Genomic DNA, 57,671 nt, shown 5'->3' on the forward strand with positions numbered 1-57,671 from the left:
TACGCGGCGAAGAGGACCCGCGGCTCGTTTGCAGCACCTCCGGGATTGTCCAACCACGGTTGGGGATATGCAATAGATATCTGCGCCGACACGTACCAGTCGGAGGCAAAGTGGGCGTGGCTGCACGCGAATGCGCCATCGTTCGGCTGGGCCCTCCCTGACTGGGCGAGCCGCTCCTACGAGCCATGGCACTGGGAGTACACCGAGGGCGTAGAATCGCAAAAGTAGGTACGCGCTACCTCCGATTATCTCCACTAGATCATGCAGAAGCGCCCCTCCTGGCAATGCCGGGGAGGGGCGCTTTGCGTTGTGTGTTCGCCTCCGGGAAGCGACTACTTCTTGCGGCCCAGGCTCTTCCTGGCCTTAGGCGCAGGTGAGGTCTCTTCTACCAGGGCGGCGTCAGCTGCTCGGGTTGATTCGATCTGTTCCAGCGCCGCGGCCCTGCGCTGTGCCTTGACCTCCTTGAACGAGGTTCCGTAGTACGCAGCCTCCATGATGACCTTCATGTCCTCAAGCATCGGCATACGAGGGTTTGCCGGCGCGCACTGGTCCTCGTAGGCGCCCATGGCCAACTCGTCAAGGATGGAGATGAACGCGTCCTCGGCGACTCCTTGGGCTTGGAAGGACCCGGGGATGCCCACGGCCTCACGCAGTTCCTCGACCGCGCGTGCGTACGATTCCACACCCTCCTCCGGGGTGGAGGCGGGCAGTCCTAGGTGGCGAGCGATCTCTTGGAAACGCTCTGGAGCAACGTAGTGCTCGTACTTGGGCCACGAGGTGAGCTTGGTGGGCACGGTGCCGTTGTAGCGGATGACGTGCGGCAAGTACGTGGCGTTGGTGCGTCCGTGGACAAGGTGCAGCCTAGAGCCGGTAACGTGGGCCATGGCGTGGACGATTCCCAAGAAGGCGTTACCAAAGGCCATGCCCGAGATGGTCGACGCGTTATGCATCTTCTCGCGGGCCTTCACCACCTTGGGGTCCTGGGAGCCGGGGCCACCCTGCACCGAGATCACGATGTTCTCAAAGATCAACTTGATCGCGTGCAGGCACAGGCCGTCCGTGTAGTCATTCGCGTACACCGAAACGAATGCTTCGGTTGCGTGAGTCAGTGCGTCGAATCCGGAGTCTGCCACGAGGAAGTCAGGCATCATCGCGGTGAGTGCGGGGTCAACGATTGCGACTGTTGGGGTCAGCGCGTAGTCGGCGAGAGGGTACTTCTTGCCCGCCTCCGGGTCGGAGATGACGGCGAACGGAGTCATCTCGGAGCCCGTGCCCGAGGTGGTTGGGATGCAGACGAGTGCAGCCTTTTCGCCGAGGTCGGGGAACTTGAATGCACGCTTCCGGACGTCGAAGAACTTTTCCTTCATGTCTGAGAACTCGATCTCCGGGTGTTCGTACAGCAGCCACATCACCTTGGCCGCGTCCATGGGCGATCCGCCGCCGAGCGCAATGATCGTGTCCGGGTTGAAGTCGCGCATCTGCTCGGCGCCCTTGTGGACGTACTGAACAGTTGGCTCAGGCATGACGTCATCGATGATCTGGAGCGCGATCCGGTTGTTCCTGCGGTTCAGGACGTCCATGATCTTGTCTACGAACCCGAGCTTGGTCATCGTTGCGTCTGTGACGATCGTGACGCGGTTGATGCCGCGCATGTCTTCGAGGTAGCGGATGGCGTTTGGCTCGAAGTAGGTCTTGGCTGGGACTTTGAACCACTGCAGGTTGTTGTTCCGTCTGCCGATGCGCTTGATGTTCACGAGGTTGATAGCCGAGACGTTGTTGGAGACGGAGTTGTGACCGTAGGAGCCGCAACCGAGTGTCAGGGATGGGATGAACGAGTTGTAGATGTCCCCGATGCCGCCCAGCGAGGAGGGGGCATTCGTGATGATGCGGACTGCCTTAACGCGAGAACCGAACTCCTCGATGATTTCCGTGTCTTCGGAGTGGATGGCGCCAGAGTGGCCGAGGCCATCGAACTCGACCATCTGCTCGGAGAGCTTGATGCCCTCCTCTGGGTTTGCCGCACGAAGTACCGCAAGCACGGGGCACAGCTTCTCCCGGGTGAGAGGTTCAGCGGGTCCGACCTCGGAGACCTCGGCAAGGATGATGTTGGTGTCCTCAGGCACAGTGAATCCGGCTTGCTCCGCGATCCACACGGCTGACTGTCCAACGACCGCCGCGTTCAGCTTGGCCTCGCCGCAGTTCACGCTCATGGCGTTGACTCCGAAGATGAAGTCCTCAAGCAGGAGCTTTTCCTGGGCGGATGCAACGTATGCGTGCAGGTGCTTGAACTCCTCGAGGGCCTCGTTGTAGATGGGTTCCTCGATGATGACGGCCTGCTCGGAGGCGCAGATCATGCCGTTGTCGAACGCCTTGGACAAGACAACGTCGTTGACCGCACGCTTGAGCTTTGCGGACTTCTCGATGAACGCAGGAACGTTGCCGGCGCCAACTCCCAGTGCGGGCTTGCCGCACGAGTAAGCGGCTCGGACCATTCCGTTTCCACCGGTCGCGAGGATGAGTGCGATGCCCGGGTGGTTCATGAGCGTGCTCGTGGCCTCAAGCGAAGGCTGCTCAACCCACTGGATGCAGTTCTCAGGGGCACCCGCGGCTACGGCAGCGTCGTACACGGCCTTGGCTGATGCCACGGAGGACTTCTGCGCGGAGGGGTGGAACCCGAAGATGATGGGGTTACGAGTTTTGATGGCGATGAGCGCCTTGAAGATCGTGGTGGAGGTTGGGTTGGTTACCGGGGTGACGCCGCAGATGACGCCGACGGGCTCCGCGATCTCGGTGATTCCTGTCAGCTCGTCGCGGTTGATGATTCCCACGGTCTTGAGGTTGAGCATGTTGTTGGTGACGTGCTCGCAAGCGAAGATGTTCTTCACTGCCTTATCCTCAAATACGCCTCTGCCGGTTTCTGCAACGGCCGCTACGGCGAGTTCGCCGTGGACGGAGAGCGCGGCTACGGAGGCCTTCTTGACGATGAAGTCGATCGTTTCTTGGTCGAAGGACATGTACTCTTTCAGAGCCGCCTGTCCCTTTGCTACGAGTTCATCGATGTCGCCGAGTACTGAAGATTGTGTCGTTACTTCGGTGGCAGTCATGGTTCCCTCTCTGGGGGGATTTCTCTTTTTCTTTGGTGAACAATTCCAGCCTAGGTGGACCGTCCAGCGATCACATGTGCCAAACGTCCCATGAATTCTTCACGGAAAAAGATGCCCTGACCTGCGATAATGTGTCTTGAGGAAAGTAGTGGGATCATTAGGGGAAATGCGCGATGATGTGACAGTTGCATTGCAGTATTGAGCTTAGAAACGAACTTGAAAGGTAGAACGATGATTCGACAGCCGTCAGAAGGTATTCAGCCAAACTCTGAGCTCAAGGTCCTACGAGCGATGCTCAGGTTCACACAGGGGTGGACGTCGGGATCGTCCTACGAGCGTTGGTGCGGGGCGGCGGAGCTCGAAATCGACTCGCAAGACCTTAAGCACTTCTACCCGCTTGCGACCTCGGGAATAGTCAAGCCGAGCGAGTTTGCGCTGCACCAAGGCATCGGCGCGTCCGCAGTCTCCAAGATCATTGCCCGCTTCACCGCAGTCGGATACGTGACGCGTCGGGCTAACCCTGAGGATGCGCGTTCGAACTACATCGTACTCACGCAAAAGGGTATGGATGCAGCCCAGCGACTGTTTGACGTGGTCGAAGAGGAACTCAAACTCACGCTCGAAACGTGGAGCCAGCGCGACATTAGCGCGATCGGAGCGTTAGTCACCCGACTCGCCGACGATTCTGGGTACTAGATCCACCGAAACCACGTGCTGGAACCCACATACTCGTCGATAGTTTTGCGGCGTATGATGATGGGGTGATGCGCACAGTGCATCATATGTGCTCCGGGGTCGGTGAAATTCCGAACCGGCGGTTATAGTCCGCGACCCGCACAAACCCGCAAGGGTTTGCGCGGTTGAGCTGGTGAAATTCCAGCACCGACAGTCAAAGTCTGGATGGGAGAAGCACTCAAACGGCCTTGCCGTACCTGCGTTTTGTGTATTCCGACGCGGGCACGATCGGCATGCGCCCGTCCTCCCCGAAAGTGCAGTTCGATTTCGGAAGGAGGATTTTTTAGTTTATGGGCATCATCGAGTGGCTATTCAACGCCCAACTCCACATTGGCGACCAGGCGATCATGTGGCGTGAACTCATCGGAAACCTGTTCGGCCTCGCCTCCGCGCTCGGCGGCATGCGGCGCAAGGTGTGGGCGTGGCCCGTGGGAATCGCAGGAAACCTTCTGCTCTTCACTGTGTTCATGGGTTCCCTGTTCAATGACACCAACCACGTCAACCTGCTTGGGCAGGCCGGGCGTCAGGTCATGTTCATCATCGTGTCGATCTACGGTTGGTACCAGTGGAAGACCCGCACGGACCAGACCAGCCAGGAAGCGGTCGTGCCCAAGTGGGCCGGCACCTGGCAGCGGGTCGGCCTCGTTGCGGCGATGTTCGGTGGAACCCTCGCTCTGACCCCGTTGTTCCGTGCTCTGGGCTCCTATGAGCCCGTGTGGGCAGACGCCTGGATCTTCATGGGCTCCCTGCTTGCAACCTGGGGCATGGCTAAGGGGTGGACCGAGTTCTGGCTCATCTGGGTAGCAGTTGACATCGTGGGAGTGCCCCTGCTGTTCTCCGCGGGATACTACGCAACAGGTCTCATGTACGTGTTCTACGGAGTCTTTACGCTCTCCGGATTCTTTGTGTGGTGGCGAGTCCAACGCAAGGAAAAGGCGGAAGGAACGGTCCTCGCGCACTAGCGAAGATGGTCAAACGTGGGGGCGGGGCGCACATGCGCCCCGCCCCCACGTTTGCCAAGAGCTAGGTCATAGCCGCTATGTCCGACCGCTCAACTCTTCATTTCGTGGAAGACTCACGTTTCAAAAGGTCCGCGATCAGGCCCCAGCGCCGTCGATGAGTTCCCGGGCGATCCGGACGATCTCGCTGGTTGCACCGGCAGCTGGGACCTCCACGTATTTGCGCGTGAACTCGCGAATCGCAGTGCGGTCGCCGGTGTCTGCTTCCAAGTCTGCAAGCAGTCCGTCGAAACTCTTTGAGATAGGGCCGGGCATCTCCTGCACAAAGTCGATGTAGAAGTTCCGGTCCTTGGTGTACTGCTCCAGGTCGGGCGCAAACACGAATACAGGAACATCCGCGACCCCCGCCTCAAACATGATTGAGGAGTAGTCGGTCACGAGGTAGTCGGCGATCGCGAGGAACTCGAACGCGGTGAAGCTCCTGTACCTCTGGGCAATCACGTCGTCACTACGCAGCGCCACGGGGTGAGGCTTAGCAATGAGGTTGTAGCCACTGCGCGCAAAGTACTTGTGCAGCTCGTCGGCGGCGAACTGCTGCCCCTTGTGGAACGTAGGGGCAAAGAGCACGTTTTTGCCCGTGGCCAGCTCGGGAAATGCTTCCATCAGAGCAGCGCGCCGTTCGGCCCGCCATGCGGGATCGCGCAGCACATCGACGCGGGGGAGCGGTGCCGCATAGACCTTCTCCACGGGGGTGTCAAAGGCCTCTGCGAACGGAATCCTGCACGGCTCGGCGCTAGTGAGCACGGCGTCGTAGTTGCGGTGCATGCGCATCGCGCGTGCGATCTCGGAACTTGAGCCCTCCCCGACGTCAAGGATCGAGTAGCCGAACTTTTTCAGCGACCCGAGAGCATGCCACATCTGCAGGACCCTCAGCTCGCGCTTATGGCGTAGGACGGACACGGGGATGCAATAGGTGTCGAGAACGATCAACCGCGACGTAGCAATGTGCCTCATCTGAGTAAACACGTGCCCGAGGTATCCGACCTTCTTGGCGATCGAGGTGTGGAACTCGTAGCACAGGACCTCCACCTCCCAGTGCGGCAACTCCTCACGCAGCGCCGCTTCTAGTCGCTGAAAGTCCACGGACGGGTTGTCGCCCTGTCGTGAAATCATCGTGATCTTGTTGCGCGTGCGCATCAGCTTCATGGGCGCGTAGCACGCCGCGAGAAACGTTCTGATCAGAAATGCAATGAGGCGCTTCATACCTGGTCCACACCCGTTCCGGTGCCCAAAAACGGGGCGATGAGTTGGTCGATGACGCGAGCCGTGGACCTGCCATCGCAAGCTCCCACAAAGAACTCAACAAAATCGTCGAGAGTCATGTCGCCGCCATCGGCGGCGGTGACCGCCTCCATCAGGGAGGCGTGGTCCCGTGCCAGGGGACCAAACGTGTAGCGGTCGTACGGGTAGTAGAAGTCCCGCGCGGCCACATACTCCTCCAGGTCAGGGCAGAAGAACACGGTTGGCCTGCGCAGCAGGGCAAAATCAAAAATTATCGACGAATAATCTGTGACCAGCAGATCGGTGGCCATGAGCAGCTCGTTTGTGTTGTCGTAGGCCGACAGATCGCGCAGCTGGGCGTGAGTGCGGAAGATATCCGGGAGGGTCTTCACAAAGGGGTGCGGCTTGTAGCCGATCACGAACTCGTCGCCGTGGCGGGTGATGAAGTCTTCCCAGTCCACGAGTGAGTCGTCGTAGTGGGCCTTGAGCTGGCCCACGCCGCGGAATGTAGGGGCGAACAGGAGGAGCTTCTTGTCCTTGGGAATCTCGAGTTCCGCGCGCACCCGAGCGGCTGTGTCGCGCACGAGGTCGTTGTCAAAGAAGATGTCGGTTCGAGGGATTCCCGTGGCGTGGACCTTGGCGGCATCGATCCCGAACGCCTCAGCGTAGTTGGCGCGGACCTGTTCGGAAGACACTATCGCCGCGGTGTAGTTCCTGTGGGTCTTGGAGCCCTTGATCGGGCCGCCAGGCTTGCCCGCCCTGCTGAATCCCATGGTCTTGAAGGCGCCGGAGGCGTGCCAGACCTGTAGCAACTGGGTGCCCTTGCGGATTTTGATGGGGTAGATGGTGGGGAAGAAGTCATCCACCACAATCACCGGGCTCGTGGCCATGAGCGCACACAACTGGGCGCCCTGCCCCAGGGTGCGGCGGGCACGCAGACCGTCCTTGAGTACAGTGCGGACCTCGTACCCCCGGGCGGTAAGGGCAGTGGCGAGTGCCTTCTGATTGCCCACGAGCGTATCGCGCGAGTCCGACAGGAAAAGCACTCTGCCGGGGACCAGCGGGCGGGTCCACGACACGAGACGATAGCCGATGATGTACGGCGTCTGGCGAAGGGTCTGGAGGATCGACTTCACCGACCAGTTTCTGGGCATTGGCTCATTCTATATCTCGGCTTGGCCCCATCAGTTCCGCCTGGGTTGAACTCTCCGCGGTGGGTGGCTGATGTACCAGCCAGCAAGGAAAATACCAGGGGCCGACTCTCACGTGTGAGAGTCGGCCCCTGGTGATCGGTGCCCTCGATAGGATTCGAACCTACGGCCTTCTGCTCCGGAGGCAGACGCTCTATCCCCTGAGCTACGAGGGCGTGACCGCGTATAAGACTATCAGCCCTAGCGGACTGCTACTGCATCACGACCGCGGGGTGTGGCCCGACTCTCAATGTAGTTCTCAAGGTAGGATCCCATCTCCTCCATTGCGAGGAACGGGTCACCCATGATGATGGCGTCAACGAGGTCGTCGTGGTCGTCATTCACGTGCGAACGCAGGATTGTCTCCACGTTCATCCGGATCGTGTGGCTGACCGCTTCCGTCAGGGACTCGTAGAGGGAGGCGAGGACGGGGTTCTTGGAAGCGGACGCGATTGCGTTGTGCAGGGCCATGTCCGCACTCACCATGCCATCGAGGTCGCCCGAGGCGAATGCCCGGTGGCGTTCCTGGTTCGCGGTGCGAATCGCGGCGATGTCTTCATCAGTACGGTTGCGAGCCGCGAGGCGGGCGGCCTCGACCTCGAGGGAGCGGCGCACTTCAAGGACGTGCACGTAGTGGGCGTCCTCGAACTGCCTGCCGATCGCGACAGACATCTCGGAGGTTGACTTCACATACGTTCCAGAGCCTTGGCGGCGGATGAGGAGTCCCGAGTGAACGAGAGACTGGACAGCCTCACGTACTGTGTTTCGTCCAACGCCGAGGAGTTCCACGAGGAGAGGCTCGGTCGGAATCCTCTCCCCAACCTTCCATTCCCCGGAGCGAATTCGCGAGCGCAACTGCTCGACTGCGAGTTCGATGAGGTTAGAGCGATCTGACATCTCTAGTTCTCCACCTTGCTTTACTGCGGCGCATCCTTGAGCCTGGCAGCCCGTGTGACCGCCCTGCCCCCTGAGTATGGAAGCAATGAAACAACTATAGGCTCTGAAACGGCAAGAAATGTCCCGCGGACATGACGTGGCGCCACGCAGCGCCTGTATCTAGTGGTCCAGTGGGCGGTATGGGGCGCAAAACACGTGGGACTCATGGGAAAGAACCCGATAGAATCGAGCCGTGACTCCTCAAGAACTCAACGAAGCAATCCGCGGCGCCCTGAATGCTGCGATCAATGACGGCGTGCTGACCCTCGACCCAGCCGATCTCCCAGCAGAGATCCACGTTGAGCGTCCACGTCAGCGCGAGCATGGTGACTGGGCAACAAACATCGCCCTCCAGCTGGCCAAGAAGGGCGGCACCAACCCGCGCGCACTCGCAGACGACCTCGCGCAGCGCCTCGGCTCGACCGCCGGCGTGGCAAAGGTCGAGGTTGCGGGTCCAGGATTCTTGAACATCACCCTCGACGCTGCAGCTGCAGGCGAGCTCGCCAAGTCGATCCTTGCTGCTGGCGCTGCCTATGGCACCACGGAGACCGGCAAGGGCAAGAAGATCAACCTTGAGTTCGTCTCGGCAAACCCCACCGGACCAATCCACATCGGCGGCACCCGCTGGGCCGCTGTTGGCGACTCGCTTGCCCGCGTGCTTGAGGCAACCGGTGCCGAGGTCTGCCGTGAGTACTACTTCAACGACCACGGTGCGCAGATTGACCGCTTCGCACGCTCCCTCGTGGCTCGCGCTCTGGGGCAGGACGCACCGGAGGACGGCTACGGCGGACAGTACATCCAGGACATCGCAGACGCTGTGCTCGCAGAAGCTGCCTCCGCGGGCGATCCGGATCCGCTGACCCTGGACGAGGATGCTCGCCAGGAGTACTTCCGTGCGCAGGGCGTTGAACTCATGTTTGGTGAGATCAAGAAGTCGCTGCACGAGTTCGGTGTGGACTTCGACGTGTACTTCCACGAGAACGACCTCTACACCACCGGTGCTGTCGACCGCGCAATCAAGCGCCTCGAGGACGCCGGCCACATGTTTGAGCAGGATGGCGCCAAGTGGCTGCGCACAACCGACTTCGGTGACGATAAGGACCGCGTGGTCATTAAGTCGGACGGCGATGCCGCCTACATCGCGGGCGACATCGCGTACTACTTGGACAAGCGCGAGCGCGGCTTCGATGAGGTCGTCATGATGCTCGGCGCCGACCACCACGGTTACATCGGACGCCTCCAGGCGGTTGCCGCCGCGTTTGGCGATACCCCACACAAGAACCTTCAGATCCTCATCGGACAGATGGTGAACCTGGTCAAGGACGGCGAGCCAATGCGCATGTCCAAGCGTGCAGGAACCGTTGTGACCCTTGAGGACCTCGTTGAGGCCGTCGGAGTGGACGCTGCGCGCTACTCCCTAGTGCGCTCCTCAGTGGACTCCTCCATCGACGTGGACCTGGACCTGCTGGCCAAGCAGACCAACGACAACCCAGTGTTCTACGTCCAATACGCCCACGCGCGCACCGCGAACGTGGCACGCAACGCCGAGGCCGCTGGTGTGCGCCGCGAGGACGCGTTTGCGCCCGAGACCCTGACGCACCCAACTGAAGCTGCTCTGTTGGGCATGCTCACCGAGTTCCCACGCATTGTCAGCCAGGCCGCTGAACTGCGCGAGCCACACCGTATTGCCCGCTACGCCGAAGCGCTCGCTGGCGCGTACCACAAGTGGTACGCGGAGTGCCGTGTGACCCCGCTGGGAGACCAGGACGTCACCGACACCCACCGCACGCGCCTGTGGCTCAACGACGCCACTCGCCAGGTCCTAGCAAACGCTCTGACCATGGTCGGTGTGTCCGCTCCGGAGCGCATGTGAGCGCCCCCGAGCAGGGCGTCGATCCAGCCGTCGTGTTGGCTGGCGGTCCGTCGCAGCGCGCTGCGCTGGCCCCTCATGTGTGGCCAGAGACCGCCGTCCTGACGGACGGCTCGATGGCTGTTGGCGGAATCGCTGTGGGCGACTTGGTTGCGCAGCACGGCACGCCGTCATTCATTATCGACGAGACCCACTTCAGGTCCCGCGCGCGGCTTTTCGTGAACTCATTTACCGAGGCCTTCGGCGCCGTTGGCACCGACGTGGACGTGTACTACGCGGGTAAATCCTTCCTGTCGGTTGCTGTTGCCAAGTGGGCCCTCGAAGAGGGCTTGCGGCTGGACACCTGCACCGGCGGAGAGATGGCAGTGGCTGAGCGCGCAGGCGTCTCCGGGGCGGCCATGGGTTTGCACGGGAACAACAAGTCTGAGGCGGAACTGACCCGAGCAATTCGCTATGGGGTTGGGCGCATCGTGGCTGACTCGCTTGGTGAGATCGAACAGATCGCCGAGCTCGCGCTGGCAGAGGGGCGCGGGGAATCGAACCCCGTGCCCGTCATGGTCCGCGTGACCACGGGTATCCACGCAGGTGGACACGAGTTCATCTCGACGGCGCGCGAGGATCAGAAGTTTGGTCTCTCGCTCGCCGGGGGACAGGCGCTCGAAGCTCTTGAGCTCGTGCTCAAGTTCCCGCAGCTGCACCTGCTCGGCGCGCATGCGCACATCGGCAGCCAAATACAAGACTCCACGGCGTTCGAACTCAACGCACGGAAGATGCTTGAGCTTCGCGCGGAACTGGAAAAGAGTGCCGGATACGTCATGCCGGAACTCGACCTCGGCGGGGGATACGGGATCGCATACGTTCCCGAGGACCAGCCGATCGACATTCCTGCGCTCGCGGTGACGCTCGCGAACACCATGAAGCAGGTGGCAGATGAGCTGGGGACCACGATCCCACGAATCTCGATCGAGCCGGGCCGATCCATCGTTGGGCCGACGACGGTCACGCTCTATACGGTAGGCACCATCAAGAACGTGACCACGGACGAGGGAATCGTCCGCACGTACGTCTCTGTGGACGGCGGGATGTCTGACAACATCCGCCCAGCGCTCTACGGCGCTGTGTACACGGCACGACTAGCCAATCGCGATGGCGACGAGCAGGCAGTCCTAGCCAGAATCGTCGGAAAGCACTGTGAGTCCGGCGATATCGTGATCAACGATGTCGCACTGCCAGCGGACGTGCGCCGCGGCGATGTCATCGCTGTGGCCGCAACGGGCGCCTACGGGCGTTCGATGGCCTCGAACTACAACAACATCCTCAAGCCGCCGGTCATCGCGGTCAAGGACGGCGAATCGCGAGTTATCGTGCGACGCGAGACAGAGGACGACCTGCTCGCCCTCGATCTTGGCTGAGCAGGACTGAACTCAACGAGTCACGCACGAGGAGGCGCGCACCAAGTAGGTGCGCGCCTCCTCGTGCGTTCTGTGCCGAGCGACTAGGCCACCTCGGGCGATTCGGGGATCCACTCTAGGGGCAGGGCGATGTCCTCGAGTGCCGGGTGATGGTCGCCCAGGTAGCTCACCTCGAGGCCGATGACGATGCCTTCCTCGTGCCAGAGCAGGAGCAGGACATACTCCGGGGCATCGTCCATGATTTGCGCGGGCTCGAACACAAGAGGGCTGGATTCATGCGTGATGCGCTGCTTGCCGAGGCTCGCAACATCGAGGCGAAGCCGAGGGCCAATCCCTACGACGCCACCGTTGGCCTGCACGATGTCAAAGCACACCGAGCAGTGTTCTACGGCGCGAATGGCATACTCGTCCAACTGCTCGCGGAGCGCTTCAGCGAGGTCTGGGGCGCCCTGGGCACACGCCGAAATGCACGCGTCAAGGATCGCGCGCTGTATATCGGTTGGTGGTTCGATCGTCATGTCCTCACACTACGCAGGAAATCCCGCGACGTGCAGAGATCTGCTCACACAGGAATGAGCGAGTCGCACTGGTGTTAGCCTGCCGTTTCGGAGGCTGAACCAACTGTGGGGGAGCTGGGAGAACCAAGTATCCTGACCTAGCGTGATGGTTTTCCACTCCGCACCCACAAACCGAAAGGTGAATGACGTGTCGACCCCACAAGCGCCCGCAGCGCTTCGAGTTGCCCTGCTTGGCTGCGGAGTTGTAGGTACCCAGGTTGTCCGCATCCTGCTCGAGCACAGCGAGGAACTGACCGCACGGGTCGGAACTAGGCTTGAACTCGCGGGCATTGCCGTGCGTGACACCTCGATCAAGCGCGATCCGATTGTTCCTGCCCACCTCCTCACCGAGGACGCGGAGCAGCTTGTGCAGAGTGTGGACCTCGTGGTCGAGGTCATGGGTGGAATCGAGCCGGCTCGAACACTCATCACTCGGGCGCTGGAGTCTTCCGCGACAGTCATTACCGCCAACAAGGCGCTCCTCGCACAGCACGGTCCGGAACTGTATGAGACAGCCGATCGCGTGGGTGTCGACCTCTCCTTTGAAGCGGCCGTGGCGGGAGCAATCCCGATCATTCGACCAATCCGCGACTCGCTTGCCGGAGACAAGATCAAGCGCGTGCTTGGGATTGTGAATGGAACAACCAACTACGTCCTCGACCAGATGACCAAGGACGGTCTTTCCCTCGAGACCGCGGTCAAGGACGCGCAGGAGCTTGGGTACGCGGAGGCGGACCCAACCGCAGACGTGGAAGGCCATGACGCCGCGGCAAAGGCAGCGATCCTTGCTTCTCTCGCCTTCCACACCCGCGTTTCCCTCAAGGACGTGGCGTGCGAGGGCATCACCTCGGTAACTGCGGACGATGTCGCGTGGGCCAGCAAGTCGGGCCATGTGATCAAGCTTCTCGCGATCTGTGAGCAGACAGCCGGGGGAGTCTCGGCCCGCGTCCACCCAGCTCTCGTACCACTGGGACACCCACTCTCAACGGTCGGTGGGGCATTCAACGCAGTGTTCGTCGAGGCGGAAAACGCTGGACCGCTGATGTTCTACGGTCAGGGTGCAGGTGGAGCCCCCACGGCCTCCGCCGTCATGGGCGACCTGGTCTCCGCGGCCAGAAACCGGCTATCCGGGGCAAAGGGCGCTGGCGAATCCACTTACGCCGACCTTGAAATCCTTGACCCGGGAGAGGCAACTACCCGCTACCAGGTACGTCTCTCGGTGGCGGACAAGCCCGGCGTGCTCGCGCGTATCGCGGATGTGTTCGCTGCAAACGGCGTCTCGATCGAGACCGTGACCCAGGCGCCACGCGCCGACAAACACGGCGCCGCCCTACTCGTGGTCACGACCCACGCGGGCACGGAAGCCGCGCTCGCCCAAACTGTCCGTCAGGTCGCAGACCTCGACGTTATTGAAGAAGTTATGTCCGTACTACGAGTAGAGGGATCCTGATGGCCCACGTTTGGCAAGGAATCATCAAGGAATACGCAGAGTTCCTACCGGAGCACCTGCTGACCAACATTGTCACGCTCGGAGAAGGTGGCACCCCACTGGTTCCGGCTCCGTACCTCAACCAACTGACCGGGGCGGACATCTACCTCAAGGTAGAGGGTATGAACCCCACTGGATCCTTCAAGGACCGCGGTATGACCACCGCGATCTCTGCGGCCGCAGCAAAGGGTGCCAAGGCCGTTGTCTGCGCCTCCACGGGCAACACCTCTGCGTCCGCCGCCGCATACGCGACCCACGCAGGAATGGTCTGCGCCGTGCTTGTGCCGGACGGCAAGATCGCCATGGGTAAGCTGTCTCAGGCCATCGCACACGGCGCCAAACTCCTCCAGGTTGACGGCAACTTTGACGACTGCCTCGTGGCGGCTCGCAAGCTTGCCGATTCCTACCCAGTCGAACTCGTGAACTCCGTCAACCCTGACCGCATTGAAGGCCAGAAGACAGGCTCGTTCGAGATCGTAGACGTACTTGGGGACGCCCCCGATATCCACGCACTCCCAGTGGGTAACGCGGGAAACATCACCGCCTACTGGAAGGGCTACGTCGAGTACGAGGCCGCCGGCAAGGCAACGCGTCGCCCACAGATGTGGGGCTTCCAAGCAGAGGGCGCCTCGCCGATCGTGGCTGGCCACCCATTCGACGAGCCAGAGACTATCGCAACCGCAATTCGCATCGGTAACCCTGCTTCCTGGGACAAGGCCATTGACGCCCGCGACACATCGGGCGGAGTCATCGAGGCAGTGACCGACGAGGAAATCCTCGAGGCGCACCGCATCCTGTCTGCACAGGTAGGAGTGTTCGTCGAGCCTGCTTCGGCAGCCGGAGTGGCAGGCGTACTCAAGCGTGCCAAGGCCGGGCTTGTGCCTGCCGGCGCACGGATCGTCATCACCGTTACCGGCCACGGGCTTAAGGACCCACAGTGGGCGCTGCGTACCGAGGACGGCTCCGAGGTCGTGCCACAGAAGGTCACCGCCGACGTCATGTCCATCGCAAGCGCACTCGGTCTGGTCTGAACCTCGCCATGAAACTAGGAGCAGATCGGGTCAGCGTCCGGGTTCCTGCAACAAGCGCGAACCTAGGACCCGGGTTCGACGCACTCGGCCTCGCCCTGAACTACTTTGACGAACTGACCGTGCACGCGCTCGCAACCGAGCGCGTGCAGGTCGACGTCATCGGTGAAGGTGCGGGAGAGGTGCCAAACGACGAACGCCACCTCGTGGTCAAGTCGATCCGCCGCGCACTCGACCACGTCGGTGCGCCGCAGGTCGGACTTCACCTCGAGTGCCGAAACAACATTCCGCACGGGCGTGGAATGGGTTCGTCCGCGGCCGCAGTAGTCGCCGGACTCGTCGCTGCACGAGGCCTCATCCACGACCCGGATGCACTCAACGACCAAGTCCTCCTCAACTTAGCAACCCAACTGGAGGGTCACCCGGACAACGCCGCCCCGGCAATTCTCGGCGGTGCAACCGCCGCCTGGATGACCGCACATGACGAACCTCGCGCTGCCCGCTTAGCCATATCGTCGGAAATCGAACCAACGGTCATCGTGCCAACGGCACGACTTTCCACACATCGAGCGCGAGGGGTGCTGCCGCTGGCCGTTCCCCATGCAAACGCGTCCTTCAACGCGGGGCGCGCCGCACTTCTTGTGCACGCGCTCGCACAGGACCCCGACCTGCTGTTTGACGCGACCGAGGACAAACTCCACCAGGAGTACCGTGCGCCAGTCATGCCAGCAACGTGGGCGCTCGTCGCTGCACTACGCGCCCGCGGATTTGCGGCCACGGTGTCTGGGGCGGGGCCAACCGTACTGGTGCTGGGACGCACTACAGACCGTGCGGCAGTGCTCGAAGCAGTTGGAAGCATCTTGGCCAACGACCCGGATGCCACCTCGGCGCCCGACCCGCTCGGCGAGCGAGTGGGAATTGAATGGCGGACCCTCACGCCGGGGTTTGCTGAGGCCGGCGCCCAGTCTAGGCGCGACTAAGAATGAGGGGGCCAGATGCGTCAATGCATCCGGACCCCCTCATTGTTGTGGAGACGTGACGTATCACATGCGCAAGGCCTTGAGTTTCCGGTGATATAGTGGGTTTAGTTTCTTGGCGCAGGGTTCTCCCGCCATTCGCACAGTATTCAGGTAACACAATCAGGTATGACAACACAGTCTGCCCACTGAATATGAAATGGTCAGCGCTTTTCGTGAATGCGTGAAAACAGCTCTTCAGGTTTTTGTCGCAATTGATCTGGGCTATCCAGTTCGAAATCCCCGTTCCACATGCACACTGCAGCGTACCCACGCTGACATATTTGGTGCGAGGTTCCAGCGAAAGCGTCGTGGCAAGTAACAATACAAGTAACAGTAAAAGAGTTTCGCGCCCAATTGAGGCGTGAATCTACCGCCCAAGACCAGCACACATCACGTTGGTCGAAATCGAGGGGGAATGGTCCTTCGTGTCACAAACCACCCCAGCCGCCGGTACTTCTGCTTCAACCGGTGCACTGACGAGCCTGCGTATTCCTGAACTCCAGGCAATTGCAGGCCAGCTTGGCATCAAGGGAACCTCCAAGATGCGCAAGTCCGACCTCGTCTCCGCAATCTCTTCAGCCCAGTCGGGCTCGGTGCCAAAGCGCACAACCCGTTCCGCTGCGGGAAAGCCTGCCGCTACCGAAACCGCAGCCCAGCCGGAGGCTGCAGCCAAGGCGCCAGCTGCTCCTGTGCAGACGCAGGAAGCCGCGCCACAGCGCGCGGAGCAGACTGAGCGTGCTGAGCGCACCGCTACGTCCGAGCGCCCAGAGCGTTCCGAGCGCCCGGAGCGCAAGGACCGTGCTGAGTCCGGACGCAGCCGAAACGACCGCCAGCGTCAGGAGCGTAACCGCACTGAGGGCGATGGCGAAGCAATCGTAGTGGGCGACTTTGAAATCAAGCTGCCTACCGCTGAGGGCTCGGAGCGACGCCGCAACGACCGCAACGACCGAAACGGTCAGGACGGTAACAGCCGTAACCGTAACCGCAACGATCGCAACCGTAACAACCGCGGTGAAGAGTCCGGTGAGTCCGAGTCGACCGAGCAGCGCCGCTCAGACCGTGACAACTCACGCGACAACCGCAACCCCGAGCGCGAGAACAACCGCGACAACCGCAACAACGACACTCCGAGGATGGCGACGACCGCAGTAACCGTCGCCGCCGTGGACGTGATCGTTACCGCGACCGTGACGGCAACACGCCGAACACCCGCGACCGCAAGTCGCGCAACCGCAACCGCAACGACTTTGCGTTCGACGAATCCGAGGTTGCAGAGGGCGAGGCGCTGCTTCCAGTGGCCGGTGTCCTGGACATCCTGGACAACTACGCGTTCGTCCGCACGTCCGGTTACCTCCCAGGTCAGAACGACGTCTACGTTTCTCTGGGGCAGGTCAAGAAGTCCGGCCTGCGCCGCGGTGACGCAATCACGGGTGCGATTCGCCAACCACGTGAAACCGATAACCAGCGCCAGAAGTTCAACGCTCTTGTTCGCCTCGACTCGGTTAACGGCATGGCTCCTGAGGAAGCTCGCAACCGCCCAGACTTCAACAAGCTCACGCCCCTGTACCCACAGGACCGCCTGCGCCTCGAGAACCCTGAGTCGAACAAGCTTGCGCCACGCCTCATCGATATCATCGCGCCAATCGGTAAGGGCCAGCGTGGTCTGATCGTCGCACCGCCAAAGGCCGGTAAGACGATCATCATGCAGCAGATCGCGAACGCGATCACCGCAAACAACCCTGAGGTTCACCTCATGGTTGTCCTCGTGGATGAGCGTCCTGAGGAAGTCACTGACATGGAGCGTACGGTCGCAGGAGAGGTTATCGCCTCGACCTTCGACCGCCCAGCTACCGACCACACGATTGTTGCTGAACTCGCTATTGAGCGTGCGAAGCGCCTGGTCGAGCTCGGTCAAGACGTTGTGGTTCTGCTTGACTCGATCACCCGACTGGGTCGTGCATACAACCTTGCAGCCCCCGCGTCCGGACGCATCCTGTCCGGTGGTGTTGACGCCGCTGCGTTGTACCCACCAAAGAAGTTCTTTGGTGCCGCGCGCAACATTGAGAACGGTGGATCGCTCACCATCCTCGCGTCCGCGCTCGTGGAGACCGGCTCCAAGATGGACGAGGTCATCTTTGAGGAGTTCAAGGGCACCGGAAACATGGAGCTGCGCCTTTCGCGTCAGCTTGCAGACCGCCGCGTGTTCCCTGCCGTTGACGTCAACGCGTCCGGTACTCGCCGCGAAGAGATCCTGGTGTCCCCTGAGGAACTCAAGATTACGTACAAGCTCCGCCGTGTATTCAGCGGACTTGAGAGCGGACAGGCTCTTGAGCTCATGCTCAAGAAGCTCAAGGAGAACAAGACCAACGTTGAGTTCCTTCTGAACATCCAGAAGACCACTCCGGACTCGTTCTCGTCGTTCGACCAGGACTGATCCCTGTGTAGCCGTAGCCAAGTGTGGCCCGACGGCGGGGAGTGACGGCGGGCGCCGTGCCACACGGCACGGCGCCCGCTGTTTTCCAAATCACACGCCTTTTGCCCTGGAATAGTTTCGGGCTCCGCGAAGTTCTGGAAGAATGAAGTGTTGCCCTTTCGCTAGGCGTCTGGGGACAGTTTCTGGTTCACGGAGCCCCAAAGCTTCGACCCAGTGACGTACACATAAGGAGAAAAGCTGTGAAGGCTAACATTCACCCTGAATACGTTGAGACCACGGTCAAGTGCACCTGTGGCAACGAGTTCACCACCCGTAGCACCAAGACTGCTGGCGTAATCAACGCTGACGTGTGCTCGGCTTGCCACCCGTTCTACACCGGAAAGCAGAAGATTCTCGACACCGGTGGTCGCGTGGCTCGCTTCGAAGCTCGCTACGGCAAGAAGAACTAGCGACTTTTCAGCGCCGGCCAATGCGTGCCGCAGTAACCTCTCCAGGGGCAACTGCGAACGCATTGAGCCGGCGCTGTTGCTATATCTAGATGTCTCACTCCACGTGAGGCACTAGCCGACCCAGCTTCACCTCGGGCCAGTGCGCCCGGCCAAAGCGGGTCGTTTCACCACAACCCAACGACTTTAAGAAGTGTGAGATGTCAGAGTCATTCGCTGCTGTTGATCCACTGCTCGCTGAGCACGATGATTTGGAGGCGAAGCTTGCCGACCCTGCCATTCACGCCGACCAGAACAAGGCGCGCTCGCTTGGCCGCCGATACGCGGAACTAGGTCAGGTAGTTTCCGCTTACCGCACGTGGAAGTCGGCTGCCGACGACCTTGAGGCTGCCCGTGAGATGGCCGCCGAGGACGCGATTTTCGCCGAAGAAATCCCTGCCATGGAGGCACACGAGGCCGAGACCCGAGAGAAGCTGCGCCGCGTTCTCATCCCGCGAGACCCTGATGACGCACGTGACGTCATCCTCGAGGTCAAGGCAGGGGAGGGTGGCGCTGAGTCTGCACTGTTCGCAAGCGACCTCCTGCGCATGTACACCCGGTATGCCGAGAACAAGGGGTGGAAGGTCGAGATCATCGAGGCCAACGAGTCCGACCTTGGCGGATTCAAGGACGTCCAGGTTGCGATCAAGGCCCGCGGCAACGTCGCGCCTGAGGATGGCGTGTGGGCGCACCTCAAGTATGAGGGCGGCGTCCACCGCGTCCAGCGTGTTCCCGTGACGGAGTCTCAGGGTCGTATCCACACGTCAGCCGCCGGTGTTCTTGTGTTCCCAGAGGTCGAGGACGAGGGCGAGATCGAGATCGACCAGAACGATCTGCGCATCGACGTTTACCGTTCATCGGGTCCAGGCGGCCAGTCAGTGAACACAACCGACTCCGCCGTGCGCATCACCCACATCCCTACTGGCATCGTGGTGTCCATGCAGAACGAGAAGTCCCAGCTCCAAAACCGTGAGCAGGCTCTTCGCGTGCTGCGCGCGCGACTCCTAGCCGCTCGCGCAGAGGAGCAGGCCGCTGCCGCTCAGGACATGCGCCGTTCCCAGGTCCGCACGATGGACCGCTCCGAGCGCATCCGCACCTACAACTTCCCGGAGAACCGCATTGCGGATCACCGCACCGGGTACAAGGCATACAACCTGGACCAGGTCCTCGACGGGGATCTCCAGCCGGTCATTCAGTCGGCGATCGATTCCGACGAAGCTCACCGCCTCGAGCACGCAGGCCAATGACGATTACCCCCGACGCCCTGCCGCACGCGAGCGTCCGCGAGGTGGTCGGGTTTGCCCGTGCGGCTCTCGAGGGTGCGGACGTGCCGTCCGCTCGCGTTGATGCCGAGTTGCTGCTCGCTTACGTCCGTGGGCTTTCGCGCGCCGACTTGGTCCGTGCCGCGCTCATGAATGAGGGCGCTTGGTCAGAGGGCGACGCAGGCGCGCTTGAGCGCGCCCGCTTCGCCTCGGCGCTCGAGCGCCGCTGCGCCCGCGAGCCGCTCCAGCACATCACGGGCCTGGCCTCGTTCCGCTACCTCGAGCTTGAGGTAGGCCCCGGCGTCTTTGTTCCGCGCCCGGAGACAGAGGTCGTGGCCCAGGTTGCCGTGGACGAGCTGAACCGCCTCGAGTCGGCGCCCGCCCACGATATTTCCGACGATAGTGCGAAACCCAGCCCAATCGTCGTTGATCTGTGCACTGGAAGTGGGGCAATCGCGATAGCGATTGCGACCGAGCTTCCCGCAACCCGCGTGTACGGGGTTGAGCTGTCCCGCGAGGCCTTTGCGTGGACAACGCGCAACAACGCCCGCTACGAGGACCCGGTCACGCTGGTTCAAGGCGATGCGCGCACGGCGTTGGAGGAACTGAACGGTCAGGTGGCCGTGGTAATTTCTAACCCGCCGTACGTGCCTTCGGACTCGATCCCTAAGGACCCCGAAGTTGCTGGGTATGACCCGGCGATGGCGCTGTATGGACTTGGGCCGGACGGTCTTGAGGTGCCTCGCGGCGTGACTCGGGCTGCCGCAAGACTTCTGGTTCCCGGCGGACTCTACGTCATGGAGCATGCCGAAGTTCAGGGCCAAGCGGCCGTGGACATGGTGCGCGAGACCGGCTATTTCGAGCGGATCGCCACCAGGGTAGACCTCACCAATCGCCCGCGGATGGTCGTGGCTTACCGAAACACAACACAGTATCTGGAAGGATCAACACCGTGAGTGAATCAATCGTGCCAGCACACGACGCAAATGACTGGGGCTCGGCACTCGACGAGGCAGTCAACGTGCTGGGACGAGGGCAGGTCATCGTGCTGCCCACCGACACCGTGTATGGGATTGGTGCGGACGCGTTCAACCCAGATGCCGTGAACGCGCTTCTCGCAGCCAAGGGACGTGGCCGGCAGATGCCGCCGCCCGTGCTCGTGGGTTCCCTGAACACGCTCGACGGCCTGGCCACCGAGGTAAGTTCCGGAGCCCGCGCGCTGGCCCAGAAGTTCTGGCCGGGTGGACTCACCATCATCTTCCGCGCACAGCCTTCGCTCGCCTGGGACCTGGGGGAGACCCACGGTACTGTGGCGCTGCGCATGCCCGACCACCCCACCGCACTAGCTTTGCTCAACCGCACGGGTCCGCTTGCTGTGTCCAGCGCGAACAAGACGGGACAGGCAGCCGCTTTCACGGCACGGGAGGCCTTTGTGCAGCTCGGTGACTCGGTGGCGATCTACCTCGATGGTGGGCAGGTGCCCGGCGGCGTTGCGTCCACGATCGTGGACGCAACAGGAGAGGTCCTGCGCGTTGTACGTGCCGGTGCCATCTCGATCGAGGAGCTTCGCACGGTCGCCGAGGTGCTGGATCTGGGCGAAGGGCTAGAGCCTGAGCCTGAACTGTCGCAGCAGCCTGAACCTGGGGCTGCACCTGAGAGCGGCAGTGATGAGCACGCCGCACCGGCCTTGGAAGCCACCGAAGCCGAGTGAGAGCGTATGCACTCGTCCTGCTGATTTCGGCACTGGCGACCTTCCTCCTCATCCCGTTCGCCCGGTGGCTCGCGCTACGGGTCGGTGCGGTGACTGCGGTGCGCAAGCGCGACGTCCACTCGATCCCTACGCCGCGCCTCGGCGGTGCCGGAATGTACCTAGGCATGCTCGTGGCGTTCATATTTGCCTCGCAGCTGCCGTTCCTGCAGAAGGTCTTCTCCGTGGACCTCCCCACCTGCGTGACGCAGGGGTGTGACTCCGCCTGGGCGATCGTCATCGGCGGCGGGCTCGTGTGTCTGCTCGGAATTGCCGACGATATTTGGGACTTGGACTGGATGACCAAGTTGGTCGGTCAGATCCTTGCGGCAGGATTCGTGGCCTGGCAGGGTGTGCAACTCATCTCGATCCCGATCGCCGGACTGACCATCGGTTCCCCGAGGCTCTCGCTGTTCCTCACAGTTTTCGTGATCGTGCTTGTCATGAATGCGGTCAACTTTGTTGACGGGCTCGACGGACTGGCGGCGGGAATCGTAGGTATCGGTGGGGCTGGATTCTTCATCTATTCGTACCTGCTGACACAGCAGACCAACCCAGGATCCTACGCGTCGGTTGCGATCACTGTGCTCGCGGCCCTCGTGGGCGCCTGCATCGGCTTCTTGCCGTACAACTTCCATCCCGCAAAGATCTTCATGGGCGACTCCGGGTCGATGCTGCTGGGATTCATGATCTCGAGCGCCGCGATTCTGGTCACGGGTCAGATCGACCCCTCCACGATTACACTGGGTGCAACGATCCCAGCGTTCGCCCCACTGCTGTTGCCGGCGGCGATCCTAGTGCTCCCATTGTTGGACATGGGCCTCGCGGTGGTTCGGCGACTTGCGGCGGGGAAGTCGCCATTTGCCCCCGATCGGCTTCACATTCACCACCGTCTGCTTACCCTCGGACACTCGCACCGAAGGGCCGTCCTTGTCATGTACACGTGGAGTGCGGTTTTTGCATTCGGAGCCGTGGCACTTTTTGTATTCCAGTTCCGTTATGTAGCAGTAGGCGGTTTCATCGCAATCCTCGTGATGGTAGTCATCACCGCATGGCCACTCGCTACTCGTCGTTTGCAGAGTTCCAAAGTCTCGAAAGGATAGCTCAATGCTCTCTGACTCCACTCCTGCCTCTCCTGCCCCGGATTCCCCGGAGGAAGGGCAGAACGAATCCGTGGATCCACTCACTGGGCTTCCAGTTGTTCCGCACCACGTGAACAAGGAGATCTTCCAGAGTGCAATGCGTGCTCTCGTTATTCTCCTCATCGCGCTGGCTGTACTTGGCACGGTTGTTGGCTACCTCGTTGGCGGCCTCCCCGGCGTGTGGGGAGCACTGCTCGGCGTTGCCGTGGCGCTCGTGTTCTCTGGAACCACGATCTGGTCGATGCTGCACACTGCAGACAAATCCCCGAACTACACTATGGGCGTCGTGCTCGGTGCGTGGATCGGGAAGATGTTCTTCTTTGTGATTGTTCTGGCGGTTCTCGGCCAGTTCAGTTTCTACCACAAGGTCGTCTTTGCCATCGTCATTCTCATTGGCGTTATTGGCAGCGCTCTGCTTGACATGTGGGCCGTTGCGAAGGGCCGTCAGCCCTATGTAACTCCTTCAAAATAGCAAAGTGATCAGATTCACGCTCGCTCTGGTCTAAAGGTCCTACGCGGCGCAGAATCGCAGACGTACAAGGTAAGAACGCTGTCCCAGCGACCATAAGCCACCCTCGGGGTGTGCTCCTCGCCGCCAAACATCGGTGATAATTCAGCCCGGACTGTCAACACGGCCCGCTGAATGGGATAAGATTCTTGCGATCCATAACGGATATGCGTAGATCCAGGCGATGCCGCCTAGCACCACCGTCTACGCCTTCACTACCGGGAGATTACACTGTCCAACCTAGCGACGATCCTCAACCTCGCCGCGTCTGGTGACGAGGGCGGATTCCATCCCCCTTCAATCAATGAATTCTTTCCGGCACCCATCTTCGAAATCGGCTCCATCGAGTTCCACCGCATTCACCTGGTGCAAATCGTTGCCGCCGCTGTTCTGATCATCCTGTTCCTGCTTGCCGCTCGTCGTGCCAAGCTCGTACCAGGCCGGGGTCAGAACGTTGCAGAAATGGCGCTGGACTTCGTGCGAGTAAACATCGCCGAAGAGATTCTCGGCCACAACGCGCGCAAGTACCTTCCCATGCTGACCACGATGTTCTTTGCCATCCTGGCATTCAACATCACGGGAATCATTCCATTCCTCAACATTGCAGGTACCTCTAAGAGCTCCCTGCCTATTGTTATTGCGCTCTGGACGTTCCTGGTCTACCTGTCCTCCGGTGTTAAGCGCTTCGGCGTGGGTGGCTACCTGAAGAACCAGTTGTTCCCACCAGGGATCCCTAAGTTCCTGTACATCCTGATCACCCCGATCGAGATGCTCCAGGTCTTCCTGTTCCGCCCAATGACGCTTGCACTGCGTCTCACGGCGAACATGGTCGCTGGGCACCTCCTCCTGGTGCTCTGCTTTACGGCAACGAACTTCTTCCTGTTCCACCCAAGCCTTGGCATGAAGCTTCTCTCCCCAGTGGGGCTCACCGCGGGACTCGCGTTCACTCTCTTTGAGATCCTTGTGGCCGCACTCCAGGCATACGTGTTCACGCTGCTTTCAGCCGTGTACATCAGCATGGCAATTGAGGAAGAACACTGATTTTGAGCCTCGGCTCGAAGGCTTAACACCTGGTTGAGGTCCGCTGCGAAGGACCACAGCCATCGTGGAGGAGGCTTTCGTCTCCCTCCGCAACACAACACTTCATTTCGAAAATAACGACACCTGTACACAGCAGGTGCCTAACGGAAGGAATCCTTCAATGGACACCACCACCACCCTCGCAGCAGTTTCCGGCTCGCTCTCCGTAGTTGGTTACGGCCTCGGCACCCTCGGCCCAGGCATCGGCCTCGGCATCCTCATCGGCAAGACCGTTGAGGGTATGGCTCGCCAGCCAGAGGTTGCTGGTCAGCTTCGTACCACCATGTTCATTGGTGTTGCATTCGTTGAGCTTCTTGCTCTCCTCGGCTTCGTTGCTGGATTCCTCTTCTGATGACTCTTTTCACCACGACCACGACGGTACTCGCGGCGGGAGGTGAAGAAGTGTCGGGACTCGACCTCTTCATTCCACCGTGGTACGACATCATCGGGTCGGCAGTGGTGATGGCAATCATCGGATTCTTCTTCTACAAGAAGATCCTGCCGACCTTCATGGCCATCCTCGACGAGCGCACAGCAAAGATCGAGGGCGGGCTCAACAAGGCGGAAGAGGCACAGGCTGAAGCCGATGCACTTCTCGCCGAATACAAGGCGCAGCTCAGCGAGGCTCGCACCGAAGCCGGACGTATCCGTGAGGACGCACGTTCCGAGGCCGGTGACATCGTTTCCGACGCACGTAGCAAGGCTGCCGCCGATGCAGAACGCATTGTCGACACCGCTAAGCGTCAGATCGAAGTAGAGCGTCAGACTGCCGCTGTATCTCTTCGTAACGATGTGGGTGCACTCGCAACCGAACTCGCCTCGAAGATCGTTGGAGAATCGCTGGAAGACTCCGCACGCCAGTCGCGCGTAGTTGACCGCTTCCTCGACGACCTCGAAGCGTCGCAGGTAGCGAACGCTGTAAAGGGGAAGTGATGCGCGGGACCAGCCAGGCGTCTCTCAATGCAATCTCGGACCGATTCGAATCGGACCTTCAGGCTGCAGGCCAAGACGCGCTGACAATCGGTGAACAGTTGTTCGTCGTCGTCGACGCACTCGACAGCTCAGGGGCCCTGCGCCGGTCACTTGCAGACCCATCGCGATCGGGCGAAGACAAGGCTGCCCTTGTCCGCTCGGTCCTGAGCGGTGGGTTTGACGCGACCACAGTCTCGATCATGGAGGCTGTGGCCGAGGCTCATTGGTCGTCCGAAGCAGACTTGGTTGATGCGGTCTCGCTCTTGGCGATCAACGCCCACCTTGTGGCGGCGCAGATGCGTGGAGTGCTCGAGACCGTAGAGTCCGAGCTCTTTATTGTCACTCGCGCACTTCAGGGACAGCGTGAAGTTCGCCAGGCGCTTTCCGACGACTCGACTGAACCGAGCCGTCGTGTGAAGTTGCTTGAGCAACTGCTTACCGGCAGGGCAGACCCCGTCACCGTTGCTTTGGCAACGCGTGCAACTGCCAAGCCACGTGGGGAACGTTTTGTGCCAGCGCTTGCGCGGGTAGGAGACATGGCGGCTGCACGCCGCTCCCGCAAGGTTGCGTACGTCTCGACGAGCCACGCGCTCAGCGATGCACAGATCAACCGTCTCGAGTCGCTTCTCACCAGTGCGTATGGTGCGGACATGCAGCTCAACGTGACTGTCGATCCAGCAGTGGTCGGTGGCATGCGCATCCAGGTCGGTTCCGACGTCATCGATTCGACGATGTTGACCCGACTTGCCGATGCGAAGCGCCGCCTAGCTAGCTAACGACCCCACAACGCAGCCGGCCTAGCCGGCACCCCAGGACAAACCAAGTTGACTGCGCAAGCAGTCACGACAGGAGAAGAGCTAATGGCTGAGCTGACTATCCGGCCGGATGAGATCCGCGCCGCACTTGACAGCTTTGTGAAGTCCTACGAACCTGCCAAGGTTGTCACCGAAGAGGTTGGACGAGTTTCCCTCGCCGGTGATGGTATTGCGCAGGTTGAAGGCCTTCCAAGCGCAATGGCCAACGAGCTGTTGCAATTTGAAGACGGGACCCTTGGTCTCGCACTGAGCCTTGACGTCCGCGAAATCGGTGTCGTCATCCTCGGTGAGTTCACCGGCATTGAAGAAGGTCAGGAAGTTCGCCGCACCGGCGAGGTCCTGTCCGTTGCTGTCGGTGACGGCTACCTCGGTCGCGTCGTCGACCCACTGGGTAACCCAATTGACGGACTCGGCGAGATCGAGACCGTCGGTCGCCGTGCACTCGAGCTCCAGGCTCCGGGCGTTATGGCCCGTAAGTCGGTTCACGAGCCACTGCAGACCGGTCTGAAGGCAATCGACTCGATGATTCCAATCGGTCGCGGTCAGCGTCAGCTGATCATTGGTGACCGTCAGACTGGTAAGACCGCAATCGCGATCGACACCATCATCAACCAGAAGGCGAACTGGGAGTCGGGCGACCCGACCAAGCAGGTTCGTTGCATCTACGTGGCAGTGGGCCAGAAGGGTTCGACGATTGCTTCCGTTCGCGGCGCACTCGAAGAAGCCGGCGCGCTCGAGTACACCACGATCGTTGCAGCTCCAGCTTCGGATCCAGCGGGCTTCAAGTACATCGCTCCATACACCGGTTCGGCTATCGGCCAGCACTGGATGTACGAGGGCAAGCACGTTCTCATCGTGTTCGATGACCTCTCCAAGCAGGCTGAGGCTTACCGTGCTGTGTCGCTTCTGCTCCGCCGTCCACCAGGCCGCGAGGCTTACCCAGGTGACGTCTTCTACTTGCACTCCCGTCTCCTTGAGCGTTGTGCAAAGCTGAGCGACGAGCTCGGTGCTGGTTCGATGACCGGTCTTCCAATCATCGAGACCAAGGCAAACGACGTCTCCGCCTACATCCCAACCAACGTCATTTCGATCACCGACGGACAGATCTTCCTTCAATCCGACCTCTTCAACGCTAACCAGCGTCCAGCGGTCGACGTAGGTATCTCGGTCTCCCGTGTTGGTGGTTCGGCACAGACGAAGGCAATGAAGACGGTATCCGGTACGCTCAAGCTCGAGCTCGCCCAGTACCGCTCCCTCGAGGCCTTCGCACTGTTCGCATCCGACCTTGATGCAGCATCCAAGGCACAGCTCACCCGTGGTGCTCGCCTGATGGAGCTTCTGAAGCAGGGTCAGTACAGCCCATACCCAATGGAGGACCAGGTCGTTTCCGTCTGGACCGGTACAAAGGGCAAGCTGGACGACGTCCCAATCGAGGATGTTCTTCGCTTCGAGTCTGAACTGCTTGACTACCTGCGCCGCAACACGGACGTTCTGCCGACCATCGCGTCGACCGGAAAGTTCGAGAAGGAGACCGAAAAGGCTCTGGACGCAGGCGTTGACGCATTCCGCAACCTCTTCATCAAGGGCGACGGCGAAGCACTCGTCGAAGCAGAGCCTGAAGAGGACGGTTCCGCAGTGGTTGAGCAGGAAAAGATCGTCCGCCAGAAGAAGGCGTGATCCGTGGCCGGTAACCAGCGCGTTTATAAGGCGCGCATCAAGTCAACTCAGTCGCTGAAGAAGATCTTCCGCGCGATGGAGTTGATTGCCGCCTCACGTATCGGAAAGGCTCGTGCGGCAGCAGCCGCGACGCAGCCTTACGCTGACGCGATCACCAGTGCAGTTGGAGCCGCGGCAACGCACTCCAACTTCGACCACCCCTTGACCTCCGACCGTACCGACACCAACCGCGTGGCTGTCCTCGCGGTGACGTCGGACCGCGGTATGGCAGGTGCCTACTCGGCGACCGTGCTGCGTGAGACCGAAACTCTCATCGCACGCCTCACCGCAGAAGGTAAGGAAGTCGACCTGTACGTGACTGGTCGCCGTGGCCTTTCGTACTACCAGTTCCGTGGCCGCGAGATTGTTCGGTCGTGGGCTGGAAAGTCCGATGCGCCTAGCGCCGACGAGGCTCGAGAAATCGCTGACACTCTTCTGGATTCGTTCCTTGCGAAGACTGAAGAGGGCGGCGTAGCTGCGATGTACGTTGTGTACACGCACTTCGTGAACATGGTGACGCAGACTCCACGAGTGGTTCGTCTGCTGCCTCTCGAGGTTGTGGACGTTGAAGTTGAGAAGGGTGCCGAAGAGGCATACCCACTCTACGAATTCGAGCCATCACCCGAGACTGTTCTCGACGAGCTCCTGCCACGTTACGTGCGTTCGAGGATCTACAGCTTCCTGCTCGAGGCCTCTGCCTCTGAGCTTGCGGCTCGCCAGCGTGCTATGCACACTGCGACCGACAACGCTGAAGACCTCATCCGCATGTACACCAGGCTTGCCAACTCGGCGCGTCAAGCGGAGATTACCCAGGAAATCAGCGAAATCGTGTCCGGAGCGGACGCACTCGCAGGTGCCTGAATCGACTGATTGAGTACCTTCGATCTAGTCCACCAGACTACTGATTTTGCTAACTGTACAGACCTAGCCGAACCTGAGTTCGGCACAGCAAAGCGAGGCCACTAATGACTGCCACAACAGTCGACGCAGCGGTCGAGTCAACCACTGGTCCAGCACAGGGCCGCATTGCCCGTGTTATTGGACCTGTCGTTGACATCGAGTTCCCAGCAGACGCGATCCCAGAGATCTACAATGCTCTGCACGTGGAAATTGACCTGTCCGCACAGGGTGAGGGAGAAACCTCCTTCACATTGACCCTTGAGGTCGCACAGCACCTGGGTGACTCACTCATCCGTGCTATCGCCCTGAAGCCAACCGATGGTTTGGTTCGAGGCGCAGTTGTTACCGACACCGGAGCAGCAATCTCCGTTCCAGTCGGTGACGTCACCAAGGGTCACGTTTTCAACGTGACCGGTGAGGTACTTAACCTCAAGGAAGGCGAGAAGCTCGAGATCACCGAGCGCTGGCCAATCCACCGCAAGCCACCAGCATTCGACCAGCTTGAGTCCAAGACTCAGATGTTCGAGACCGGTATCAAGTCGATCGACCTTCTGACCCCTTACGTTCAGGGTGGAAAGATTGGTCTGTTCGGTGGTGCAGGTGTTGGTAAGACCGTCCTCATCCAGGAGATGATCTACCGTGTGGCCAACAACCACAACGGTGTGTCCGTCTTCGCGGGTGTTGGTGAGCGTACCCGTGAGGGTAACGACCTCATCGACGAGATGACTGACTCTGGTGTTATCAACCAGACCGCTCTCGTGTTCGGTCAGATGGACGAGCCACCGGGAACGCGTCTTCGCGTTGCACTGTCGGCTCTGACCATGGCTGAGTACTTCCGTGATGTTCAGAACCAGGACGTCCTCCTGTTCATCGACAACATCTTCCGTTTCACTCAGGCAGGTTCTGAGGTTTCCACACTGCTCGGCCGCATGCCATCCGCAGTGGGTTACCAGCCAAACCTGGCTGACGAGATGGGTCTTCTCCAGGAGCGCATTACCTCGACGCGTGGTCACTCGATCACGTCGCTTCAGGCAATCTACGTCCCTGCTGACGACTACACTGACCCAGCACCAGCAACGACGTTCGCGCACCTTGACGCAACGACCGAGCTGTCGCGTGAAATCGCTTCGCGTGGTCTGTACCCAGCAATCGACCCACTGACCTCGTCGTCTCGTATCCTTGACCCACGCTACGTGGGCCAGGAGCACTATGACGTTGCGACCCGTGTCAAGACGATTCTGCAGCGCAACAAGGAACTCCAGGACATCATCGCCATCCTCGGTGTTGACGAGCTCTCTGAAGAAGACAAGACCGTCGTTGCACGTGCTCGTCGTATTCAGCAGTTCTTGTCGCAGAACACCTACATGGCAAAGCAGTTCTCTGGTGTTGAGGGTTCGTCGGTTCCACTTACGGAAACCATCGAAGCCTTCAAGCGAATCGCCGATGGCGAGTTCGACCACATTGCTGAGCAGGCGTTCTTCAACATCGGTGGCCTCGAGGACCTCGAGCGCAACTGGGCCAAGATCCAGAAGGAGTACGGAATCTGATCCGCAAGGATTAGTCCGCACTCACGAACACACCAGGAGTACACGTGGCACAGCTCACCGTACAGCTCGTCGCAAAGGATCACGCTGTGTGGTCCGGACCGGCCAAGGTTGTGAGCGCGCCTGCAGCAGATGGCGAGATCGGTATCCTTCCAGGACACGCGCCGATTCTGTCTGTGCTTAATGCGGGTCAGGTTCGTATCACGGATGTTGCTAACAACAAGTTCGAGTTCGTCATCACGGGAGGTTTCCTCTCCGTCGATGCCGACGCCGTAACCGTTGTTGCCGACAAGGTTGAGCAGAACTCGCCTGCTGGCGCGTAACGCCTTCAAACAGTTAGGGTCGAAGCCGTGAGTACTATCGTGTGGATAGCTATCGCAGCACTGCTAGTGCTGGTAGTTCTCTGCGCGTGGGGGTACTCACGGCTTCGGCGTCTGACCAAGCGGGCGGGCACGTTTGACTGTGCCTACCGCAGCACCAAGGACCGTACTCCGGAGTTGGACAAGTACTGGGCCAATGGCCTGTGTGAGTACCGTTCCGACCGCCTTGTGTGGTGGCGTCTCTATTCGCTGAAGTGGGAGCCGAGCCGCACCTGGCTGCGCCAGGGCTTCGACCTCGTTGGTCGTTCGCCGCTTGAGGCGGAGGGCCTTCCTGACGTTTATCTGGTGCAGTGCAACTACGAGGGTGCGCCCTTTGAGCTCATGATGTCCGCCGAGGCTTATCACGGCTTGGCATCGTGGGTTGAATCCGCGCCCCCCTCGATTCAGGGATATATCTTCTAGTCCGACCAAGGGAAACTTACTTGCGACTCGTTGTTGCGCAGTGCGCTGCGTATTACACCGGCCGACTTTCCGCACACTTGCCAATGGCGACCCGATTGATCGTGGTCAAAGCCGATGGAAGTGTGCTTTTGCATTCGGACGGAGGTTCGTACAAGCCTCTGAACTGGATGTCTCCTCCCTGCTCAATGGCGGTCTCGGAGCCTTCAGAGGACCAAGCCGAACGCGGTGTGACTACCGTGTGGCGGGTTCAGCACCAAAAGAGCGACGACAACCTCGAAATCGAGCTCTACGAGGTTTTCCACGACTCAGCGCACGAGTTGGGGATTGACCCGGGCCTTATCAAGGACGGCGTTGAGGCTCATCTCCAAGCGATGATGGCGGAGCAGATCGAGTTGCTCGGCGCTGGAAGCCACCTCATTCGTCGTGAATATATGACGGCTATTGGGCCGGTCGACATCCTCGCTCGCGACGCGAGCGGCCAAACGGTCGCCGTGGAGATTAAGCGCAGGGGAGAGATCGACGGAGTCGAGCAGCTCACGCGGTATCTCGACCTACTTAATCGCGATCCATTGCTCGCGCCGGTGCGCGGCGTCTTCGCCGCGCAGGAGATCAAGCCGCAGGCCCGTGTCCTTGCCACGGATCGTGGCATCGATTGCCTGATTCTGGACTATGACGCCATGAAGGGCGTCGATGACGTGGAGTCTCGGCTGTTCTGAGATTGTGTGTGAAGTGGGTGGGCCACGCTCGGGGAACGTGGCCCACCCACTTTTTTATTCACGACGATCCTGCGCCAGCAGGCGCGACGCTCTAGACCCAGCGGTCTACTTATAGTTAGCGCGCATCGCACAATCGCTCAGATCTCAGCGCAGCGCGCCCGCAGCAACTGAGGAAGCGAGCGATGGGCTGAGCGGGCACAACGGGATGAGCATGGCCTGGTAGGCGTGATAGATGTCCGGCTTGCCGGGCCAAACCTTGTCGTCCGGCTGGTTGCGCAGATCGAGTTCGTGGTGCCACGAGCCAAGCGTGGTGTCGAGGAAGTAGGTCGAGATGTGCTCGAGCCACTGGTCGTAGTCCTCGGCGTAGGCGTTCTCGCCCGTTGCATGGAAGAGCGCGGCGGACGCTCCGAGGGCTTCGGCAGGGACCCAGTGCATCCGAGTGGAGACCACGGGTTCGCCGGACCAGTCGGTCGTGTAGACAAGGCCTCGGGCGCCCTCGGTGCTGACCCGCCAGCCGTCTGCGATGGCGCGGGCGTAGAGCGCGCGGGCCGTCTCCTCGAGCCACGGGTGTGTGCCGTGGCCGTAGGTTGCGTTTAGGTGCAGCATTAGCCGGGCCCACTCAATTCCGTGACCCACGGTAGCGCCGTAGGGCTTGAACTGGTCGTCAGGGCGGTCCGCATTAAGCTCGAGGAGCGGCTGCCACTGCTCGTCAAAGTGCTCAGGGATGCGGTAGTTGCGGGGCGCGGACCATTCGAGGGCAACGATTCGCGCGATCTCGAGGGCGCGGTCATGCCACTTGGCGTTGCCAGTCACGTCACCGGCTGCGAGGAGAGCCTCCACGCTGTGCATGTTGGCGTTGACCCCGCGGTACGTGGACAGCTCTGTGAAATCGGCATTCCATTCGTCGACGTGCAGTGAGTACTGGGGGTCGAAGAACCGTTCGTCGAGTGTGCGCAGTGCCTCGTCGAGTAGCTCCTGCGCGCCCGCAATGCCAGCGCGCACTCCAGAGGTGCCGGCAAGAACCACGAACGCGTGGGCATACGCGGCCTTTGTTGTGTCGGCCCCGCCGGGGTGTCCCTGAGCATCACGCTGCTCGTTGCCGTCCTCATCGAGATCTGGTGTGGCTGGGATGGAGGCGTACCACCCACCATTCATATCGTCGTGAAGCGGGCCCCGCAGGGCGGCGATAGCCGCCTGTGCCACCTCGCGAGCGCCCTCGTGGCCAAGCATGGAACCGATCGAGAATGAGTGTGCCATGCGGCAAGTGATCCACGTGTGGACGGGCTGCGTGAGGTCGACGGTGCCGGTGTTACCGAGCCAGCCCGCGCCGCGGCCCTCGACGATGCAGTCCCGTGCAAACGTGAGTAGTTGGTCGGCCTGGCCAAGGAGCCACTCGCGGTGCGAGGCGGACGTGATGGTTAGTGTGTGATTGGTCACTTCTACTCCACTCGCGAGTTCTGGATGAGGGTTTGGAGCCATTCGACTTGGGCGAGGGACTGGTGGAACTGGCCGCCCTCATGGCCGTTGTAGGAGTACACACGAATGTCTTTACGCGAGGTGTCTGCAGGGTAGGCGTTGAACGCGCTGTATACAGTCGATGGTGGACAGATAGAGTCCATGAGGGCAACCGAGAACAGGGTAGGTGCGTTGGCGCGCTTGGCAAAGTTGACACCGTCAAAGTAGGACAGAGTGTGGAAGACCGACTCTACGGAACCTCTGTGGACAGCAAGGTAGCGCGTAATCTCGTGGTACGGGTCGGAGTCCGTGATGCTCGTAGCGCGCTGGAAGTTGCAGAGGAACGGCACATCGGGCATGACCGCAAAGAGGTCCGGGACAAGGCCGGACACGGCGAGCGTGATGCCGCCTCCCTGGCTTGCGCCCATAACCGTGACGCGCGACGAATCGACCCACTCGAGTGAGCGGACCGCTTCCACAGCCCGAACGGCATCGGTGAAAACTCGGCGATAGTAGTAGTTCTGGGGACTGTCTATGCCTTTAGTCATGAAGCCGGAGCCCGAGGGTCCGGTAGCTCCCTCGTCGCTGGTGCGACCGCCCGACCCCCAGCCGGAACCCTGTCCGCGCGTGTCCATAAAGAGGTGCGCGAATCCGGCGTTTGCCCAGAGCAGATGCTCCTGCGCGAACCCACGCCCGCCCCCGTACCCCTGATACTGGACCACAGCCGGCAGGCTGTGCGGCGCTGCTCCCGCCGGAAGGTTGAGCCAGGCCTTGATGCGCTGCCCTCCAAACCCGCAGAACTCTACGTCGTAGGAGTCCACGAGTGTCAGCCCTGTCTGGACCTTAGTCAGTGTGACGTCGAGATCGTGGTCGCGCGCTTGGGCGAGAGTTGAGCTCCAGAACTCGTCGAAGTCGGCCGGTTCCCGTACCGCCGGCGCATACGTGGCAAGGTCTGTGGGCGAAAGGTCAAAGAACGCCATTATTTTCTACCTGTCGTGTCGTGTTGTGTTGAAGCCCGCTCCCTGGCGGTGGCGGGCTTACTTGGAGAGGGTGGACAACTCGCTTACGGTGCCCGCCTTGCGGACATTGGCTACGAGTGAAGCGCTACGTTGAGGGACAAACTCGGACTGGAGCACGATGGCAGCGCCCCCGATCGCCGCGGCGGTCTCCGCCGCGCGGGAGAGCCTCACATCGACCGAGTGCGAGGATCTAGCAAAGAACGAGTTGGAGAGAGTTTCTTGGAGGCGGGGAAGGTAGATGTCGCTTGCCGCCGCGAATCCTTGGCCTGTCAGCACAATCATTTGTAGGTCAAGGATGTTTGCCACCGAGTGAGCGGCAACGGCGACATAGCGCGCAGACTCCTCGAGGAGCGCACGAGCCCGCGTATTGCCGGCGGCGCTGGCGGTCGCGATGATAGCGAACTGGCTGGTGATCTCGCTGTCGGGCGGGAGCGCTGCGAGCCCGAGTTCTTGGGCTAGAACTGAGTCGGAATGAGCCTTGGCCACTACTGCATGTGGGCCAGCCATGAACTCAACGCAGCCGCGCATGCCGCACCAACACTGCGGCCCGTTGATGTCCACGCACGTGTGTCCGACCTCGCCCGCATTCCCACTGGCGCCACTGTACTGGCTGCCCTGCATGAAGAGCCCCGCGCCCAAACCCGTACCCATGAAGAGGGTGGCAAAGTTGGCCTCGCGGTCGGTACCTCCTGACCAGTACTCGCCGACAGCCGAGGCAGTGGCGTCGTTTTCCAAAAGCACGGGGAGACCAGTGGCCTCGGATAGGCGGACATCGAGCGGATACTCTTCCCAGTGCTTCATGAACGGTGGAGCCAAGTGGATACCACTCTGGGAGGTCAAAGGACCGGGGGAGACGAGGCCCACCCCAAGGACTCTCTCGCGCTCTATACCGGAGCGGAGGATCATGGCGTCTACCTCGTGCGCCATACGCTCGACCACTTCGTCGGGGGAAGCCTGGGCGATTCCCGACTGGGTTTCCTGGAACACTGGGGCCCCTGCGAGGTTGACTACCACGAACGTCAGAGCACTGTGGTCGAGGTGCACGCCAATCGCGTAGCGGGCAGTTGGATTGAGCTCGAGAAGAACTCGGGGTTTGCCGCCTGTGGACTCCGCGCGGCCGATCTCGAGGATGAGGTCCTGTTCAAGGAGTCTGCGCACCACGTTGGAGACGGTCGCTCCAGTGAGTCCGGTCACCTGGGAAATGCCTACGCGGCTGATGGTGCCGGCCACGCGAATAGCATCAAGTATGAGGGAGGCGCTACCCGGCCCAGCCGAGGTGGTACCTTTCTGCAACACTGGGGCTCCTTGGTGTGCTGTGGCCATTCCACTTCAAGGGTGGGACCTGCGCTCACAGGCTGGTTCGGCGGCCGACGTTGGCCTTTGACTAACTTTGTTAAGTAGATTAAGAATAACTCAAGGGTGCGATGCCAGCACGAACGCCGCTCCCTCAAAACAGACACGGTTCACTAACGCCTTCCCCTTACAGGAGTCCCAAAGATGCTCTCCCACACACTTCATGCCGGCTGGACTTTGCGGAACACGGCCGGTGAAGTTCCCGCAGAGATAGCGGGGCAGGTCATTCCTGCGCAGGTGCCGGGAAGCGTCCACACAGACCTCCTAGCTGCGGGCCTCATCAAGGATCCGTACGTGGGGATGGAAGAAAAGGCGTTGCAGTGGCTGCACCGCACGGATTGGGCGTACGAGACCACCTTTGCAGCCCACAACCCACTCAACGGCGAGCGCATGGATCTCGCCTTTGACGGCCTGGACACCGTGGCACGGGTTGTACTTAATGGAACCGAGGTTGCCCGTACCTACAACCAGCACCGTTCTTACCGCTTTGACGTGACCGAGCTGGTGGTCGAGGGCGACAACCACCTACTCGTCGAGTTCTCCTCTGCGCTGGAGTACGCCTGGGCGCAGGCGGATGGGTTGGGGATCCGTCCCCGTGCATACGACCACCCGTTCAATATGGTCCGCAAGATGGCCTGCTCCTTTGGCTGGGACTGGGGACCGGATCTGCAAACCGCGGGTATCTGGAAGCCTGTGCGCTTTGAGCAGTGGAGCCACGTCCGAGCAACGGCCACGAGAACGCTCGTCACCGTGGACCAGGACGGAACGGGTGTTGTCGAGGTCATCATGGACCTCGAGTGGGCGGACGCGAACGCTGATTCCTCCACCACCCAGCCAGCGACCCTCAGTGCAACAGTTGGCGGAGCACACGGCATCGCTGAGTCGACGGCAAGTGTCACAGTGCAAGGAGGAGCCTCGACTGCCCGCGTGACCGTGCGGGTCCCTGACGCGCCACTCTGGTGGCCTGTTGGCTACGGTGAGCACCCGCTGTTCTCCCTGACCGCAGAGTTGACGAGCTCACGTGAAACGCGGGCAACGTATGAGCGTCGCATCGGCTTCCGCACCGTCACCGTCAACACGACCCCGGACGAGCACGGCACTGGCTTCACGCTCAACGTCAACGGCGTGGACGTGTTTGTTAAGGGTGCGAACTGGATCCCGGACGACCACCTGCTGACTCGCATCACGCGAGACCAACTGCAGCGCAGAGCCGACCAGGCTCTCGATGCCAACATGAACATGCTGCGCGTGTGGGGTGGCGGCATTTACGAGACCGACGACTTTTACGACGTCTGCGACGAGCGCGGAATCATGGTGTGGCAGGACTTCCTGCTCGCATGCGCCTCCTATCCGGAGGAGTCTCCGTTCTATGAGGAGTTCGAGGCCGAGGCACGCGACAACGTTGCCCGCCTGAGCTCGCACGCATCCCTCGTGATCTGGAACGGCGGAAACGAGAACCTGTGGGGCTTCCTCGACTGGGGTTGGCAGCGCGACCTCGAGGGCCAGACCTGGGGCTTCAACCTGTATACCGAGCTGTTCCCGCGTATTGTTGCGGAGCTAGACCCAACCCGTCCGTACAGCGACGGCAGCCCGTACTCTCCGGGCTTTACGGCGGAGCTGGCGGAGGGGACCGCGAGCGTCCACCCTAACGACCAGCGCCACGGCACGCGGCATGAGTGGGAGGTGTGGAACCGTCAGGACTACTTGACGCACCTCGACTACACCCCGCGCTTCTGCTCCGAGTTCGGACACCAGGGGCCGCCCACGTGGTCCACGCTCATTCGCTCGGTCTCGCCCGAAGGCCGCCACAAGGACGCCGCGGAATTCCTTCTGCATCAGAAGGCTGGCGATGGAAACCTCAAACTGGACAAGGGCCTCGCGCCGCACCTGCCCACGGTTGAGGACTTCACGGAGTGGACCTGGGTGACCCAGTTGAACCAGGCGCACTCCGTCTCGTTCGGCATCGAGCACTTCCGCAGCTGCTGGCCGCACACTGCAGGTTCGATCATGTGGCAGATCAACGACTGCTGGCCCGTGACCTCGTGGGCCGCGATCGACGGCGACGAGCGCGAGAAGCCCCTGTTCTTTGCGTTGCGCCACGCGCACGCGCCGCGTCTGCTGACGGTCAAGCCTCGCTCTGAGGTTGTCGGCGGTGGTAAGGGTGCTGTCCAGGCTGCACTCGGGGCAGAGTTCGGCGAGGATCTTGCACATGGTCGCGCGCCCCTCGGCCGCCCTGTTGTGTTCGCACACAACGACACCGACGAGCCGTGGGCAGGGACCCTGCGGTTCGAGCGTCAGTCGTTGGTGGGGGAGACCCTGGCCTTCCATGAGGAGCCAGCGGAGACCAAGCCGCGCGCAGTCGCGAGCTGGGAGATTCCTGCGGCCCTCCTTGAGGCGGGCGATCCACGCGCTGAGGTTCTCGTGGTGACGCTGGGCGAGCAGCAGGCGTTCCACTACTTTGTGGAGCTTAAGGATCTGGCTCTCGATCCTGCGGCCCTGACCTGGGAGGTCACGTCCGCTGGCCAGCAGGGTGGCGAGTTCGTTACCTCGGTTGTGCTCGCAGCGTCGTCGCTCGCTGTGGACACGGCGATCCTCGCGGACCGCCTGCACCCGGACGCTAAGGTTTCGGATCAGCTGATCACTATCCGTGCGGGGGAGACTGCGACGGTCAGGATCACCGCGCCCATCGACGCCGACGAGATCGCTGCGGCCCTTGAATCGCCGGAAACCGCCCACTTTGTCATCAAATCCGTGAACTCCATCCGTGGATAGGTAGGTGCGCGCCCGCACTCAGGTGGGCGGAAGAGCGCGGGGTGGCCGCTGTGTGCGGCCGCCCCGCGCTCTTTCTTTGGGTGGATGCCCCTGATTTTCGACGATCGTGATGGCGTTCCGGCACCACTTTCTTTGTGTTGATGTCACAGAAATGACGCCGTGCCAGGCCGCTGTTCTGCGTTTTTCGGGCAGTTGGCTATGCAACTCAGCAATTTTCCGCCGCGGATGCCGATTACTACATCTAGTGGTAGGTGGTCAGAATGACCGCTCATGATGGGTGAGCCGACACGCCGAGTGGCGTTTTTCACCCCTGATGGTTTGGTGGCCCGTGGCCGAGTTATCCACTGGTTGTGGATAGGGCTTTCCCACCGGCGGTGGATAGAAGTTTGGCGGGCTCTGGCCGGTTGGAAGAACTCAATCCGATGTTGTTTCACGCGTGAGATTGTTTGCCCAACGGATTCCGGTCTCGCTCAAAACGTTGAGGTCTTGCCGCTTCCGCGGAAGTGTCAGAGGGTCGCGTGACAATGGTGGGGTGGAGGGGCGAGTGAAGCGGGTCCCAGAGAGATGGCTGAGCGTCCGGTGACCCGCATCCATGGATAGAGATCCTTGGGAAGTTCTCCACATAGTTGTCCACAAAGTCAAACTCGGAGACTGTGGCCAGTGGAACAGCAATCGCAACACCTAGGGGTCGTTTCTCTTCTTGGCACTAGGTATAGTGGTTGCACACGGTTCGCCAAGCGGGCCGCACAGCCTTGAAGTTCGAAACTACCACCTCGTAGTTTCACCACTGTCAGTACTCAACCCCCACATGCGAGGAGCTTTCATATGAGCGTCACCGTTTACAGCAAGCCACAGTGTGTCCAGTGCGATGCCACCTACCGTGCACTCGACAAGAAGGGTATTGAGTACACCGTCGTGGACATCACCCAGGACCCAGCGGCACTCGAAATGGTGCGCTCTCTCGGACACCTGCAGGCGCCAGTCGTCGTAGCCGGTGACGAAAACTGGTCCGGTTTCCGCCCAGACCAGATCTCTATGCTCGCAGCCAAGGTCGCAGCGAACGCGTGATCGTCTGAGTCGGCCTTCGGGCAGGCCCAGGCTGGCTCCACCCAACCGTGCTGGGTAGGAATCCAAGGCACACGATCAGACGCCGCAGCGCCCAACAATGGCGTGGGTGACACCGTTGCCAGATCGGATGTCAGTGACCAACCTGATTTACTTCTCAAGCGTGTCGGAGTACACGCACAGATTTGTACAAAAACTCGAACTGCCAGCACAGCGCATTCCGCTGCGGCCGAGTGACGAGTTTCTGTACGCGAGAGAGCCCTACGTTCTCTTAACACCGACCTATGGCGGTGGAAATGAGGGCGGAGCGGTTCCACGGCAAGTCATCAAGTTTCTCAACAATGAAACTAACCGTTCCCTTATCCGCGGAGTTATGGCGGCAGGGAACACCAACTTCGGCGAGGCATACTGCATCGCCGGCCCCATCATCTCAGCCAAGTGCCAGGTCCCGTACCTGTACGGGTTTGAGTTACTAGGCACATCCTCGGATGTCCAACGAGTACGTGAAGGACTGAATCAATTTTGGCTACGTCAGCAACAGATATCGGCGTGAACACCGAGCTTGACTACCACGCTCTGAACGCAATGCTTAATCTGTACGGACCGGATGGCAAGATCCAGTTCGATAAGGATAAGGAAGCTGCACGGGCGTACTTCCTGCAGCACGTCAACCAGAACACGGTCTTCTTCCACTCGCTGGATGAGAAGCTCGACTACCTGGTTGAGAACAAGTACTACGACCCGTCCGTACTCGAAAAGTACGACCGTTCATTCATCAAGTCGCTGTTTGACTTTGCTTACTCCAAGAAGTTCCGCTTTGAGACCTTCCTCGGCGCCTTCAAGTACTACACCTCGTACACTCTGAAGACGTTCGACGGCAAGCGTTACCTCGAGCGGTTCGAGGACCGCGTCTCGATGGTGGCACTAACCCTCGCTGACGGCAACGAGCAGTTCGCCACTGAAATGGTCGAGGAGATCATCTCGGGTCGCTTCCAGCCTGCAACACCGACGTTCCTGAACTCGGGCAAGGCACAGCGTGGTGAGCCAGTATCCTGCTTCCTGCTCCGCATGGAAGACAACATGGAGTCCATCTCTCGCGGCATCAACTCCTCGCTGCAGTTGTCCAAGCGTGGTGGCGGCGTTGCCCTCCTGCTCTCCAACCTGCGTGAGCTCGGTGCGCCGATCAAGCACATCGAGAACCAGTCCTCCGGCGTCATCCCAGTGATGAAGCTTCTGGAAGACTCCTTCTCCTACGCCAACCAGCTGGGTGCCCGTCAGGGTGCGGGTGCTGTCTACCTGCACGCACACCACCCAGACATCATGCGCTTCCTCGACACCAAGCGCGAGAACGCTGATGAGAAGATCCGCATCAAGACCCTCTCGCTCGGTGTGGTTATCCCGGACATCACGTTCGAGCTGGCTAAGAAGAACGAGGACATGTACCTCTTCTCGCCATACGACGTGGAGCGCATCTACGGCAAGCCATTCGCCGACATCTCGGTCACTGAGAAGTATGCGGAGATGGTAGACGACGCCCGCATCAAGAAGACCAAGATCAAGGCTCGTGACTTCTTCCAGACACTGGCCGAACTGCAGTTTGAGTCCGGCTACCCGTACATCATGTACGAAGACACCGTGAACCGCGCCAACCCAATCGAGGGTAAGGTCACGCACTCTAACCTGTGCTCCGAGATCCTCCAGGTTTCGACCCCATCGACCTACAACTTGGATCTGTCGTACGACCACATCGGTCGCGACATTTCCTGCAACCTCGGCTCGATGAACATTGCCAAGGCAATGGACTCGGACGACTTTGGCAAGACCGTGGAAACGGCCATTCGCTCGCTCTCTGCCGTGGCAGAGCAGACCTCGATCGACTCCGTTCCATCGATCCGCCGCGCAAACGACCTTGGTCACGCGATCGGTCTCGGTCAGATGAACCTGCACGGATACCTCGCACGTGAGCGCATCCACTACGGTTCTGAAGAGGGCATCGACTTCACCTCGATGTACTTCTACACCGTGGCCTTCCACGCCATCCGTGCATCGAACAAGCTTGCTATCGAGCGCAACACCAAGTTCTTCAACTTTGAAAAGTCGAAGTACGCCACCGGTGAGTATTTTGACAAGTACACCGAGCAGGTATGGGAGCCAAAGACCGCTCGCGTTCGCGAACTCTTTGAGCAGTCCGGCGTTACCATTCCAACCCAAGAAGACTGGCGCGAACTCAAGGCTTCGGTCATGAAGCACGGTATCTACAACCAGAACCTCCAGGCTGTTCCACCAACCGGCTCGATCTCGTACATCAACAACTCGACGTCGTCGATCCACCCTGTTGCTTCGCGCATCGAGATCCGTAAGGAAGGCAAGCTCGGTCGCGTCTACTACCCAGCGCCTTACCTCACCAATGAGAACCTCGACTACTACGAGGACGCTTACGAGATCGGCTACGAGAAGATCATCGACACCTACGCGGCTGCCACCGAGCACATCGACCAGGGCCTGTCGCTGACGCTGTTCTTCAAGGACACCGCAACCACCCGTGACGTGAACCGCGCGCAGATCTACGCATGGCGCAAGGGCATCAAGACCCTCTACTACATCCGTGTTCGTCAGATGGCGCTCGAGGGAACCGAGATCGAGGGCTGCGTTTCCTGCATGCTGTAAACCTCAATACTGTGGGTGTTCGTCACGTCCGATGTGATGAGCACCCATAGTGTTATCCGCGCAACTGTGAGGTCCGCGGTTCGTGGGCCTAAGCGCCCACAAATGAATCTAGAATCTATGTGGCGGCAACGCCGACGATTTCATCGAGACTCCCTAGGTCTTGACCTAGGCGATGGCAGGGAGAGGCAATGTCCACCGGCAAGCTGAAGCTTATTGACCGCGTCAGCGCGATCAACTGGAACCGTATCGAGGACGAGAAGGACCTCGAGGTCTGGGACCGTCTGACCACCAACTTCTGGCTTCCTGAAAAGGTGCCAGTATCCAACGACATCCAGTCGTGGCACACGCTGAACGAGAAGGAGCAGGAGCTCACCACCCGTGTGTTCACGGGCCTGACCCTGCTGGACACCATCCAGGGCACCGTTGGCGCTGTCTCCCTCATTCCGGATGCGCTGACCCCTCACGAGGAAGCCGTCTACACGAACATCGCGTTCATGGAGTCCGTGCACGCTAAGTCGTACTCGTCGATTTTCTCCACGCTGATCTCCACCCAGGAAATCGATGACGCGTTCCGCTGGTCCGAGGAGAACCCATACCTTCAGAAGAAGGCCGAAATCATCCTCGAGTACTACCGCGGTGATGACCCACTGAAGCGCAAGGTCGCTTCGGTCATGCTCGAGTCGTTCCTGTTTTACTCGGGCTTCTACCTGCCCATGTACTGGTCGAGCCACGCCAAGCTCACTAACACCGCAGACCTCATCCGCCTCATCATCCGCGACGAGGCTGTCCACGGTTACTACATCGGTTACAAGTACCAGAAGGGCCTCGAAAAGGAGACCCAGGAGCGCCGCGACGAGCTCAAGGCTTACACGTTCGAGCTGCTCTTCGAACTCTACGAGAACGAGGTTGCGTACACTGCATCCCTGTATGACGGTGTTGGCCTGACCGAGGACGTCAAGAAGTTCCTGCGTTACAACGCAAACAAGGCGCTCATGAACCTCGGTTACGAGGGCCTCTTCCCTAAGGACGAGACCAACGTCAACCCGTCGATCCTCTCTGCTTTGTCGCCAAACGCGGACGAGAACCACGACTTCTTCTCGGGTTCGGGTTCCTCGTACGTCATCGGCAAGGCAGTTGTCACCGAGGACGAGGACTGGGACTTCTAAGTCCAGTTCCACCCCTAACTAGTAGCGATGGCCGCACCCTCCGTAGAGGGTGCGGCCATCGCAGTGTGAGGGTGAGGGTGGTGGCGAATCCGCGCTGATCCGCCACCATCTAGCCTGTTTGTAGGGGAGTCCCGACTACTTGAGGAGGCCGCGGAGCTTGGCGAGCGCCGTGTGTAGCTCCAGTGGAACCGAGGTTCCGTAGCCCTCGAGGTACGCCTGCTGGCGCTCCAACTCGCGGCGCCATTCCTGCTCATCCACCTTGACCGCGGCTTCGAGTGAAGCAACCTGCTCGGGGGTGAAGCCTTCAGTGTCGACCGCGCCTGTCTCCGGAACGATTCCCGCCGGCGTGTACTGGACGCGCTCACCGAGGTCCACGTGGAAGTCCGAGTTGGCGCGGTCAGCCACATGCGTGCGCTGAGACTCGATCCGGCGAATCATCCAGTCGATGACGCGGATGTTCTCGCCGAAACCTGGCCATGCGAACGAGCCATCCTCAGCCTTGCGGAACCAGTTGACGTGGAAGATCTCGGGCTTGGCGTCGGCGCTGATTTGCTCCCCGATTTCGAGCCAGTGGAGCCAGTGCTCGGTGAGTGAGTAGCCCAAGAACGGGGACATTGCGAACGGGTCTGGGCGAAGCTCGCCCACGGTTCCCTCCGCAGCCGCGGTGCGCTCGGACACGATCGTGGCTCCCATGAGCACGCCGTGCTCCCAGTCGTAGGCCTGCGCGACCAGCGGTGCGGTGTCGGCGCGACGCCCGCCAAAGATGATGCCGTCCACCACGACACCCTCGGGGGCCTCCCAGTCCTCGCACACGGTTGGACAGTTTGCCACGGGCGAGGTGAACCTGGAGTTGGGGTGCGCAGCGGGCGTCCCTGATTCGGGCGTCCATGCGTTTCCAAGCCAGTCGGTGAGCATCGATGGTGCCCGCTTGGTCATGCCCTCCCACCACACATCGCCCTCGGGAGTCAGGGCAACGTTGGTGAAGATGGTGTCCCGTGAGACGGTCTCCATTGCAACAGGGTTGGTCTTGGTGGAGGTGCCGGGGGCCACCCCAAAGAAGCCGTTCTCCGGGTTCATGGCGCGCAGTTGGCCCTGCTCGTCGAGCCGCATCCACACGATGTCGTCTCCGAGGGTCTCGACCTTCCAACCGGGCATCGATGGCTGGAGCATCGCCAGGTTGGTCTTGCCGCAGGCCGAGGGGAAGGCGGCGACCAGGTGGTATTTCTTGCCCTTGGGGGAGGTGACGCGGATCAAGAGCATGTGCTCTGCCATCCAGCCCTGCTTACGTCCCATGTGGGATGCGATGCGCAGAGCGAAGCATTTCTTGCCCAACAGCGCGTTTCCGCCGTAGCCGGAACCAAACGACCAGATTTCGTCCAGTTGTGGGAAGTGGCAGATGTACTTGCGAGAGTTCGACGGCCACGCAACGTCACTACGGGACGCACCAGAATCGTCGTGAAGCGGGTAACCCACCGAGTGCAGGGCCGCAACGAACGGGGCTCCGGCGGTGAGGCGCTCGCGCAAGCGAGCGGTCGAGCGGGTCATGGTCAGCATGGACAGGGCCACGTAGGCGGAGTCGGTGATCTGGATGCCATACTGGGCGAAGGGGGAATCCTCTGGACCCATGGAGAACGGGATTACGTACATGACCCGGCCAGTCATCGAGCCGCTGAACAGCTCGAGGAGCTCGGAGCGCATGTCCACGGGGTCTCGCCAGTTGTTGTTTGGTCCGGCGGCGTCCTTGGTGGGCGTGCAGATGAACGTGCGACCCTCAACCCGGGCAACGTCGTCCTCGGTTGAGCGGGCGAGGTAGCTGTTTGGGCGCAGGTCGGGGTTGAGCTTAAAGATGGTTCCGGCCTCGATGAGGCGTGCGGTCAGCCGTTCGCGGATGTCGGCTTCGTCGACAATCCATTCAACGGAGTCAGGGCGGCAGAGCGCCTCCACATCCGAGACCCAGATGGCCGCGTTCGTGGTGCGTGGGGGTGCGAGTCGTTCAGCGGTGATCGTCATTTCTTCCTCCTATGCCACGGTTCCTGGGCCTCGTCGGTGCCCGTCACATAAGGATGTCGCGAATTTGTAGCCCTGAACCGGCTACATGTGCGAGAAGATTTGCGTTTCTTTCAAAGGAGGAAAGAAGTGCGGGATGTTGGCCTGCTTGACGCGCCGGGTCAGCGCACCCCGAGCTCCCCCTCGAGTACCCGCGAGGTCGCTCCCTGGAGGGTGAGTTGGTGTTCGTCGAGGGACGTGTCGAGATGGAACTCTGCGGCCACAGAGGGCAGAAGCCTTACAGCGAGCTCGTCACGGACAGCGTTGATGTAGCCAGCAGTCAGGATGTCGGGCGGACCCAAGAGAACCACCTCGGTGACGTTGAGCATGCTCATGACCGGCGCCAGTGCCAGGCCAATCGCTCGGCCCGCAGTCTCGAGAATGCCGGCACCCTCCTGTGGCAGTCGCTGCCTCAGGAGCCGAGCGTTCGCGAGCGCATCGAGGCATCCTCTGCGCCCGCACGCGCACGGTGGGCCCTGCGGGTCGATCATGACATGCCCGATCTCGCCGGCTGCAAACTGAGGGCCTGCGAATGTCTGGTTCGCTAGAAGTACTGCCGCGCCAACGCCGTTATCCACAGTGATCAGAATGGCGTTTGCGAGGCGCCTCTTGCTGAGCCTGCGAAGTCCAAGCGCCATCAGGTTGACGTCGTTTGCCGCATACGTGGGAAGCCCGGTCGCCTCATGGATGCTCTGAGCTAGAGGCACATCTTTCCACCCCAGGCGCACGGCGATCCGGACATGCCCGTCCTGGTCGAGGAGGCCGGGCGCCGCAATGCCCACACCCAGCAGCTGCGCGCTGGATGCGCCCTGCAATCGGGTGGCGAGAGATACGGCGACTGCGAGCGCTTGCGCACCTTGCGCGCCGTGAAGTTCAATGCGTTCCTTGCTCAGGACGTTGCCTTCGAGGTCAAGGATTGCGCCGGTGAACGCGTCGCGCTCGCTCAGGTCGAGTGCGATTGTGGCGTTCCCGGAGGTGTTGATACGTACTTTTGCGGCGGGTTTGCCCACTCGAGCCTCGGGCACAACACCGAGGTCCTCGACCATCCCGGACTCAACGAGAGCGTTCACTAGCGAACTGGCAGTAGGTACTGACAGCCCGGTCAGCTTTGCCAACTGTGGGCGCGAGAGGGGCCCGTTTTGATAGAGGACGCGCAGGATCGTGGCAAGCTTTTGCTTCTTTGCCTCGGTCTGACTGAACGCGTCAAGATTAATCTCTACGCGAGGTTCGTCGCTGTGTCCCTCTGTCGTTCCTGGTTCGGGTGTGCCCTCGGGATCGTTATCCAGGGCTAGTAGGTTGCGTACTCTCATGTGGGGGTGAGTCTCCTTCCAGTTCCGAGCGGAACTGGTGCCCTGAACCATATGCGCGCTGGGTGCGGACGCATTGCGTCCGCACCCAGCGCGGAATTCTCACCAGTCAAACCAGATTTTCGACGATTCACAAAGAGCCGTTGTGAACTCGCGGTACCAAGGTGGTGCCGTTTGTTCACTCATGGTTGCCGCAGCATCGTGCGCGCTAGCTGCGACGTGCCCGGTGAGAAACGTAGTGAGTGGGGCGCCTAGTCAGGCGGACCAGCTCAGTTAATTAAGAATGCACCTTTATTAATTAAAATGCAAGTCCTGCGACGGACATTCATACTCATGATCGTCGAAAAGCACATGTGGGTCCGGAGCGACTGCTCCGGACCCACATGAGGAAAGACTAATAATCAGGCATCGATCGATGTGTCGGACCCAATCGGAGGAAGCGCCGACCACGGGAAGGTGATCCACTCGTCGGTGTCCTTCCACGAGTAATCAGGCTTCAGAATTGAGCGAGGCTTGGTGTACAGAACCGCGGAACGCGCGTCAGAACCCTGGCGGGCGAGGATGTCCATCACGAGGGCCAATGTGCGGCCCGAGTCGGCGACATCGTCCACAACGAGCACGCGCTGGCCCGGGAGATCCTGCGTGTCCATAAGGGGAGGGAGGATGCGAGGATCGGTCAAAGTCTCACCGATGTCCGTGTAGAACTCAATGTTCATGGTTCCGACGCCCTTGGTGCCGAGCGCGTACGCGACCGCGCCTCCAGGTACGAGGCCGCCGCGGGCAATTGCCACGACAACTTCAGGCTCAAAGCCCGAATCCACGACCTGCTGTGCAAGCTCGCGGGCGGCTGTTCCAAACTCATCCCACGAAAGAACTTCGCGGATTCCGTGCTCCGTCATAATCTCTGCCATGTAACAACATTAGGCGGTCCGACCAACGAAATACCGCTGAACGTCCCATTTTGTTGCCGAAAACACCTGTGGGCGGCATCCCACGAGGGAGGCCGCCCACAGACTTCAGCACGATACTGCAAAAACTACACGATCAGGACTTGGAAACGATGTCCACTACGAAGAGCAGGTCGCCGGTTGCCGCGTCATCGGCGTCGTCCTTGGACGATGGTCCGTAACCGAGGTCAGCAGGAATGATGAGGAGAACCTTGGAGCCAACCTGCTGGCCGGAGAGTCCGTAGGTCCAACCCTGAATCACGTTGGACAGCGGGAACTCTACGGCTTCCTTATCAAACGAGGTGTCGAACTGGTTGCCCTTGAGGTTCCAGCCGGTGTAATTGGCCTTGATGGTGTCAGCGGGGGAGATGAACTCGCCATCGCCCTTCTCGAGCTGGACGACCTGAATGTTCTTGGTGGCCTTGAAGTCCTTAGGGATCGCAATCGATGGCACACCCTTGTCATCGCGGGTCACCTGAGGCAGCGCGTCGGAGTTCTCCACGACCTCTGCCTTGCGGACTCCCACTACCTCCATGAGGAAGATGGTTGGGTCTGGCTGGTCAGCGCCCTCTTCAGTGGCAACGCCTGGCGCAGCGAACACCGCACGAACGCCGACCTTCTGGCCCTGGAGTGCGGTAACGAGCTGAGGGATAGTTGCTGCCGAGATTGGGATGACCTGCGGCGCGCCTTCCTCGTACGTGGAAGCAATCTGCTTGCCTGAAGGATCAACCGAAATCATGTGGACCTCGGCGATGGAGTTCAGTGGAATCTCGTCCCCGGTTCCCTCGCTGACAACTCGTACTTGAAGCGCCAGAGAGCTTGTTCAGGTCGCCTGCAACCTTGACGTCAGTCGGTGCCTTGTTCTCAGCCTTGGACTGGAACTCGATGCCCTCGAGGAGCTTCAAGTCCTCTGGCGTCGTGGTGGTCAGGCTTGCATCGGTCGAAGACGAAGCGTTTGGGTTGGACTCGTTCTTGTCGGCCTCGGTCGAACAACCGGACAGGACGAGGGCCGAGGCAACTACCAGCGCAGCCAGCCCTGACATTGGGCGAAGTTTCACAACATGTTCCTTCACGTAGGAGTTTCAGCCCGATGATCTCATTGACGGCGTACCGCTTGTGCCGGGCCTTGTTTCTACACCCGCACTGCGCTCCGCGAGCCTTGAGTTGGCATGGAGAATGCGTCCGATTGGGTGATAACCGAGATAACCATATACCGCAAGTCTGAGTTCCAACTGTGCATCTCGTGGTGGTTTGGCGAACGTCACGATCACATGGCGGCGCCAAATCCTTGGCACAATGGAGGTATGCCTACTTCACGCCGATCATCCAAACGACCCTACGCAGAGCCATACCGTGAGCTGAACATGGATGTGGCTACTGGTGGGCGCAGGATAGTCGAGAGGCGCGGTGAAGACTGGACCGTGCAGAAGGTTCGGTCCAGCGAGAAGAGTTATGTGTGCCCGGGATGCAACCACGAGATTTCTCCGGGTACGCCGCACATCGTCGCGTGGGCATCAGATTCCCTGTTCGGTCGGGAAGCGGCACTCGCCGCACGCAGGCACTGGCACGTGAACTGCTGGAATGGTCAGGAGTAGTAATGAATGAATCGCTGCACGTCACCGAATACAACCCAGGGAACGGCGCGGGAACGCTCGTGCTTCTTCACGGATTCCCCGTGGACCACCGCATGTGGGATGCCTGCGCGCCATTTGTGAGTGCCGAGTGGCACGTCCTTGGTATCGACCTACCAGGCTTGGGGGAGTCTCCCATTCCTGAAGGTGAGCCGTCCCTCGACCAGTCTGCGCGCCTCGTTGCGGAGGTGATCGTGGGGCTCAAGGGACCTGACAGCGGACCACTCATCTGCGCAGGACTTTCCATGGGTGGGTACGTTGCCCAAGCAATCATGCGGGTCAACCCGGACCTGCTCGATGGTGTGGTGCTCCTTGATACCCGCGTCACCGCAGACGCCGCCGGGCCCAGGGAGAACAGGTTTAAAGTTGCCGCAGAAGTTGAGCGTCTCGGCTCAAGCGAACCAGTAATGGGGATGGCCACAGCCACGCTGAGCGAGGAGACGGTTGAGGAGCGCCCTGACATCGTCGAGTTCATGCAGACCCTTATCCGTTCCCAGAGCGCCGCGGGCGTAGCGTGGAGTCAACGCGCCATGGCCTCGCGCGAGGACTCGACGGAGGTAGTCAAAGCGTTTGCCAAGCCGACGCTCATCATCGTGGGCGAAGACGACACCATCTCGCCTCCTGACGTGATGATGCAGATCGCCCGCCTCGTGCCGGGAGCGCGTGCAGAGGTGATCGCACACGCTGGGCACATGAGCCCGGTTGAGCAGCCCGCCGCCGTGGCCGAGGTGATCAACGCGTTCCTCGTGGACTCCTTCGGCACAGAGAACTAAAGCAGAAATAAGGGCGGTGGTCCAGATCAGCCGAATTGATCCGGACCACCGCCCTTGTGTGTTTCACTAGCAGACACCGTGCTCACCTACGTGCTGCTTGCCGGTGTGCTGCCTACCCACGTGCGGCTTGCCGGAGTGCGGCTTGCACGCCATGGCGTCTGGCTCCGTCCTAGCGCTGCAAGATGCGATCGATTGCCTCGGAGAGGTCAAGCGACTCTCCGTCCCTCCCACCGAGACCAAGCACGAGCGGAGGCGCTGAGGGCGAGATCGTCGTTCCCTTGAACTTAGCTAGGAGCGAGCCTTGGACGGACAGCACGTAAAAGTTTGCGTCCGTATCCACGGCAACTGATTCGTTCGACTTGAGGTACCACCCAAACGTGTTGGTCTTGTACCGCGATTCGCCGTTGTAACTGCGCGCGTAGAGCCGTGTGGGCTCGATGCCCGCGGACTTCGCCGCAGCCACAAACTCGACCAGCATGGCACTCGCCCGTTCAGATTCCCTGCGCTGCCTGCGTGCGAGTTCATCGGCCTGGTGCGCGGCGTTGATGGTCTTCTGCTCGCTCCACGACAGTTCGCGTGGAGCGTTCGCACTGGTCGGCTCGCCGTTGCCTTGCTGTGGTGCCGTCATTGCGTATTTCAGTTCTTGTCGTCGAAACCTGGGATCTTGAAGCCCTTGGCTGCGGACATCGGTGCTGGGCGACCAGCTGCCTTCTTCCGTGCTGCCTGGGCTGGGGTCTCAGAGATTCCGCGTGGCGGAATCGACGCGGTCGTGTCGGCTTCCTCAGCGAGGATGTCTTCCTCCAACGCGGCGTCCTCCGCGGCCTCGATCTCGTCAATGTCCAGCGGCGCGGTTACAGCCTCACTGGCCTTGATTTCCGACGATTCATCAGCTTCCAGCGATTGGCTTGCTGAGTTATCTGCCGGTGCCTGTGGCTCGACATCTGTCGCGGTGACCTCGACTGCGGAGGTGTTGGTCTCTTCGACCTCTTCCACCTCGTCCGCCGACGGAGCGGATGGCGCCGATGGTGCAGAGTCGGCCGACTCCGCTGAAGGTGCTGACTCTGCCGACGGTGCCGACTCAGCTGACGATGGTGACTGAAGAGCTTCTACAGGCTCCTCCGCCGTGGCGGACTCAAGGTCGACATCGCCGATAGCGTGCGCCTGGTCCGCTTCTGCTTCAAGTGCCGCAAACGTAGCCGCACGCTCGTTTTCGGAAGCCTCAAAGCTCTCCTCTGCCAGCGCGACCTTCTCGAGGGTGCTCTGGTTCGGGATGGTCTCGGAGGCAAGAATCGAGCGGAGCTCGTCGAGGTAGGTAGTGATCGACTCGCGCTGGGTGTTGAGATCATCCACCTGGCGCTTCGCGGATGCGATCATACGGTCGACCGTGATCTGTGTGGTCTGGGTGATCTCCTCAGCGCGTTCGCGTGCGTCGGAAATGATTCCGTCGGCGGTGACGCGGGCTGTCTCGGTGGTCTCGCGGGCGTAGGCGTCAGTGTCTCGACGGATGTTTTCAAACTTGGCGAGCGCCTCAGCCGCGCGAGTCTCCGCTGCAGAAGCGTGCGCTTCAGCATCCGAGATCAGTCTGTCGGTCTCGGCCTTGGTGTTTGCGTGGAGTTCGGTGTCGGCAATCTGTGCCTGCTCGTGACGCTGTGCAATATCAAGCTCTGCCTGAGCGAGTGACTTGCGCGCGTCGTCGAGCATCGCGGTGGACTCGGTGCGGGCGCCGTTGAGGATCTCGCTGGCTTGGCGCTTTGCGTCGGCGAGGATCCGCTCGACGTCGATTCGAGCAGCTTCCTTGAGCTCAGCGACCTCGAGGGCTGTCGATTCCCGAAGCTCGCGGGCGGCACGCTCGGTTACCTCGCGAAGTTCAGCGGTCTCACGGGCTGCACTCTCACGCAGGTGGCCAGACTCGAGCTTGGCGCTCTCGAGAGCGTCGTTCGCCTCGCGTGACGTCGTGGTCTTGAGTTCGAGGAGCTCCTGCTCTACCTCGCGGCGAGCATTCTCGATGTCCTGCTCAGCGCCCGCGCGGAGGGCCGCGATCTCTGCCTCGACGTTTTGGCGAGTGGATGCGAGCTCGCGCTCGAGTTCGGTGCGGCGGTCGTCCACTTCCTTGGCTACGGCTGAGCGCAGGGCATTTGCCTCGGACTCAGTGCGTTGGCGAAGCTCGCTCATTTCGCGCTCAGTGGTTGAACGCAGTTCAGCAGCGAAGCGTTCGGTCTCGGAGCGGAGAAAAGCGGTTTCGGATGCGGTCCGGTGGCGAAGCGCAGTCGTCTCGGTCTCGGCGGTGGAGCGAAGATCCGTGACAAATATCTCGGTCTCTTCGCGAAGCGCGGTGGTCTCCTCAAGAGTTCGGGCGCGGAGCTCTTCAACCTCACGCTCGGTGTTGACCCGGAGTTCAGTGATTGCGCGTTCGGTCGAAGCCTTCTGCGTGCCGAGCTCTCGTTCGAGCGTGGTGCGGCGTTCAGTCTCTTCGGTAGCGATCGCGGTGGAGATGCGTGCAGCCTCGCGCTCTGCCGAGCCGACAAGTTCTTCAGCGCGACGCTCAGCAGACACCATCGTGGTCTCTGCGGCGTTGTTCGCGGCGGAACGAACCTCTTCAGCCTCTCGGCGAGCGGAGGAAAGCAACTCAGCGGCTTCTGATTCTGCACGGGAGCGCAGCTGTCCGGCTGCGAGCTCAGCGCGGCGCGTGATGTCTGCAGCGTGGGTCTCTGCCTGGGTGACAACGTCCGAAGACTGTTCCTCTGCGGAGCGCATGAGCTGCTCGATACGTGAGCCGAGCCCTGAGTATGAAGGACGCTCTGCCTCGGAGTACTGACGCCGTAGTTCGTCATGTGCCGCCTGCAGTGCATCTCGCTCTGCGGCGAGTTGTGCACTAGCAGCCGTTGCGTTGGAGAGTTCCTCTTCGAGCGACCGGATGCGACCGTCAACTTGGGTGCGGTCGTATCCACGCATGACTACGGGAAACGTTGGGCGGTCTTCGGACACGTGTTGCCTCCGGGCAGGTGTGGGTGCGGCAGTGCTCGCAACTTGCAGTTGAGAATGTGGTGCGTGACTGGTGGTCACAGCGCGCATGTTTCTAAGTCGCGTGAGACACCCCACCGCACATCGAGATTCACCCTATAGCCTATCTGCTTTTGGTCATGCGCATAAAAGGTGAAGAAAAAGGTGAAGAGCGCTCGACAAGCTTGTGGAGAAGCGTTGAGTCTTCGGCAGATCGACACATCGCACTATAGGCTTGAGTGGTCATTCGAAAGGACAAAGGGTGCTTAAGAAGTTACTTTCGATAATCCTCATGATTGTCGGAGCAGCAGTCTTGGTGTTTGGCGTACTGTCTGGGACAGTACTCAAGCCCGAGACCACGGTCACGTTGTCGACCCCCGCTAACGCGGGAGCCAACTACATCACCGTTGCTCCAGAGGTGCTGAGGCTTGTCAACGATTCTGTCAAAATTAACGCGAAATCTTCTGATGGCGGAGAGGTCGCGCTCATCGTCGCACGCTCAGCGGACATTACGGGGTGGTTGGGGGAGACCCCTTCGGTTGGAATCACAGGAGCCTCCGACTGGGAGACCCTGACTGTTGCTAAGAACAAGGTGGCACCCGCGTCGAACGACGCAGCCGAAGAGGCAGCAGACTCCAAGGGGACCAAAGCCGAGGAACCAGCGCAATCGATCACCGATTCGGACATGTGGACGAGCGTTGTTACAGGTAAGGGCAACGTAAACCTTGACCTTGACGGCATGAAGCAGGGAATGCAACTACTCGTTGCGCCAGTTGATGCGGCTGCCAAGTCCGCTCCTGTGGTATCCCTGACATGGGACCGCGAGGTACTCACACCGCTCATGATGCCGGCGATCCTCAGTGGTCTTGTCCTCATCCTGGCCGGCGCAGTTCTCTTCTTCCTTGCACGCAGGTCAGCGCCTGCACAGTGGAAGACAGTCGGGGATGCTCCAAGCGACTCGGTCTTTGCAAACACCTCTTCCACGAACCACGCGCAGAGCATTGCCTCTGCAGCACCCGCTACCCGGAGGGCGTCCGCGGCAACGTCGTCGCAGTCTCCGTCGCGCAGATCAACTCGGTCGAGTTCTAAGTCTGCCTCCACAGCGGTGGCCTCCTCATCGAGTGCGACTGAGGCCAGCGATCACGGCAAGTTCGCGGCACCAGATTCGATCTCCACCACGACTTCGGTTATCGAGGCCACCCCACGCGTGCCCGAACAGGTTTCTGGACTGAACGGCCCGAATGAAGGAACGCTCACTCTCAACACCGCTATGACGCTCGACGAGGCCTCACTCGATACAGCGGCTTTGCAGCAGTTGGGGCTTACTCGACGCCAGCTCCGTGAGATCCGTGAATCCAGGGCCCAAAACGTTGCGCAGCCTGTGTTCGAGGCTCCAAGTGCCAAGACTCCGGCTTCACCAGACGCAACTCCAACGCCTTCCAGCAAGACCACAGCCTCCAACTGGCGAGCGGCGTGGGGTGTGCGCGGAAACCAAACAGAGACCCACCTACGTCCAGGGCAGTACAACCACTCGAGCACTGAAACCACCGACTCGAGCCGCAGTGCCCAGAGCAACGGATCAGCGTACTCAACACAGAGCACGTACAGCACTAGGAGCTCGCACAGTTCTGCAAGCGCCTTGAGCGCTCATAGTGCACCGAGCGCACCCGGTACGGAAGCGCTCAAGCCTGAGACATCGAGCGGACGCAGTCTGAAGGATCGTTTCTCCCGAAAGACGGCAACTTCCACCGGTGGTGAAGCGGTTGCAGGCACCACCTCTGTTACACCTGTCGTGCACCCGGAACCGAAGACCGCGCATGACGTCCGAACACCGGCATCATGGTGGGGTACTGATGCGGGCACATCGCAACCAAAGAGCAGCACTGCGGCCGAAGCCGGCGCGCAGGTGCCTCCACCATTGCCACCTGCAACGGAGACTCCGGCAGAAAGCCAGAAGCAGGCGCCTGCCAGGGACAATGCGACAACGCCGCCGGTTGCCGGAACGCGAAGGGCTCTGTACTCCAGCTATCGAGCAGAGGCCGAAAGGCTCTCGGCTGAGTCTGATTGGCCTGTACCTTCCGCATCCGTGAATGAGGACACCAACGAACGTGAGGAGGGAAAGCGATGAGAAAGACACAGCGAAACCTTGTGCTATCAACGGCTCTCGTAGCTAGTTTTGCGCTCACCGCGTGCACTCCTGAGTTGCCAACCCCAGAAGACCCCAGCGAGACCAGTTCCGCCCTTCCGGCGCTCTCCGCCGAGCAGGGTGTGGACATCTTCGCGAGCGTCGGGGAGGTTCTTGCCAAGGCTGACGGTGACAAGAAGTCTGCCGAGCTCAAGACCCGGGTAACTGGGCCTGCGCTCAAGATCCGCTCGGCTGAGTACAAGATCGCCGCGGCAGCCAAGGACAAGGACAAGTCGAGCGCTATCACTGAACTCCCAGTGGAGATGCAGTCGATGTTCGTGACCACGAGCGAGGCGTGGCCACGCACCGTATTCGCGGTCTCACAGCGTCCGCAGAACCTCGAACCCGAGCGTTTCATGGTCTACACGCAAGATTCAGCGCATGACCCCTACCAACTCTGGGCGTGGTTCGCGCTCTTCCCTGGCACGACGGTACCCAAGTTCCCAGCACTTGAGGCCGGGACCACCGAGGTCAACGATCTCGATGAAACCCTTAAACTGAAGCCAGAAGAGGTGCTCAAGCAGTACTCGGAGCTTCTGAAGGACGCCAGCAAGGCCAACAAGGCCAAGTTTGATGTTTCAAAGGACGCTTTCTACAAGGAAATTGACGAGCGCCGCACGTACCTCGAGGACGCAGCCAAGCAGATCAAAGGCACGTACAAGGAAGAGTTCACGGTAGGCAAGGATTGGCGTGCGCTTCGCACCAGCGATGGCGGGGCAGTAGTGGTTGGAACAGTCGAGACTACTGGGACGCTGAAGGGTGAGAAGGGCGCGATCGTTTCGCCCTCAGCCATCGAGAAGGCGTTCCTCGACAAGGACAAGAAGAGTTCCAACGCGCTGACCGTGAAGCGCTCCGCCGTTGTGGGAATCTATGTTCCTGCTAAGGACTCAGAGGAGAAGCCGCGAGCGATCGGACGCGTCCTGCGTACCACAGGCGCATCCATCCCATAAGTAGCAGCCGCATTGCGCGGCCGTGAACGCCAGAAATCTCTAGGTCAGGGGCATGTTGCACACGTGGAACATGCCCCTGACCGCACCATGTGACCGACCGCCATTAACGTTTTACGGAGTAGAAGATGACTCAATCCGGGGCGACACCAGAGTTTAGTGTCAGAGGAGCAGTTGACCTCTCGAGTTTGAACCGCCCAACGGCTCCACCGCCCGGTGAGCCCGGTGGGGCACCGGACGCGAAGGGATTCACGGTTGACCTCACGGAGGAGACGTTCCCCTCCGTTGTGGCACAGTCGGCGCAAGTGCCAGTCGTTGCTGTCCTGTGGCTGCCAACCGATGCGGAAAGCGCACAGCTCGCCACAACCCTGGGAACGCTTGCGGGACTCTATGAAGGTCGCTTCCTGCTTGCACGAATCGACGTCGAAGCGTGGCCGCGCATTGCAGCAGCCTTCCAAGTCCAGGACTACCCCACGACGATCGGCCTCATCGCCCAGCAGCCGGTTCCGCTGTTTTCTGGAAACCATGATGCCTCAGCCATCCAAGGCGTGCTCGATCAGTTCTTGGCTGCCGCCCAGGCGAATGGCGTCACTGGGACGCTAGCCCTAGACGCAGCGGACGCAGCAGCCGCACAGTTAGAACCTGCTGAGGAGCCGCTGCCCCCGCTTCACCAGGAAGCCTACGACGCGATTGAGCAGGGCGACTTTGAGGCAGCCATCGCGGCCTACTCCAAGGCCCTGCGCGAGGACCCTCGGGACACTTTCGCCTCTGCAGGTCTCGCCCAAGTCAGTCTCCTGCACCGGACCGGTCAGCGCGACCAGCAGAGCGTCCGTGCTCAGGCTGAGCAGTCGCCAGCAGACGTAGAGGCTCAGCTCGCTGTTGCTGACTTGGATGTTCTTCAGGGCCAAGTGGAGGAAGCGTTCTCGAGGCTTATTGATCTGATCAAAGAGACGTCTGGTGACGAACGCGACGTGGTGCGCAAGCGGCTTGTTGAGTACTTCGAGATTCTTGGAAACGAGGATCCTCGAGTTCCAGCCGCTCGCCGAAGCCTAGCGAACGCGCTGTACTAACCCTGCACTGAAACAAGTGCATAAAGGTGGCGCCCACGAACTGTAAGTTCGTGGGCGCCACCTTCATGTTCGGGACGTAACAGCCCGGCGTACGTTTTCGACCTATCGGCCGAGCGGCATGAAGTACGCAACGCCAAGCGGTGGGACGCGGACGCTCGCGCTGTGCGTGCCGTCTCCCCACGTAATGTCCTGTGCGGGGAACTCATGGGGGTTGGTCACACCCGAGCCCCCGTAGGCAAGGTCGTCGGAGTTGAAGACCTCGCGCCACATCCCGCCATGTGGCAGAGGAATGCGGTAGTCCTCGTGTGGGTTGCCAGCAAAGTTCGCGACGACGACAACGGGTGGGCCCTCCACACCGAAGCGTGCGAACACCACGGTGTTGTGGTCGACGTCGTTGTACTCGAGCCATCGGAAACCGGCGCCGCTGAAGTCTTGCTCCCACAGGGCTCGTTCGTCGCGGTAGATTGCGTTGAGGTCCGAGACCATGGACTGCACCTGGGCGTGGCGAGGGTCGTTGAGGGAGCCCCACTCGAGGGAACCTCCCTCACGCCACTCACCGCGCTGCGCAAACTCCGAGCCCATGAA

The 57,671-nt window shown here is 60.7% G+C and carries 50 protein-coding genes, 1 tRNA gene, 1 pseudogene and 1 riboswitch (2 of these 53 running past the window's edge); of the genes and pseudogenes, 35 read left to right on the forward strand and 17 right to left on the reverse strand.

The annotated features are described in order from the left end of the window. On the forward strand, positions 1–228 hold the final stretch of the coding sequence (locus HGSM_RS13935; RefSeq protein WP_051009870.1) for a D-alanyl-D-alanine carboxypeptidase family protein. Its footprint begins 1,533 nt before the window's first position; the window shows 228 of its 1,761 coding nt (coding positions 1,534–1,761); its start codon lies off the left edge, out of view; it ends in the stop codon at positions 226–228. A gap of 104 nt (positions 229–332) precedes the next feature. Here the strand turns inward: HGSM_RS13935 and adhE are convergent, their stop codons facing one another. Next, positions 333–3,104, reverse strand: a complete 2,772-nt coding sequence (gene adhE / locus HGSM_RS12480) for a bifunctional acetaldehyde-CoA/alcohol dehydrogenase (protein WP_019149103.1) — start codon at positions 3,102–3,104, stop codon at positions 333–335. 231 nt (positions 3,105–3,335) lie between these two features. Between adhE and HGSM_RS12485 the strand changes: the two genes are divergently transcribed. Next, positions 3,336–3,800: a MarR family winged helix-turn-helix transcriptional regulator gene (locus HGSM_RS12485; RefSeq protein WP_019149104.1), complete on the forward strand. Its 465-nt coding sequence runs from the start codon at positions 3,336–3,338 to the stop codon at positions 3,798–3,800. A gap of 85 nt (positions 3,801–3,885) precedes the next feature. Then, positions 3,886–4,020: riboswitch (FMN riboswitch) on the forward strand. Positions 4,021–4,129: 109 nt separating this feature from the next. Further along, entirely contained in the window at positions 4,130–4,801 is a 672-nt protein-coding gene (pnuC, locus tag HGSM_RS12490; protein WP_019149105.1) for a nicotinamide riboside transporter PnuC, read from the forward strand. Between the two features lie 135 nt (positions 4,802–4,936). On the opposite strand, the gene HGSM_RS12495 is transcribed toward pnuC, so the two are convergent. The 4 genes from HGSM_RS12495 to HGSM_RS12510 all read right to left on the reverse strand — a co-directional run bounded on the left by HGSM_RS12495 (position 4,937) and on the right by HGSM_RS12510 (position 8,166). After that, positions 4,937–6,004 (reverse strand): CDP-glycerol glycerophosphotransferase family protein, encoded by a 1,068-nt coding sequence (locus HGSM_RS12495; protein ID WP_195891391.1) that lies wholly within the window; start codon positions 6,002–6,004, stop codon positions 4,937–4,939. Positions 6,005–6,057: 53 nt separating this feature from the next. Continuing rightward, positions 6,058–7,233 carry a CDP-glycerol glycerophosphotransferase family protein gene (locus HGSM_RS12500; protein ID WP_019149107.1) on the reverse strand — a complete coding sequence of 392 codons (1,176 nt, stop codon included), beginning with the start codon at positions 7,231–7,233 and terminating at the stop codon, positions 6,058–6,060. Positions 7,234–7,372: 139 nt separating this feature from the next. Further along, a tRNA-Arg gene (locus HGSM_RS12505) sits at positions 7,373–7,445 on the reverse strand. 25 nt (positions 7,446–7,470) lie between these two features. Then, on the reverse strand, positions 7,471–8,166 hold the full coding sequence (locus HGSM_RS12510) for a FadR/GntR family transcriptional regulator (RefSeq protein WP_019149108.1): 696 nt from the start codon (positions 8,164–8,166) through the stop codon (positions 7,471–7,473). Positions 8,167–8,398: 232 nt separating this feature from the next. Here HGSM_RS12510 and argS point away from each other — a divergent pair, with 232 nt between their 5' ends. Both argS and lysA read left to right on the forward strand, forming a co-directional pair. Further along, complete coding sequence (gene argS, locus HGSM_RS12515) at positions 8,399–10,078, forward strand: arginine--tRNA ligase (protein WP_019149109.1); 1,680 nt, start codon at positions 8,399–8,401, stop codon at positions 10,076–10,078. A gap of 113 nt (positions 10,079–10,191) precedes the next feature. Beyond that, positions 10,192–11,487: a diaminopimelate decarboxylase gene (lysA, locus tag HGSM_RS12520; protein ID WP_081581481.1), complete on the forward strand. Its 1,296-nt coding sequence runs from the start codon at positions 10,192–10,194 to the stop codon at positions 11,485–11,487. Between the two features lie 83 nt (positions 11,488–11,570). Here lysA and HGSM_RS12525 read toward each other — a convergent pair whose 3' ends face one another. After that, positions 11,571–12,005, reverse strand: a complete 435-nt coding sequence (locus HGSM_RS12525) for a hypothetical protein (protein WP_019149111.1) — start codon at positions 12,003–12,005, stop codon at positions 11,571–11,573. A gap of 187 nt (positions 12,006–12,192) precedes the next feature. On the opposite strand from HGSM_RS12525, the gene HGSM_RS12530 reads away from it, so the two are divergent. From HGSM_RS12530 to nucS, 20 genes and pseudogenes are all read left to right on the forward strand, one after another. Further along, positions 12,193–13,494 (forward strand): homoserine dehydrogenase, encoded by a 1,302-nt coding sequence (locus HGSM_RS12530; RefSeq protein WP_019149112.1) that lies wholly within the window; start codon positions 12,193–12,195, stop codon positions 13,492–13,494. Further along, positions 13,494–14,564: a threonine synthase gene (thrC, locus tag HGSM_RS12535; RefSeq protein ID WP_019149113.1), complete on the forward strand. Its 1,071-nt coding sequence runs from the start codon at positions 13,494–13,496 to the stop codon at positions 14,562–14,564. Before HGSM_RS12530 ends, thrC begins: the two co-directional genes overlap by 1 nt. 8 nt (positions 14,565–14,572) lie before the next feature. Further along, positions 14,573–15,541 (forward strand): homoserine kinase, encoded by a 969-nt coding sequence (gene thrB, locus HGSM_RS12540; protein ID WP_019149114.1) that lies wholly within the window; start codon positions 14,573–14,575, stop codon positions 15,539–15,541. Positions 15,542–16,005: 464 nt separating this feature from the next. Then, a pseudogene (rho, locus tag HGSM_RS12545) lies at positions 16,006–18,014 on the forward strand (transcription termination factor Rho). Positions 18,015–18,253: 239 nt separating this feature from the next. Continuing rightward, positions 18,254–18,463, forward strand: coding sequence for a 50S ribosomal protein L31 (rpmE, locus tag HGSM_RS12550; RefSeq protein ID WP_019149116.1), 210 nt, complete (start codon positions 18,254–18,256; stop codon positions 18,461–18,463). 197 nt (positions 18,464–18,660) lie between these two features. Next, complete coding sequence (gene prfA / locus HGSM_RS12555; RefSeq protein WP_019149117.1) at positions 18,661–19,746, forward strand: peptide chain release factor 1; 1,086 nt, start codon at positions 18,661–18,663, stop codon at positions 19,744–19,746. Then, entirely contained in the window at positions 19,743–20,717 is a 975-nt protein-coding gene (gene prmC, locus HGSM_RS12560; RefSeq protein ID WP_019149118.1) for a peptide chain release factor N(5)-glutamine methyltransferase, read from the forward strand. The genes prfA and prmC overlap by 4 nt, the downstream gene beginning before the upstream one ends. Further along, entirely contained in the window at positions 20,714–21,472 is a 759-nt protein-coding gene (locus tag HGSM_RS12565; protein WP_019149119.1) for an L-threonylcarbamoyladenylate synthase, read from the forward strand. The genes prmC and HGSM_RS12565 overlap by 4 nt, the downstream gene beginning before the upstream one ends. Further along, a complete protein-coding gene (locus HGSM_RS12570) occupies positions 21,469–22,611 on the forward strand; it encodes an MraY family glycosyltransferase (protein WP_019149120.1) in 1,143 nt (380 codons plus the stop codon). The genes HGSM_RS12565 and HGSM_RS12570 overlap by 4 nt, the downstream gene beginning before the upstream one ends. A 4-nt stretch (positions 22,612–22,615) precedes the next feature. Then, positions 22,616–23,122: a hypothetical protein gene (locus HGSM_RS12575; RefSeq protein WP_019149121.1), complete on the forward strand. Its 507-nt coding sequence runs from the start codon at positions 22,616–22,618 to the stop codon at positions 23,120–23,122. A 261-nt stretch (positions 23,123–23,383) separates the two neighbouring features. Further along, complete coding sequence (gene atpB, locus HGSM_RS12580; RefSeq protein ID WP_376780683.1) at positions 23,384–24,199, forward strand: F0F1 ATP synthase subunit A; 816 nt, start codon at positions 23,384–23,386, stop codon at positions 24,197–24,199. A 160-nt stretch (positions 24,200–24,359) separates the two neighbouring features. Further along, positions 24,360–24,590, forward strand: a complete 231-nt coding sequence (gene atpE / locus HGSM_RS12585) for an ATP synthase F0 subunit C (RefSeq protein ID WP_019149123.1) — start codon at positions 24,360–24,362, stop codon at positions 24,588–24,590. Next, positions 24,590–25,171 (forward strand): F0F1 ATP synthase subunit B, encoded by a 582-nt coding sequence (locus HGSM_RS12590; protein WP_019149124.1) that lies wholly within the window; start codon positions 24,590–24,592, stop codon positions 25,169–25,171. Before atpE ends, HGSM_RS12590 begins: the two co-directional genes overlap by 1 nt. Continuing rightward, on the forward strand, positions 25,171–25,986 hold the full coding sequence (locus tag HGSM_RS12595) for a F0F1 ATP synthase subunit delta (protein WP_019149125.1): 816 nt from the start codon (positions 25,171–25,173) through the stop codon (positions 25,984–25,986). Before HGSM_RS12590 ends, HGSM_RS12595 begins: the two co-directional genes overlap by 1 nt. Positions 25,987–26,070: 84 nt before the next feature. Further along, on the forward strand, positions 26,071–27,702 hold the full coding sequence (gene atpA / locus HGSM_RS12600) for a F0F1 ATP synthase subunit alpha (protein WP_019149126.1): 1,632 nt from the start codon (positions 26,071–26,073) through the stop codon (positions 27,700–27,702). A gap of 3 nt (positions 27,703–27,705) precedes the next feature. After that, on the forward strand, positions 27,706–28,602 hold the full coding sequence (locus tag HGSM_RS12605; RefSeq protein WP_019149127.1) for a F0F1 ATP synthase subunit gamma: 897 nt from the start codon (positions 27,706–27,708) through the stop codon (positions 28,600–28,602). Between the two features lie 104 nt (positions 28,603–28,706). Continuing rightward, positions 28,707–30,188 (forward strand): F0F1 ATP synthase subunit beta, encoded by a 1,482-nt coding sequence (gene atpD, locus HGSM_RS12610; RefSeq protein WP_019149128.1) that lies wholly within the window; start codon positions 28,707–28,709, stop codon positions 30,186–30,188. Positions 30,189–30,232: 44 nt separating this feature from the next. Continuing rightward, positions 30,233–30,508, forward strand: a complete 276-nt coding sequence (locus HGSM_RS12615) for a F0F1 ATP synthase subunit epsilon (RefSeq protein WP_019149129.1) — start codon at positions 30,233–30,235, stop codon at positions 30,506–30,508. Positions 30,509–30,535: 27 nt separating this feature from the next. Then, a complete protein-coding gene (locus HGSM_RS12620; protein ID WP_040595156.1) occupies positions 30,536–30,967 on the forward strand; it encodes a DUF2550 domain-containing protein in 432 nt (143 codons plus the stop codon). A gap of 20 nt (positions 30,968–30,987) precedes the next feature. Next, entirely contained in the window at positions 30,988–31,683 is a 696-nt protein-coding gene (gene nucS / locus HGSM_RS12625) for an endonuclease NucS (protein WP_040595157.1), read from the forward strand. A 144-nt stretch (positions 31,684–31,827) separates the two neighbouring features. On the opposite strand, the gene HGSM_RS12630 is transcribed toward nucS, so the two are convergent. Genes HGSM_RS12630 through HGSM_RS12640 form a run of 3 tightly spaced genes read right to left on the reverse strand, consistent with a single transcriptional unit; the run spans position 31,828 to position 35,453 of the window. Beyond that, positions 31,828–33,120 carry an AGE family epimerase/isomerase gene (locus HGSM_RS12630; RefSeq protein ID WP_019149132.1) on the reverse strand — a complete coding sequence of 431 codons (1,293 nt, stop codon included), beginning with the start codon at positions 33,118–33,120 and terminating at the stop codon, positions 31,828–31,830. Positions 33,121–33,122: 2 nt separating this feature from the next. Continuing rightward, positions 33,123–34,118: an acetylxylan esterase gene (locus tag HGSM_RS12635; protein ID WP_019149133.1), complete on the reverse strand. Its 996-nt coding sequence runs from the start codon at positions 34,116–34,118 to the stop codon at positions 33,123–33,125. 57 nt (positions 34,119–34,175) lie between these two features. After that, the gene (locus HGSM_RS12640) at positions 34,176–35,453 is read right to left on the reverse strand and encodes an ROK family transcriptional regulator (RefSeq protein WP_019149134.1); all 1,278 of its coding nucleotides are present in this window, start codon (positions 35,451–35,453) and stop codon (positions 34,176–34,178) included. Positions 35,454–35,654: 201 nt separating this feature from the next. Between HGSM_RS12640 and HGSM_RS12645 the strand changes: the two genes are divergently transcribed. The 5 genes from HGSM_RS12645 to nrdF all read left to right on the forward strand — a co-directional run bounded on the left by HGSM_RS12645 (position 35,655) and on the right by nrdF (position 43,180). Further along, entirely contained in the window at positions 35,655–38,282 is a 2,628-nt protein-coding gene (locus tag HGSM_RS12645) for a glycoside hydrolase family 2 protein (RefSeq protein WP_019149135.1), read from the forward strand. An 825-nt stretch (positions 38,283–39,107) separates the two neighbouring features. Further along, complete coding sequence (gene nrdH, locus HGSM_RS12650) at positions 39,108–39,350, forward strand: glutaredoxin-like protein NrdH (RefSeq protein ID WP_019149136.1); 243 nt, start codon at positions 39,108–39,110, stop codon at positions 39,348–39,350. A 133-nt stretch (positions 39,351–39,483) separates the two neighbouring features. Beyond that, entirely contained in the window at positions 39,484–39,900 is a 417-nt protein-coding gene (gene nrdI, locus HGSM_RS12655; RefSeq protein ID WP_040595279.1) for a class Ib ribonucleoside-diphosphate reductase assembly flavoprotein NrdI, read from the forward strand. Then, positions 39,870–42,014: a class 1b ribonucleoside-diphosphate reductase subunit alpha gene (gene nrdE / locus HGSM_RS12660; protein WP_040595158.1), complete on the forward strand. Its 2,145-nt coding sequence runs from the start codon at positions 39,870–39,872 to the stop codon at positions 42,012–42,014. Before nrdI ends, nrdE begins: the two co-directional genes overlap by 31 nt. Positions 42,015–42,202: 188 nt before the next feature. After that, positions 42,203–43,180, forward strand: coding sequence for a class 1b ribonucleoside-diphosphate reductase subunit beta (gene nrdF, locus HGSM_RS12665; RefSeq protein ID WP_019149139.1), 978 nt, complete (start codon positions 42,203–42,205; stop codon positions 43,178–43,180). A gap of 135 nt (positions 43,181–43,315) precedes the next feature. Here nrdF and HGSM_RS12670 read toward each other — a convergent pair whose 3' ends face one another. From HGSM_RS12670 to HGSM_RS12690, 5 genes are all read right to left on the reverse strand, one after another. Then, positions 43,316–45,190: a phosphoenolpyruvate carboxykinase (GTP) gene (locus HGSM_RS12670; RefSeq protein WP_019149140.1), complete on the reverse strand. Its 1,875-nt coding sequence runs from the start codon at positions 45,188–45,190 to the stop codon at positions 43,316–43,318. A 158-nt stretch (positions 45,191–45,348) separates the two neighbouring features. After that, the gene (locus HGSM_RS12675) at positions 45,349–46,536 is read right to left on the reverse strand and encodes an ROK family transcriptional regulator (RefSeq protein WP_019149141.1); all 1,188 of its coding nucleotides are present in this window, start codon (positions 46,534–46,536) and stop codon (positions 45,349–45,351) included. Positions 46,537–46,934: 398 nt separating this feature from the next. Beyond that, positions 46,935–47,444 carry a phosphoribosyltransferase gene (locus HGSM_RS12680; RefSeq protein WP_019149142.1) on the reverse strand — a complete coding sequence of 170 codons (510 nt, stop codon included), beginning with the start codon at positions 47,442–47,444 and terminating at the stop codon, positions 46,935–46,937. Between the two features lie 133 nt (positions 47,445–47,577). Then, positions 47,578–48,219 (reverse strand): FKBP-type peptidyl-prolyl cis-trans isomerase, encoded by a 642-nt coding sequence (locus HGSM_RS12685; protein WP_019149143.1) that lies wholly within the window; start codon positions 48,217–48,219, stop codon positions 47,578–47,580. After that, positions 48,206–48,538, reverse strand: a complete 333-nt coding sequence (locus HGSM_RS12690; protein ID WP_019149144.1) for a hypothetical protein — start codon at positions 48,536–48,538, stop codon at positions 48,206–48,208. The genes HGSM_RS12685 and HGSM_RS12690 overlap by 14 nt, the downstream gene beginning before the upstream one ends. A 246-nt stretch (positions 48,539–48,784) precedes the next feature. On the opposite strand from HGSM_RS12690, the gene HGSM_RS14230 reads away from it, so the two are divergent. Then, on the forward strand, positions 48,785–49,075 hold the full coding sequence (locus tag HGSM_RS14230; RefSeq protein WP_195891392.1) for a hypothetical protein: 291 nt from the start codon (positions 48,785–48,787) through the stop codon (positions 49,073–49,075). A gap of 2 nt (positions 49,076–49,077) precedes the next feature. Beyond that, entirely contained in the window at positions 49,078–49,884 is an 807-nt protein-coding gene (locus tag HGSM_RS12695) for an alpha/beta fold hydrolase (RefSeq protein ID WP_019149145.1), read from the forward strand. Positions 49,885–50,053: 169 nt separating this feature from the next. Here the strand turns inward: HGSM_RS12695 and HGSM_RS12700 are convergent, their stop codons facing one another. Together HGSM_RS12700 and HGSM_RS12705 are read right to left on the reverse strand one after the other, a co-directional pair. After that, positions 50,054–50,512 (reverse strand): hypothetical protein, encoded by a 459-nt coding sequence (locus tag HGSM_RS12700; protein ID WP_019149146.1) that lies wholly within the window; start codon positions 50,510–50,512, stop codon positions 50,054–50,056. A gap of 8 nt (positions 50,513–50,520) precedes the next feature. Further along, positions 50,521–52,869, reverse strand: a complete 2,349-nt coding sequence (locus HGSM_RS12705; RefSeq protein ID WP_019149147.1) for a coiled-coil domain-containing protein — start codon at positions 52,867–52,869, stop codon at positions 50,521–50,523. Positions 52,870–53,146: 277 nt separating this feature from the next. Here HGSM_RS12705 and HGSM_RS12710 point away from each other — a divergent pair, with 277 nt between their 5' ends. The 3 genes from HGSM_RS12710 (at position 53,147) to HGSM_RS12720 (ending at position 57,086) form a co-directional block, all read left to right on the forward strand. After that, positions 53,147–55,012, forward strand: a complete 1,866-nt coding sequence (locus HGSM_RS12710; protein WP_154646349.1) for a prolipoprotein diacylglyceryl transferase — start codon at positions 53,147–53,149, stop codon at positions 55,010–55,012. Then, positions 55,009–56,019 carry a hypothetical protein gene (locus tag HGSM_RS12715; protein WP_019149149.1) on the forward strand — a complete coding sequence of 337 codons (1,011 nt, stop codon included), beginning with the start codon at positions 55,009–55,011 and terminating at the stop codon, positions 56,017–56,019. Before HGSM_RS12710 ends, HGSM_RS12715 begins: the two co-directional genes overlap by 4 nt. Positions 56,020–56,144: 125 nt before the next feature. Beyond that, the gene (locus HGSM_RS12720; protein ID WP_040595159.1) at positions 56,145–57,086 is read left to right on the forward strand and encodes a tetratricopeptide repeat protein; all 942 of its coding nucleotides are present in this window, start codon (positions 56,145–56,147) and stop codon (positions 57,084–57,086) included. Positions 57,087–57,188: 102 nt separating this feature from the next. Here the strand turns inward: HGSM_RS12720 and glgB are convergent. Continuing rightward, positions 57,189–57,671 carry part of the coding region annotated (glgB, locus tag HGSM_RS12725) for a 1,4-alpha-glucan branching protein GlgB (protein ID WP_051009874.1) on the reverse strand (this coding region is incomplete at its 5' end). 1,219 nt of the annotated region lie beyond the right edge of the window, so 483 of the 1,702 annotated nt are shown.

This window comes from Timonella senegalensis JC301 (assembly GCF_000312125.1).
GTDB classification, from domain to species: domain Bacteria; phylum Actinomycetota; class Actinomycetes; order Actinomycetales; family Cellulomonadaceae; genus Timonella; species Timonella senegalensis.

What these genes read in the sequence shown, in the direction of transcription:
- HGSM_RS12500 (WP_019149107.1), bottom strand. Translation starts at nt 7,233, where the DNA reads ATGCCCAGAAACTGGTCGGTGAAGTCGATCCTCCAGACCCTTCGCCAG.
- HGSM_RS12590 (WP_019149124.1), top strand. Translation starts at nt 24,590, where the DNA reads ATGACTCTTTTCACCACGACCACGACGGTACTCGCGGCGGGAGGTGAA.
- atpD (WP_019149128.1), top strand. Translation starts at nt 28,707, where the DNA reads ATGACTGCCACAACAGTCGACGCAGCGGTCGAGTCAACCACTGGTCCA.
- adhE (WP_019149103.1), bottom strand. Translation starts at nt 3,104, where the DNA reads ATGACTGCCACCGAAGTAACGACACAATCTTCAGTACTCGGCGACATC.
- HGSM_RS12575 (WP_019149121.1), top strand. Translation starts at nt 22,616, where the DNA reads ATGCTCTCTGACTCCACTCCTGCCTCTCCTGCCCCGGATTCCCCGGAG.
- thrB (WP_019149114.1), top strand. Translation starts at nt 14,573, where the DNA reads ATGAAACTAGGAGCAGATCGGGTCAGCGTCCGGGTTCCTGCAACAAGC.
- HGSM_RS12525 (WP_019149111.1), bottom strand. Translation starts at nt 12,005, where the DNA reads ATGACGATCGAACCACCAACCGATATACAGCGCGCGATCCTTGACGCG.
- HGSM_RS12595 (WP_019149125.1), top strand. Translation starts at nt 25,171, where the DNA reads ATGCGCGGGACCAGCCAGGCGTCTCTCAATGCAATCTCGGACCGATTC.
- HGSM_RS12645 (WP_019149135.1), top strand. Translation starts at nt 35,655, where the DNA reads ATGCTCTCCCACACACTTCATGCCGGCTGGACTTTGCGGAACACGGCC.
- nrdF (WP_019149139.1), top strand. Translation starts at nt 42,203, where the DNA reads ATGTCCACCGGCAAGCTGAAGCTTATTGACCGCGTCAGCGCGATCAAC.
- prfA (WP_019149117.1), top strand. Translation starts at nt 18,661, where the DNA reads ATGTCAGAGTCATTCGCTGCTGTTGATCCACTGCTCGCTGAGCACGAT.
- HGSM_RS12695 (WP_019149145.1), top strand. Translation starts at nt 49,078, where the DNA reads ATGAATGAATCGCTGCACGTCACCGAATACAACCCAGGGAACGGCGCG.
- HGSM_RS12680 (WP_019149142.1), bottom strand. Translation starts at nt 47,444, where the DNA reads ATGGCAGAGATTATGACGGAGCACGGAATCCGCGAAGTTCTTTCGTGG.
- HGSM_RS12495 (WP_195891391.1), bottom strand. Translation starts at nt 6,004, where the DNA reads ATGAAGCTGATGCGCACGCGCAACAAGATCACGATGATTTCACGACAG.
- nrdH (WP_019149136.1), top strand. Translation starts at nt 39,108, where the DNA reads ATGAGCGTCACCGTTTACAGCAAGCCACAGTGTGTCCAGTGCGATGCC.
- HGSM_RS12700 (WP_019149146.1), bottom strand. Translation starts at nt 50,512, where the DNA reads ATGACGGCACCACAGCAAGGCAACGGCGAGCCGACCAGTGCGAACGCT.
- HGSM_RS12635 (WP_019149133.1), bottom strand. Translation starts at nt 34,118, where the DNA reads ATGGCGTTCTTTGACCTTTCGCCCACAGACCTTGCCACGTATGCGCCG.
- HGSM_RS14230 (WP_195891392.1), top strand. Translation starts at nt 48,785, where the DNA reads ATGCCTACTTCACGCCGATCATCCAAACGACCCTACGCAGAGCCATAC.
- HGSM_RS12685 (WP_019149143.1), bottom strand. Translation starts at nt 48,219, where the DNA reads ATGATTTCGGTTGATCCTTCAGGCAAGCAGATTGCTTCCACGTACGAG.
- atpE (WP_019149123.1), top strand. Translation starts at nt 24,360, where the DNA reads ATGGACACCACCACCACCCTCGCAGCAGTTTCCGGCTCGCTCTCCGTA.
- prmC (WP_019149118.1), top strand. Translation starts at nt 19,743, where the DNA reads ATGACGATTACCCCCGACGCCCTGCCGCACGCGAGCGTCCGCGAGGTG.
- HGSM_RS12675 (WP_019149141.1), bottom strand. Translation starts at nt 46,536, where the DNA reads ATGAGAGTACGCAACCTACTAGCCCTGGATAACGATCCCGAGGGCACA.
- pnuC (WP_019149105.1), top strand. Translation starts at nt 4,130, where the DNA reads ATGGGCATCATCGAGTGGCTATTCAACGCCCAACTCCACATTGGCGAC.
- HGSM_RS12720 (WP_040595159.1), top strand. Translation starts at nt 56,145, where the DNA reads ATGACTCAATCCGGGGCGACACCAGAGTTTAGTGTCAGAGGAGCAGTT.
- atpA (WP_019149126.1), top strand. Translation starts at nt 26,071, where the DNA reads ATGGCTGAGCTGACTATCCGGCCGGATGAGATCCGCGCCGCACTTGAC.
- HGSM_RS12715 (WP_019149149.1), top strand. Translation starts at nt 55,009, where the DNA reads ATGAGAAAGACACAGCGAAACCTTGTGCTATCAACGGCTCTCGTAGCT.
- HGSM_RS12485 (WP_019149104.1), top strand. Translation starts at nt 3,336, where the DNA reads ATGATTCGACAGCCGTCAGAAGGTATTCAGCCAAACTCTGAGCTCAAG.
- lysA (WP_081581481.1), top strand. Translation starts at nt 10,192, where the DNA reads ATGGCTGTTGGCGGAATCGCTGTGGGCGACTTGGTTGCGCAGCACGGC.
- thrC (WP_019149113.1), top strand. Translation starts at nt 13,494, where the DNA reads ATGGCCCACGTTTGGCAAGGAATCATCAAGGAATACGCAGAGTTCCTA.
- HGSM_RS12670 (WP_019149140.1), bottom strand. Translation starts at nt 45,190, where the DNA reads ATGACGATCACCGCTGAACGACTCGCACCCCCACGCACCACGAACGCG.
- HGSM_RS12510 (WP_019149108.1), bottom strand. Translation starts at nt 8,166, where the DNA reads ATGTCAGATCGCTCTAACCTCATCGAACTCGCAGTCGAGCAGTTGCGC.